Origin of the sequence: Brachybacterium sp. (genome assembly GCF_052095815.1) — a bacterium.
Lineage (GTDB): Bacteria > Actinomycetota > Actinomycetes > Actinomycetales > Dermabacteraceae > Brachybacterium.
In genome coordinates, this window is sequence record NZ_JBQDLF010000030.1 from 1 (window position 1) to 52,607 (window position 52,607).

Here is a 52,607-nt window from a genome sequence, read left to right on the forward strand (position 1 = left end):
CGAGGGTGTTTCATTAGCTGTGTAAGGGTCCGGTCTCGAACCGAGGTGTGACCTGCTGTCCCGCCTCTGAGAAGGACCGATGACATGACCGATACTGCAGATGCCCAGAACCCTCTTGCCGGGGTGCTCAGCGCCGACCAGGTCGATGCCCTCGTCAACGCCGCTGAAGACCTCGGAGAAGGCCGCCACGGGGTCGAGGAGCTCCTCTCGCGGATGACCCAGGCGGTGCTGGAGAGGGCGCTGGAGACCGAGATGAGCGATCACCTGGGCTACGAGGCCGGCGACCCTGCTGGCGCCGGCACGGGCAACTCCCGCAACGGCAAGACCACTAAGTCCGTCCAGACCCTCCAGGGACCGGTCCAGATCACTGTGCCGCGGGACCGCAACGGCTCGTTCGAACCGGTGATCGTGCCCAAGAGGTCCCGCCGGCTCGGGAGGGTCGAGGACATGATCCTGTCGCTGTATGCCCGCGGGATGACCACCCGCGATATCGGCTCCCACCTCGAGGAGATCTACGGCTCCAGGGTCTCCGCCGCCACGATCTCCCGGGTCACCGACGTCGTCGCCGACGAGGTCGCCCAGTGGCAGTCCCGGCCCCTGGAGACGGTCTATCCAATCGTCTATATCGACGCGATCTGGCTGAAGATCCGCGATGGCGGTGTCGTGGCGAACAAGGCCTGCCACGTCGCCGTGGGCGTGGATCTCGAGGGCCGCAAGCAGGTGCTGGGTCTATGGCTGGGCGTCAGCGAGGGCGCGAAGTTCTGGGCGAATGTCCTGACCGAGATCCGTAACCGCGGCACCAAGGACATCTTGATCCTGTGCTGCGACGGGCTGAGTGGGCTGCCGGCCGCTGTGAACAGCATCTACCCCGAGACCGTGGTCCAGACCTGTGTGGTCCACCTGCTGCGCTCGGCGATGAAATACGCCTCCTACACCGACCGCAAGACGATGGCCAAGGACATGCGCCCGATCTACACCGCCGCGACCGTGGAGGCCGCACAGCTGGCGCTGGAGGCCTTCGCCGAGATATGGCAGACCAAGGCGCCGGGAGCCGTGCTGGCCTGGCGGAACGCGTGGGAAGACTTCATCCCATTCCTCGCGTTCACTCCCGAGATCCGCAAGGTCATCTACACCACGAACCAGATCGAATCGATCAACTACCAGCTACGGAAGATCACCAAGACCCGCGGCTCGTTCCCCTCGGACGAGGCAGCGATCAAGCTGGTCTACCTGGGCATCCGGAACATCGAAACCCGCCGCGGCGGAGAGCTCGGCACCGGCACCCAGGGATGGCACCAAGCGCTGAACGCTTTCGCCGTCCAGTTCCCCAACCGACTCCCCCTCTGACCACCCGGCAGAAGGACTGATCGACCGGCCCCTTACACAGAAAACTTGACACCTCCCCACCAACACTGACAGCCGGTTCAGACTCCTCGCTGACCGCCTCTCCAAGGATCACTGGCACTGGACGCCCGACCACCGCGACCGACACGCGGCGGACCGTCACACCCCAATGTCGGAATCAGCTCGCAACCATCGGTCACCACGCCGACCGGGCTGACCTGCAGACCCCACGAAAGATCGAGGCTAAGCTCGATGGGATGGAGCGAATTCAGGTGCTGCTTGTCGACGATGATCCCCTCGTCCGTCACGCCTTGAGGTTCTTCGTCGATGGGGCCGTGGATCTCTGTGTCGTCGGCGAGGCCGGCGACGGGGAGGCGGCGGTGTCGCTGGCGCGGGAGCTGGGGCCGGATGTCATATTGATGGACCTGCATATGCCGAGGATGGGGGGCGTCGAGGCGACTCGACAGGTTGTCGAGCTGTTTCCTGAGATGCATGTTCTTGCGGTGACCACGCTGAGCACCGAGAGGCACGTCGTCCCCGCGCTGCGTGCCGGGGCGTCGGGGTACCTCGTGAAGGACACGGAGCCGGATGAACTCGTAGCCGCCATCCGAGAGGTGCATTCTGGGCGCTCGATGATCTCCCCGGAGATCACGTTCGAACTGATCAGCACGATCCGTGGTGATGCCCTGCGCAATGATGGCCGCAGGATGGCGGAACAACTGACAGCGCGCGAAATCTCTATCGTACGGCTCATCGCGCGCGGGATGTCGAATGCGGAGATATCGGAGACCCTGCATCTGTCGGAGCCGACGATCAAATCGAATCTCACGCGATTGATGAGGAAGTGGCGGGTTCGGGATCGCGTCCAAGTTCTTATTTATGCGATCACGCATGATGTCATCGATGTCGATATGCTCGAGGTCGGAGACGGCGAATAGGTGTCGTGCGGGTGCGAGAGAACGTGGGGAATGGGCTGAAAGCTCTGTCTACTGCCTGTCACCACGGAGCAGCACCGCTCCATGACGCGGGATCACCACGTCGATCGCGCTGGACCCCGGGGCGACGCCGCGCGCCGCGTCGGACTGCACGGAGACCGCACGCACCGGCACGAGCTCCCCGCTCCACAGCTCGGTGACCTCGCCGACGAGCGCAGCGGGCAGGCCCACGTCCTGGCTGTCCAGCGACACCGCGAGCTCCTCCTCACCCACATTGAACGCGCCGACGTACTGCTCGCCCTCCAGCCCGTCGGCCGTCCACAGGATCAGCGCGCCCTCGCGGAACACCTCGCGATTGCCGGTGGAGCCGGCGTGCACGGCGAGCACGTCGGGGTTCTGCAGCAGTGCGATCGTCGCAGGGTCGGAGCTGGGCAGGTCTCCTCCCACCATGAGCGGGGAGCGGGCGATCACCCACAGCGTCATCAGAGTGCGGCGCTCGTCGGGGGTGAGCTGGTCGTCGCGGGGCTCGCCGCGCTCAGCGCGGATCCCGATGCGGCCCAGCGGCAGCATGTCCCCGTCGGCCCAGCCGTCTGGGCCCGAGTGCGGGGCCCAGCGCGCGAAGCGGGCGAAGTTCGCCTCGACGTCCTCCCACCGATCCCACAGGTCATCGCAGATCCGCCACATGGTGGCGTGCTCGCGCAGGTGCGGCAGGCGGGTCAGGGACAGATCCCGGCCAGGGGAGAGGCTCAGCTGCATCGGCCTTCCGCAGCACTCGATCGCACCCGCGAACGCCTCGATCTCCGCCGCCTGGTAGGGCCAGAGCATGTCGTCGACCTTGAGGAAGTCCACGCCCCAGCCCGCGTACAGCGCGAGCACCGAGTCGTAATACGCTCTCGCTCCGGGCACGGAGTGGTCGATGCCCACCATGTGCGGGTTCCACTCGCAGGAATTCGTGGGATCAGCGATGTCCCCTGCGCGCAGCTCGGAGCCGAGCACGGGGCTGTTCGCCGCGACCGCGCGCCGCGGGATCCCCCGCATCACGTGGATCCCGAGCTTCAGCCCGAGGGCGTGGATCTCCTCGGCGAGCGGTCCGAAGCCCGTGTCGCCCGCAGCGCTCGGGAAGCGCACCGGGTCCGGCAGCAGCCGGCCGTGCTCGTCCATCGTGAGCGGTGCGCCCTGGTTGTAGCCGTGGGAGCGGGCCGACGGGTCGGACCAGTCGATGTCGATCACCACGGTGTCCCAGCCCAGCGGAGCCAGATGCTCGGCGAGGAAGCGGGCATTGGCCAGCACTTCTGCTTCGGTGACGGTGGTGCCGTAGCTGTCCCAGGAGTTCCAGCCCATCGGTGGGCGGCTCTGCCGGGGGCCAGGGGCAGTGGCGATGGCAGGGGAGGGGGCGGGGGTCATCTGGTCACTCTCCGAGCAGGCGGTCGACGTAGGCATTGGTGAAGACGCGATCAGGATCCAGGCGCTCGCGCAGGGCGAGGAAGTCCTCCAGCCGCGGGTACTGCGCGCGCACCTGCTCCGGGGCGGTGGTGAAGACCTTCCCCCAGTGAGGGCGCGGCGCGAACGGGGCCAGGCGCTCCTCGATCTCCGGCAGCAGCGACGCGACCTGCTCGGGCAGCTGCTTCCAGGTGAAGTGCACGCAGGCGCTGTCGCGCCGGTACGCGGGGGAGAGCCACAGCTCCTCCGCGGCGACGGTGCGGATCTCGGAGGCGTGCAGCAGCGGCCGGATCCGCTCGCCGAGCTCGCTCACCGCCGCGACCGCTGCGGCCAGGTCCTCGCGGGCCACGAAGTACTCCGACTGGATCTCCTCACCGCTGCTCGGGGTGAACTCGAGCCGGAAATGCGGCAGCCGCTCATGGGAGGGGCCGGGCTCCCCGCTCTGGTCGGTGCAGAAATCAGCGGGCATCCCCGCCAGCGGATGCACCGGCCGACGAGCCCGCCGACCGCCCAGCCACTGCTCCGGCAGCTCCTCGTCCACCCCCACCACCTGCTTCACCCAGGCCTGGTCGATCCGCCGGTCCCAGTGGTGGAAGAGGCTCACGCTGGTCCCGGCCGCGAGCATCGTCAGCAGGTCCTCGCCGGTCACGCGGCCTGCAGGGAAGTCCAGATGGACGGTCTGCCGCATCGAGGCGGCGGGTACCAGGTCCAGGGTCAGGTGGGTGACGATGCCGAGCGCGCCGAGTGCCAGCACCGCCCCGTCGAAGAGCTCGGGATCCTCGGCGCGGGACAGGGCGAGCAGGTCTCCACCGTCCGTGACCAGCTCGATCGCCCGCACCGAGGAGGCCAGCGAACGGCTGGCGTCCCCCGAGCCGTGGGTGCCCGTCGCACTCGCCCCGCCCACCGAGATGTGGGGGAGGGAGCCCATGTTCGCGAGCGCCAGGCCGTGCTCGGCCGCCGCCACGGCCAGCTCCCCGTAGCGCACCCCGGCGGCGACCCGCACGGTGCGCGCTGCGCGGTCGACCTCGAGGTCGGCGGGCAGGTGCGCGAGGGTGACGAGGTCCGCGTCGCTTGCGGCGATCTCGGAGAACGAGTGCCGGGTGCCGAGCGCCCGGATCCGCCGGCTGCGGCCCACCAGGGTGCGCAGCTCCGCGACGGAGGCCGGGGCGTGCAGCGGCCCGGGCCCGTAGTCCACGGTCCCGGACCAGCTGCGACCGGGGCGGGTGTGCGCGGAATCGGGGGCGTGCGCGGAAGGGGTCCCAGCGGGCATCATTGCTCCAGCTCTTCGAGGGTGGTCACGTCATCCTGCCGAAATGTGCCGGCCAGCGGGGCAAAGTAGGGCGATAGATCGCGCTATCGCCCCACTTTGTCCCGCTGGCCGGGCTTCTCCCGCGGGCGGGACGAGGTGGGGCTCAGAAGCCCTGGCCGAGGCGGTAGAACACCTGGTTGGTGCGCAGCTCCTGGGCGAAGGAGCGCACCGTGGTGTTCTCGTCGATGACCGCGAGCTCGAGATCGCCGATGGTCGCGAGGTCCTCCCAGACCTCGAGGCCCACGGCGGTGGTCATCACCGTGTGGTGGGCGGCGCCGGCGGTCAGCCAGCACTCGGCAGACGTCGCGAAGTCGGGGGCGGGCTCCCAGACGGCGCAGGCCACGGGCAGCTTCGGCAGCTCCTGCGCGGGCTCGACCACCTTCACCACGTTGGCGACCAGGCGGAACCGCTCGCGCATGTCGCTCAGCGCCACCACCACGGCGGGGCCGGCGTCGGCCGTGAACTTCAGGCGCACCGGGTCCTCGCGGTTGCCGATGCCCAGCGGGTGGATCTCGAGCGACGGCTTCGCGGTGGTCAGCGAGGGGGAGACCTCGAGCATGTGGGCGCCGAGGATCTGCTCGCGGCCGGGGGTGAGCTCGTAGGTGTAGTCCTCCATCAGGGAAGCGCCGCCGGGCAGGCCGTGGCCCATCACCGCGGCGACCCGCACCAGGATCGCGGTCTTCCAGTCGCCCTCGGCGCCGAAGCCGTAGCCGTCGGCCATCAGGCGCTGCACCGCGAGGCCCGGCAGCTGGCGCAACCCGCCGAGGTCCTCGAAGTTCGTGGTGAAAGCGCCGAAGCCGCCCTCGTCGAGGAAGGTGCGCAGGCCGATCTCCTGGCGGGCGCCGTAGCGCAGCGACTCGTGGCGCTCCCCGCCCTGCTTCAGCTCGGGGACGACCTCGTACAGCTCCTCGTACTCGGCGACCAGGGCGTCGATCGCGCTGTCCTCGACCGCATCGACCACGGCGACCAGGTCGTTCACGCCCCAGGTGTTCACGGAGACGCCGAGCCGCAGCTCGGCCTCGGTCTTGTCGCCCTCGGTGACGGCGACGTTGCGCATGTTGTCGCCGAAGCGGGCGAGCTTCAGCGAATGCATCTCGGCCCAGCCGGTCGCGGCGCGGGCCCAGCGGCCCACCTTCTCCTGCACGCCCTCGTCGCTCGCATGGCCCACGACGGTCTTGCGGTTCACGCCGAGTCGGGTGGCGATGTATCCGAACTCGCGGTCGCCGTGGGCGGCCTGGTTCAGGTTCATGAAGTCCATATCGATGCTCGCCCACGGCAGCTCGACGTTCGCCTGCGTGTGCAGGTGCAGCAGCGGGGTGCGCAGGGCGTCGAGGCCCTGGATCCACATCTTCGCCGGGGAGAAGGTGTGCATCCACGCGATCACGCCCACGCAGGCCGGATCGGCGTTCGCGGCCAGGGCCATCTCGCGGATCGCGTCACGATCGGTGAGCACCGGCTTCCAGACGATCTTCACCGGGATCGAGGAGCCGGCGTCGAGGGTCTCGGCGATCACGCGGGACTGCTCGGCGACCTGGTCGAGGGTCTCGGGGCCGTACAGGCCCTGGCTGCCGGTCAGGAACCAGATCTCGCGGGCTTCAAAGGGGTTCTGCATGGTGGTGTCCTCGTCGTTCAGGGGAATAGGGGGGCGGAGCCGGCGTCAGCGCTGGCCGTAGACGTTCTGGTAGCGGTCGTAGAGCGAGTCGATCAGGCGCGGCTCGATGGGCAGCGGCTCGCCGAGCTGGCGCGAGATGTGCACCGTGCGGGCGACCTCCTCGACCATCACGGCGGCCTTCACCGCGGCGCGGGCGTCCTTGCCGATCGTGAACGGGCCGTGGTTCTGCATCAGCACGGCGGGGCTGCGGTGGCCGGAGAGCGTCTCGACGATGCCGCGGCCGATCGAGTCGTCGCCGATCACGGCGAAGGGGCCGACGGGCACCGGGCCGCCGAACTCGTCGCCCATCATCGTCAGAACGCAGGGGATCTCCTCGCCGCGGGCGGCCCAGGCGGTGGCGTAGGTCGAATGGGTGTGCACCACCCCGCCCACCTCGGGCATATGCGAGTACACGTAGGCGTGGGCGGCGGTGTCCGAGGAAGGGGTCAGCGTGTCCGGTGTGCCGTCGTCGATCTTCACGCCGTCCAGGGTGCACACCACCATCGTCTCCGCGGTGAGCTCGTCATAGGAGACGCCGGAGGGCTTGATGACCATCAGCCCCGGGACCTCGGGCGCGGTGGCGGGGACCCGTTCGGAGACGTTCCCGGCCGTCCACACCACCAGCCCGTTGCGGGGCAGCTCGGCGTGGAGGGCGGCGACCCGCTCGCGGGTGGCGGCCACCGCCTCCTGGGTATCGACGGGGAGGGTGGCGAGGGCGAGAGTCATCAGGGCTCCTGGGAGGTCGTGGGGAAGAGTGAAGAGGCGAGCCCAGCCGGGTCAGCGAGGCCAGCCGGGTCAGCTGGGTCAGCCGGGTCAGCGAGGCCAGCCGGGTCAGCTGGGTCAGCTGGGTCAGCCGGGTCAGCTGAGCAGGTCGCCGGCGAGCCGTTCGACCGGGAGCCCGGTGCGATAGCTGGCCAGCCACTGGGCGTGCCCGGCCATCCCGGCCTCGTCGGGCTCGAGGGTGCTGAGCTGCTGGGAGGCGAAGATCTCGGTGCCCAGGAAGTCGCCGAGGGAGGCCTGCCCCTGCTCCTGCCCCTGGTCGCGGGCGCGAGCGGTGAAGGCGGCGAGCAGGGCCATGCCCCAGGCGCCGCCCTCGGCCGCGGAGTCGCCGACGGCGACCGGGGTGGCGAGCGCGTCGGCCAGCACCTGCTGGGCGACGCCTGCGGTGGCGAAGATGCCACCGTGGGCGTACATCACGTCCAGCTGCACGCCTTCGTCCTTCAGCAGGGCCTCCATGCCCACGGCGAGCGCCCCGAAGGCGCCGTAGAGCTGGGAGCGCATGAAGTTCTCGAGCGTGAAGCGGGCCTCCTGCTCGCGCACCAGCAGGGGACGGCCGGAAGGGACGCCGGTCTGGTGCTCGCCGGAGACGTAGTTGTAGCTCAGCACGCCGCCGGCGTCGGCATCACCGTCGGCGCCCGCGCCGAACAGGGTGCTGTAGAGCTCCTCGGGGCCGACGGGGTGGCCCAGCAGCTCGGCGAAGCGGCCGAACAGTCCCAGCCACGCATCGAGGTCGGTGGTGCAGTTGTTGGTGTGGATCATCGCCACCGGGTCACCGGCCGGCGTGGTGACCATGTCGATCTCCTCGCGCGGGCCGGAGAGCTGCTCCTCGAGGACCACCATCGCGAAGGCGCTGGTGCCGGCGGAGACGTTGCCGGTGCGGGGCGCGATGGCGTGGGTGGCCACCATTCCGGTGCCGGCATCACCCTCCGGCGGGGCGGTCACGGCGCCGGGCTGCAGGGCGCCGCTGGGGTCCAGCAGCGCCGCGCCCTCGGCGGTGAGCGTTCCGGCATCCTGCCCGGCGACCAGCACCTCGGGGAGCACCTCGGGGAGGGCCCAGGGGAGGCCCTTCACGCCGTCGAGGGCGGAGAAGCGTTCGAGCTGCGCGGTGTCGAAGGCGTCCCCGGCCGCGGAGATGGGGAACATGCCGCTGGCGTCCCCGATCCCGAGCACCTTGCGGCCGGTGAGCTGCCAGTGGACGTAGCCGGCCAGGGTGGTGAGGAAGCCAAGGCGCTCCACGTGCTCTTCACCGCCGCGGATCGCATGGAGCAGATGAGCGATGCTCCAGCGCAGCGGGATGTTCAGCCCCAGGGCGTCGCTGAGCTCGCCGGCGGCCTCGGTGGTGAAGGTGTTGCGCCAGGTGCGGAACGGGGCGAGCTGGTTCCCCGCGGCGTCGAAGGGGAGGTAGCCGTGCATCATCGCGGAGATGCCCAGGCTCGCCAGCTGCGTGAGCTCGACGCCGTGGCGCTCGCGCACGTCGCGCACCAGATCGGCGTAGCAGTCCTGGATGCCGGTCCATGCGCTGTCCAGGGAGTAGGTCCAGGTCTCGTCCTCGAGCTGGTTCTCCCAGGCGTGGGAGCCGGTGGCGAGCACCGTGCCGGCGTCGTCGATGAGGGCGGCCTTGATGCGGGTGGATCCGAGCTCGAGGCCCAGGTGGGCGCGGCCAGTGGAGATCAGGGTGGCCGCCTCGGCATGGTCGGCGGTGGTCGCGGCAGCGTGCGTCATGGCCCCACTGAACCACTCGGCCCCCGTGATGTCAACGTTCACATTCTGGGATCTGCGACAGGATGCCATCGGACGGTCCCCGCGACGGGTGGAGCGCACCCGCTGCGGCGATGTCCCTGCTCATCTGCGGCAATGCTCGGTACGTGCGCTCGGGACGGGTGGAGCGCCGCACCACGAGTCGCGGCGCCAGGGCGTCCGGCCGACGTCGAAGGTCGGTCGGCGCTCGACGCGGTACGTGCCGCGGACTCTGCCGCGGCGGAGCACGGCATCCTCGGCACGGGGCGCGACACGGCGAGGGCACGGCTTCCGACGGGCGCGGCGTCGAAGCCGCCCCTCGTGGCCCCGCGTCTCCGCGTCCTGCGGGACACCGAGTAAAGACTCCGTAATGGTGTGACGGAACTCGCTCGTCTGGTGCCTGGGTAAAGCAGAATCGCCACACACAGCATGCGCAACCTGCGTTCGGTGCCTCGACGAGGAGGAACATGACCACTGACGTCCCGTCCACTGCGGCGAGGCCGACTGCGACGACGAGACGCCACCGGCTGGAGACGCTCCGGTATGTCATCAGCCGTGTCCTGCGGGCTCTGTTCACGATATTCGTGGTCGCGACCGGCACCTTTTTCCTGGTCCGACTGTTGCCCAGCAGTCCGGTCGACGTGTACATCAACGAACAGATCAGTGTCTACGGCATGAGCTACGAGCAGGCGGCGGCTCAGGCGGCCACCCTCTTCTCCTTCGATCCCAATGCGTCGCTGATCGAGCAGTACTTCAGCTACATGCTCGGCCTGCTCCAAGGCGACTTCGGCCAGTCGATCACCGCGCCGGGCACCTCGGTGATGACCATGATCGGCCAGTACCTGCCGTGGACGCTGTTCAGCGTCGGCATCGCGCTGATCCTGAGCTTCGCGCTCGGTGTATGCCTCGGAATGATGATGGCCTACCGGCGCGGCTCCTGGGTGGACCATCTGGGCACCGCCTTCGGCTCCGTCACCCAGTCGATTCCGTCCTTCCTCATGGCGATCATGATCATCGTCGTCTTCGGCGTCCGGCTGGGGTGGCTGCCTCTGGCGGCGATGCGCGGTGCCTACACCCCCGGGGTCGAGATCGGATTCAACGTCACCTTCATCGGCGACGCTCTCTTCCACGCCGCGCTCCCGATCATCTGTTACGTGCTCACCTCGCTCGGGGGCTGGATGCTCGTCATGAAGTCCTCGACGGTCCAGGTGCTCGGCGACGACTACGTGCAGGTGGCTCGGGCCCGAGGTCTCAGCGACTCCCGGATCCAGTTCCAGTACGTCGGCCGCAACGCGATGCTCCCGCTGTTCACCGCGTTCATGTTGTCGATCGGCTTCCTGGTGGGCGGATCCATTCTCGTCGAGACGATCACGCGGTACCCGGGCGTCGGCATCCTGCTGTACGACAGCATCTCCTCGCGCGACTACACGACGATCCAGGGCGTGCTGCTGCTGACCACGATCGCTGTGGTGATCGCCAACCTGCTGGCCGACTTCCTGTACTCCACGATCGACCCACGCGTGCGCCTGACCGGGAAGGACAGCTGAGACATGACCGTCGTTCCCCCCAGCGAGACCATCACTCCCGACCCCGACCCCGGCCCCGACCCCGAGGAGGTCGACTCCGGCGCGAGCGAGCAGGACGACGCACGCCCCGATCGCCCGAACGGCTTCGTGGTGTTCTGGCGCGGCATGCGCCGCTCCAAGACCGGTTTCATCGGCTTCCTCGTCTTCATCGCGATCGTGCTCGTCTGCCTGTTCGGGCCGTTCTTCACTCCACCGAACCTGGCCGACGTCCCGAACCGGCTCCAGGGTCCGAGCTCGGCACACCCGCTCGGCACGGACAACATGGGCCGAGACGTGCTGATCGATGTCATCAACGGTGGACGCTCCGTCCTCCTCGTCGGATTCCTGGCCGCGCTCATCTCGACCGGGATCGCCGTGTTCTTCGGTGCGCTGGCAGGGTATGCGGGCGGCAAGGTGGACGCGGTGATCGTGACGGTGACAGACATCGTCCTGACCGTTCCGTCGATCATCCTCCTGGCCGTCATCGCCTCTTTCTACTCGGTGGGTTCGGACTGGGGCCTCGCACTGCTGATCGGCGTGCTGGGCTGGCCCGGTCTGCTCAGAGCCGTCCGCTCCCAGGCGTTCTCGCTCAAGGAGCGCGAGTTCATCGAGGCGGCGAGGCTCCTCGACTTGGGCACGACGCGGGTCGTCATCCGGGAGATCGTTCCGAACATGTCCAGCTACATCCTCATGAACTTCGTGCTCGGAGCCATCAATGCGATCTACGCGCTGGTCGGCCTCTACCTGCTCGGACTCGCCCCGCTGACCGGCAACAACTGGGGCGTGACCTTGCATTGGGCCCAGAAGGCCGGCGCCCAGTTCAGTGCCGACTCCGTGTGGTGGGTGATGGGCCCGGTGCTCGCGATCTCTCTGCTGCAGCTGGCGCTGGTGACCATGTCCCGCTCCTTCGAGGAGATCCTCAACCCGCGCTTGCGGCACAACTGATCGAACGGAGCTGACCGCCTTGGCCGATGAGAAGCGTGCCGACGAACCGCTGCTGAGAGTCCGCGATCTGAGCGTCGAGTACCACGGCGCCGGGGGAGGGGAGGTGACCCGTGCGGTGAAGAGCGTCTCCCTCGATGTCCACCCTGGCGAATCGATCGCCCTGATCGGGGAGAGCGGATGCGGCAAGACCACCCTCGCACTCGCTCTGCTTCGGCTGTTGCCCAAGCTCGGCAGCATCCCGGAAGGCACCGTCGAGTACCGCGCCCGCGACGGCCGGGTGATCGACCTGCTGGACCTGTCGCCCCGAAAGATGCGCCAGTTCCGCTGGTCAGAGGTGGCGATGGTGTTCCAGGGAGCGATGAACTCCTTCAACCCCGTGTTGAAGATCTGGGACCAGTTCGTGGACACCTACCGCGCGCATCGTCCGCGGGCGTCCAAGAAGGAGATCCGTGAACGCGCCGAGTGGGTGCTCTCCGAGGTCGAGCTCGACCCCGCCCGGGTGCTCAAGGCGTATCCCCACGAACTGTCGGGCGGCATGCGTCAGCGCGTGCTGATCGCGATGGCGCTGCTGCTCGAGCCGCAGCTCCTTCTCCTTGACGAGCCGACCACCGCACTCGACATCCTGACGCAGCGGCGGATCATGGATCTCATCCACGACCTGCACAGCCGTCTGGACTTCGCGATGATCTTCGTCTCGCACGACCTGGCCGTCGCCGCCGAGCTCGCCAGCCGCGTCGCGACCATGTACGACGGCGAGATGGTCGAGCTGGGAGATGTCCGGGACATCTTCTACCGCCCCCAGCACCCGTACACCCAGAAGCTGATCGGATCCGTCCCCACGGTCACGGGGTCCCGCGACACTACGCAGGAGGCGAACCACGATGTCTGAAGATTCCACCGAGGCCCGGTCGCACGAGACCGATGACAGCCGGCCGGGTGATTCCGGCAGGCCCCCGCTGCTCGAGTTCCGCGACGTCGACCAGATCTTCCACACCGGCAAGGAGGACGTGCACGCGGTCAAGAGCGCGAGCCTCTCGGTCGGCGCCGGAGAGGTGCTGTGCCTGGTCGGGCAGTCGGGATCCGGCAAGAGCACCCTCGCCAAGATCGGCGCGGGCCTGCGCAGACCCACCTCGGGGGAGGTCCTCTTCGAGGGCAGGGACATCTATGCGCGCGAGAACAGGAAGAACTGGAAGAGCTTCCGACGGGGCGTCCAGTACATCCATCAGGACCCCTACGCCTCGCTCAACCCGATCCAGACCGTCTTCTCGATCCTGTCGGCGCCGTTGCTCAGGCACAGGCTCGTGCGTGGCCGGAACGAGGCCGAGACCAGGATCGCCGAGCTGCTGCGCCAGGTCGGCCTCACCCCGCCCGGGACCTACATGGACAAGTTCCCGCACCAGATGTCCGGCGGTCAGCGACAGCGCGTCGCCGTCGCGCGCGCCCTGACGCTGAACCCGAAGCTGATCCTCGCGGACGAGTCCACGTCGATGCTCGATGTCTCCATCCGGATGGAGCTGCTGAAGATGCTCACGCAGCTGCGCACCGAGCTCGGCGTCGGCTTCCTCTTCATCACGCATGACCTGGCGATGGCCAAGTTCTTCGGAGAGGAGGGCAGGATCGCGGTCATGCGTGAGGGGGAGATCGTCGAGTTCGGTCCCACTCTCGAGGTGATCGCCGACCCGCAGCACGAGTACACACAAGCACTGCTCGAGGCCGTTCCGGAAGCCGATCCGGATTTCGCCCGACGGAAGCGCGCCATCCGGCTCGGGCTCAAGGAGGAGGTCGCTTGACCCCGCTGCTGGAGATGGGCAGAGCAGGATTAAGCCTGCTCACGTTCCTGTTCGTCATGGCGCTGCTGGTGCTGCTGTTCGGCCGTCCGGTCGTCGGCACCGCCCCTTTCGTCATGACTGTCCTGGTGCTCGTGGTGTCCGGCACCATCGGCGCCGTCCTGATGTTGGCGATGCGGCGCGCCGTGCGCTCGCGGAGGATCCCAGTCGACCCGAATGAAGGAGAGCACCATGCATGACGACCACTCGACCGCTGAGAACGACCGCACTCAGGAGACCCGTGCGGCCATCGACAAGAGCTCCCCGCTGAGCAGACGCATGTTCGGGCTCCTCGGGCTGGGGGCCGCCGGCACCACCCTCGTGGCCTGCCAGGCGGACACCGCCGGGGAAGGGACCGGGGAGCCCGGGGTGAACAATTCCGAAGGCAGGTTCCACGTCGCCTATCCGTACCAGGTGCCCCCGACCGGGCACTACAACTTCGCGCCGGGCGTGATCGGCTTCGTGAACCTCGGCGGCGGCGTGTACGAGTACCTCAACCGGGCCCCGGGCGGGCTCTGGGACTGGGCGGCCGAGGAATGGCTCTACCTGCTCGCCGACAGCTTCGAGTTCGACGAGCAGACCTTCGTCTACAACCTCAAGGAGGGACTGACCTGGTCCGACGGCACCAGCATCACCGCCGAGGACGTCGAGATCACGTTCTGGCTGCGCTGGCTCATGAACCAGCAGGAGTGGCCGATGATCTCCGGTCTCAGCACCACCGGTGATCTCCAGGTCACCTTCGAGCTGGAGGACCCGTCGACGGTGTTCGAGTACTACGTCATGAAGGCGATGATCCTGCCCGCCGCCGTCTACGGCGAGTTCGGGCAGCGGGCGAAGGAGATCTACGAGGGCGGCGGTGCGTCCGACGACGACGAGGCGAACGATCTGCGCGACGAGGTGCAGGCGTGGCGTCCCGATGACCTCGAGACCCAGGTCCTGTCGTCCGGCCCGTTCATGTGGGACTTCGACCAGATCTCGGACGCGTCGATCACGCTCGTGAAGAACGAGAACGGGGTCCTCGCCGACCAGGTGGCCTTCGACACCTTCGTCATCTACAACGGCGAGACCGATGACATCACACCGCTCGTGCTCGACGGCACGCTCGACTATGCGACCCATGGGTTCCCTGTCTCCACCCAGAAGGAATGGGAGGCCGCCGGTACGGGCACGAAGGTCTCCGGCGTCTACGCGGGGCTCGCGCTGCTGGTCTCGCAGGGTCGTCACGAGGAGTTCCAGGACCCGCGGTTCCGCCAGGCGCTCGCGTGCATGATCGATTCGAAGTCCGCCGGGACGATCTCGCTGGACGAGTCGGCCGAGGTGCCGGACTACTCAGGGCTGCCCCAGCTGCTCTCCGAGCAGTGGCTCACCGAGGAGACCCGTGCCGAGCTCGATCCCTACGAGTTCGATCTCGAGCGTGCGGCGTCGCTGCTCGAGGAGGCCGGATGGACGAACAACGACGGGACCTGGGTGACCCCCTCGGGCGAGACGGCGCGCTACTCCATCACCTTCCCGTCCGACTATGCGGACTACCCGCCGAGCTGCCAGTTCATCGCAGAGACGATGACCGAGTTCGGCATCCAGGTCGACCTGGACGGCATCGAGAGCCCGAACATCGCCGAGCGGATGAATGCCGGCAACTACGATCTGTTGGCCTACAGCTGGGGCGGCGGCAACCCGCATCCGCACTTCGCGTACTCGTCGGCGTTCATCACCGAGAACTATCCCATCGCCCAGAACCAGGGCGGGCGAGGCATGGACTACGACCTGGTGCGCGATATCGACGGCATGGGCGAGGTGAACATCCAGGAGCTGGTCACTGAGTCCGGCGAGGGCGTGGATGAGGAGCGGCAGCGGGGGCTCATCAACCAGCTGGCGCTCATCTTCAACCAGGAGCTGCCCAAGGTCCTGTGCTGGGAGCGGTTCGGTAACAACCCTGCCCAGGCAGGGCCGCGAGTGCTGGAGTTCCCCGCTGATGACGACCCGATCTGGATGAGCAATTCGTACTCGGACAACCCGGTGGTGATGGCGCTGCTGAGGGGGGACATCGTTCCGTCCTGATTCGTGTCCCGACGTCCCCGGGGAGGCCGCTCTCCGGGGACGCGGAACCGGTCGGCTGCGCCACGGGCTGCTCATGCGAAGAGCGGATGGCCGCTGAGGCGCATTCCGCCCTGCGGTGCATTGGCCTCCTTGGGGTGCTCGGCGGCTGCCACCGGGTCCGTGCTCGACCTGTCGCGGCGAGTGCCGGCGGCAATGCTCAGTGCGTGCGCTCGGGACGGGTGGAACGCCGCACCACGAGTCGCGGGGCCAGGGCGTCCGGCGCGCCCGCCGAGGAGCCGTCCCCGTCGAGCAGGCCCACCAGATGGCCCAGCGCGATCCGGCCCACCTCGGCGAAGGGCTGGGCGACGGTGGTCAGCGAGGGGATCAGGAACTCGGCACCCAGGGTGTTGTCGAAGCCGACCACGGCGACGTCCTCGGGGATCCGCAGACCGTGCTCCTGCAGAGCGTGCAGGACCCCGATCGCGATCATGTCGTTCGCGGCGAAGATCGCCTCCGGCGGCCTCGAGCGGATCAGCGCCTCGGTGAGCTCGTAACCCGCCCGCGGAGTCCAGTCCCCCGGCCCCACGACCTCCCCGTCGAGCCCGAGCTCCTCGAGCGCGGCGGTGAAGCCGTTGCGCCGTGCCCGGGCGTCGAACCAGTCCGTCGGCCCTGCGATGTGGGCGATCGAGCGCACGCCGGTGCGCTGCAGGTGCTCGACCACCTCGTGCGCCCCGCGACCCTGGTCGATGCCGACCACCTGCACCCCGGCCTCGTGCGGCGGCTGGGCGGAGACCGCGACCACAGGGGTGGAGCGCGCCACCGCGGAGACTGCCGGGCTCATCCCCTCATGGGCGGCGATCACCAGGATCCCCTCGACCCCGGAGCCCAGGAGCTCGGCGCCGACCTGGGGGGCGTCGTGCGGATCGTGCGGCAGGGAGGTCAGCACCACCGAGTAGCCGGCCTCGCGGGCAGCGGTCTCGATGGCGGTGGTGGTCTCGGCCGGACCGAACAGCGAGAGGTCGTCGGTGAGCACGCCGATCAGCGAGGAGCGCGCGGTCTTCAGGGCACGCGCCGCCCGGTTCCGGGTGTAGCCGAGCTCGGAGATCGCGGTGAGCACGCGAGCGCGGGTGTCGGGCCGGACGATGTCCGGTTCGTTGAGCACTCGGGACACGGTCTGGTACGAGACGCCTGCACGGGTGGCGACATCACCCATCGAGGGGCGGCGCGAGGTGGAGCTCATGGCTGTCGCCTCCTGTCGAGGTGGAGCGGCGGTCGTGGGGCGGAGTCAGCTCGCTGCCGAGAGACGCAGATCAGGAACGGATTCTCGAAAAGATTCGGGCCCGTTGCTGAGTTGTGACCCGCCCTGTCCCCGCGTCTGTTGACATCTGTGTCGATGTGAACGTTAGCATTCGGGCGGTCCCTGCCGTCACCGGTGGTGCCGCGCCACCGTCGGCGCGCGGGCCGCACGACGGACCCGCCCGGGTCCAACAGTTCCGCCGACGCCCCGTCGGCGCCGTGACCGGCACCGATGCCGGCGGCGTCCCCTGGGGCCCCGGCAGGACTTCACTGCTGCAGGCAGCAGATGGCGATTTCGACGAGGAGAAGCCCCATGCACAACCGCAGAACCTTCATGCTGGGAGCGACGGCCACCGCGGCCGCGCTCGGACTGGCCGCCTGTGGCGGCGAGGGCGCCGGCTCCGGCGGCCCCGACCCCGATGCCGAGCCGAGCGAGCAGACCGTCGGCGTGGCGATGCCGACCCAGACCTACGAGCGCTGGGTCGCGGACGGCAACAACATCAAGGCGGGCCTCGAGGAGAAGGGGTTCACCGTCGACATGCAGTACGCCGACGATGACATCCCCACCCAGCAGCAGCAGATCGATCAGATGGTCAACTCGGGCGTGGACGCCCTGCTGATCGCCTCGATCGACGGCGCCTCCCTCTCGGCGCAGCTCGAAGCCGCCGCCGCGGCAGGGATCCCCGTCATCGCCTACGACCGTCTGCTCACCGACAGCGAGAACGTCGACTTCTACGTCACCTTCGACAACTACAAGGTGGGCGTGAACCAGGCCAACGCGCTGCTGTTCGGCCTGGGCCTGCTGGATGAGAGCTTCGAGCCGGCGGGCGACGCCCCCGAGGGCCCGCTGAACATCGAGCTGTTCGCCGGCTCGCTCGACGACAACAACGCCCACCTCTTCTGGGAGGGCGCGATCGACACCCTGCAGCCCTTCATGGACGACGGCACGCTCGAGGTGCTCTCGGGGCAGGTGGACATCGAGCAGGCCGCCACCCAGCGCTGGGAGCAGGAGACGGCGCAGAAGCGCATGGAGACCCTGCTGACCACGCACTACGGCAGCGGCGAGGAGCTCGCCGGAGTGCTGGCCCCCGCCGATCCGCTGTCCCGCGGCATCATCAACGCGCTGCAGAACTCGGGCCTCGGCCCCACCATCGAGGAGGGCCTGCCGGTGGTCACCGGGCAGGACGCCGAGATCGCCTCGATCAAGCTGATCGCCGACGGCGTGCAGTCCTCGACGATCTTCAAGGACACCCGCGACCTCGCCGATCAGGCGATCGTCGCCGCAGAATCCATTCTGAACGGCGAGGAGCCGGAGGCCAACGACACCGAGACCTACGACAACGGCGTGAAGGTCGTGCCGTCGTACCTGCTCGAGGTGCAGATGGTGCTGGAGAACAACTACGAGGAGATCATGGTCGACTCGGGCTACTACACGCCGGAGCAGGTCGAGTCCGGCCAGCTCTGAGGGCTAGCGCCTCTGCAGAACACCCGGTGGGGTCCCGGCGCGCATCGCCGGGACCCCCTGCCCGAAGGAGGGCTCCTTGACCGAGAACATCCTCGAGATGCGGTCCATCACCAAGAGATACCCCGGTGTCGTCGCCCTCAGGGACGTGTCCCTGACGGTCGGCGCAGGCGAGATCCATGCGATCTGCGGCGAGAACGGGGCTGGCAAGTCCACCCTGATGAAGGTGCTCTCCGGCGTCGAGCCGGCCGGCACCTATGACGGGCAGATCCACTACCGCGGCCGCCCCGTCACGTTCGCCGACGTCAACGACTCCGAGGCCGAGGGCATCGTGATCATCCACCAGGAGCTCGCCCTGGTGCCCCACCTGTCGATCGCCGAGAACATCTTCCTCGGCAACGAGCAGGCCCGGGCCGGGGTGATCAGCTGGCATGAGACCAATGCCCGCGCCGCCGAGCTGCTCGAGCGCGTGGGCCTGCGGGAGAAGCCGGTCACACCCGTCGGCCAGCTGGGTGTGGGCAAGCAGCAGCTGGTCGAGATCGCGAAGGCGCTCACCAAGAACGTGAACCTGCTGATCCTGGACGAGCCCACTGCGGCGCTGAACGACGATGACTCCGAGCATCTGCTCGGCCTCATCCGCGGCCTGCGCGATGAGGGCGTCACCAGCATCATCATCTCCCACAAGCTCGGGGAGATCGCGGCCGTCGCCGACGCCACGACCGTGATCCGCGACGGCTCGACCATCGAGACCATCGATATGCGCGTGCCCGCGGAGCAGAAGCACACCCTCGTCCCCCGCATCATCAAGGGGATGGTGGGGCGGGACATCGAGAACCTCTACCCGGAGCGCCATGCCGAGATCGGCGAGGAGATCTTCCGCGTCGAGGACTGGCACGTCGGCCATCCCACACAGGCGGGGCGCACGGTCGTGGACGGTGCGGCGCTGAACGTCCGCGCCGGCGAGGTGGTCGGGATCGCGGGCCTGATGGGCGCCGGGCGCACCGAGCTCGCGATGAGCCTGTTCGGCCGCTCCTACGGGCGCGACATCTCCGGCACCGCCTTCATGCACGGCCGCCCGGTGCGGCTGCGCACCGTCTCCCAGGCGATCAAGGCGGGCATCGCCTACGTCTCCGAGGATCGCAAGCAGTACGGGCTGAACCTGATCCAGGACATCCGCACCAACGTCACCGCGGCGTCGCTGGAGAAGGTCACCCACGGCGGATGGATCAACGGGAATGAGGAGATCGCGGTGGCGGAGCGCTACCGCTCCTCGCTCAACATCAAGACGCCGACGGTGATGGCGCAGGTCGGGAAGCTCTCCGGCGGCAACCAGCAGAAGGTGGTGCTCAGCAGATGGCTGTACACCGAGCCGGATCTGCTGATCCTGGACGAGCCCACTCGTGGCGTCGACGTCGGCGCGAAGTTCGAGATCTACTCGATCATCAACGAGCTCGCCGAGGCGGGCAAGGCGATCATCGTCATCTCGTCGGAGCTGCCCGAGGTCATGGGCCTGTCCGACCGCATCTACACACTGTCCTCGGGCCGCATCACCGGTGAGGTCGCCGCCCGGGACGCCACGCAGGAGCACCTCATGGAGCTCATGACCATGGAGAGGGAGTGAGCGCGCCTCATGGCGGGAACTTCTGACATCAAGGAGCTGCTGACGCGGAACATGCGTTCCAGCGGCATCTACATCGCGTTCGTGTTCATCATCCTGCTGTTCACGTTCCTCACCGGGGGCCAGCTGCTGAGCCCCGGCAACCTCACCAACCTGGTGCTGCAGTACTCCTACATCCTGATCCTCGCGATCGGCATGGTGCTGATCATCGTGGCCGGGCACATCGACCTCTCGGTGGGCTCGGTGGTCGCGCTCACCGGTGCCGTCGCCGCCGTCGTGATCATCGGCAACGGGATGCCCTGGTGGGTCGGCGTGCTCGCTGCGCTCGGCACCGGTGCGCTGGTGGGGCTGTGGCAGGGCTTCTGGGTCGCCTACGTGGGCATCCCCGCCTTCATCGTCACCCTCGCGGGCATGCTCATCTTCCGCGGCCTGACCATGCAGGTGCTGAACAACGTCTCGCTCTCCCCGTTCCCGGCGGAGTACCAGTACATCTCCGGTGGATTCCTCAACGGCCTCCTCGGGGGCAACGGCTACGACGCCTTCACGCTGTTCCTCGCCGCTGGCCTGGTGGTCGTGTTCGCGATCCAGCAGTACCGCGGGCGACTGGCGAAGCTGAAGTACAAGCAGCAGGTCGAGGCGCAGTTCCTGTTCTGGCTGAAGAACGCCGCCGTGGCCGCGGTCGTAATGGCCTTCGCCTGGCAGCTCGCGCACTCGCGCGGTCTCCCGGTGGTGCTGATCCTGCTGGCCGCCCTGGTGATGATCTACGGCTTCATCAGCCAGCGCACCATCTTCGGCCGGCACATCTACGCGATGGGCGGCAACCTCCAGGCCGCGCAGCTCTCCGGCGTGAAGACCCGGCGCGTCAACATGCTCCTGTTCGTGAACATGGGCCTGCTCTCCGCAGTCGCCGGCATCGTCTACTCGGCGCGCTCCAACAGCGCCCAGCCGGGTGCCGGCAACATGTTCGAGCTCGACGCGATCGCCGCCGCCTTCATCGGCGGTGCGGCGGTGACCGGCGGCGTGGGCAAGGTCCACGGCGCGATCATCGGCGGCCTGATCATGGCCGTGATGTCCAACGGCATGTCGATCATGGGCATCGACCAGTCCACCCAGTCCGTGGTCCGCGGCGTGGTGCTGCTGATCGCCGTGGCCTTCGACGTCTGGAACAAGAAGCGGTCCCAGAGCGGAGCCTGAGCCCCGCCCTGCCGCACGGCGTCCCGGACCCTCCAGCGCGGGCCCGGGGCGCCGTCGTGCGTTGCGCCGGCTGCGAAAGAAGCTGGGCTGACCTTCGGTGATGCTGACTCAGGCGATTGATCGAGGGATCTGCATGAAACTTCAGCAGGGTGTTGACGCTCACATTGCAACGATGTAAATTCACCTCAGGCATTCCCGGACCGCCGGGCTCGGCGCCATGGGAGGTGCCGACTGCGGTGATCGAGCCCTACCACGAAGAGGTGGACTGAATGATGCATGGTTCTTCGCGCGCCGTGAGCCGACGCTCCCTCATGCAGGGCGCCGGAGCGCTCGGAGCAATGGGTGCGGCCGGCGCACTCTCCGGATGCGCAGGCGCCTCCGGCCGAGCGCCCGACGACATCGCCTTCTGGCACCTCCTGTCCGGGCCCGACGGCGTGACCATGGGCGAGATGCTCGACAGCTATATGGCCACCGAGGGCGCGGCCGACGTGACGCAGACAGTGCTGGCCTGGGGCGCGCCCTACTACACCAAGCTCGCTATGGCCTCGGCCGGGGGCCGTGCGCCGGACCTCGCCGTGATGCACGCGGCCCGAGTCCCCGGCTACGCGCCCGGCGGCCTGCTCGACGAGTGGGACCTGGACCTACTCGGGGAGTTCGGGGTGCGCAAGGAGGACTTCCCGGAGCTGATCTGGGACAAGATGGTCGTGGACGGGAAGCTCACCGCGATCGCCCTGGATTCCCACCCGTTCGTCATGTACTACAACACCGAGATCGCCGAGGCGGCCGGGGTGCTGGGCGACGACGGGCTGATCCTGCCCACCGACAACCCCGAGGACTTCCGGGCACTGCTGCTCGAGCTCGGCGGCAAGGCCCCCAGCGGCCACGGGCTCTCCTTCGGCTACCTGGGAGACGGCTCGAACCAGTGGCGCATGTTCTCCACCTACTACACGCAGCTCGGCGGCACGATCGAGCTGCCCGTCGGCGGGAAGATGGTGTATCAGGAGGAGCTCGTCATCGAGGCGGCCGAATGGATCCTCTCCCTCATCGACGGGGAGGTCGGCCACACTGGACACGACGGCGGCACTGCCATCTCCGAGTTCGCCACCGGCGGCTCGGGCGCCTTCTACGGCGGCGTGTGGGAGTCAGGCAGCTACAAGAACGAGGGCGTCCCCTTCGATATGACGATGATCCCGGGCGTCTTCGGGGAGCCAGCGGCCTACGCCGATTCGCACTCCTTCGTGCTGCCCCACCAGATGAGCCCGGACCCGGAGCGGCGTCGCAACGTCCACGCCGTCGTCGCAAACATCCTGAAGAACTCGATCGACTGGGCCGCGGCCGGGCACATCCCTGCCTACTCGCCGGTGATCGAGGGCCCGGCCTACGACGATCTGATCCCGCAGTCCCATTACGCCGATGCGGTCGACCACCTCGTCTACGACCCGCCCGCCTGGTTCAGCGGCTCCGGCTCCGACTTCCACACCTACTTCGGCAACGACATGCAGAACGTGTGGGCCCGGCGCGTCGAGCCCCTCCAGGGATGGAACGACTTCGTGGCCCGCATCGACGCGCTGCTGCTCAAGCCCACCCCGATGTGAGCGCGATGCGACCCGCCGATCCCGCCCCCGCAGCCCCCGTGACGCCCCGTCCGCCCGTCGAAGGAGACGTTCGATGACCACCGCCGACGGCCTCACCGCCCCTCCCCGAGGCGCGGCTGCGGCCACCTCCCTCTCCGCCGGACGAGCCCGCCGGCGACGCTCCGACAACCTCCGCGGCTGGCTCTACTGCGCACCCTTCCTCCTCGCCTTCGGGCTGTTCCTCATCTGGCCCACTTTCTATGGGCTGTGGATGAGCTTCACCGGCACCAGCCTCGCGGGGACCAACACCCAGTTCGTGGGCTTGGACAACTGGGTCGAGGCCCTCGGCGATCCGCAGGTATGGACGTCGCTGGTCAACACCGCCTGGTTCACCGTTCTCTCGACGATCCCGCTGGTCCTGGTCGCGATGCTGCTGGCGGTGCTGGTGAACATCGGCCTGCCGGGCCAGTGGTTCTGGCGCCTGTCGTTCTTCATGCCGTTCCTGCTGGCCTCGACCGTGGTCTCCCAGTTCTGGAACTGGATGTACAACCCGCAGCTGGGGCTGATCAACACCTTCCTGGGCTGGTTCAGCATCAGCGGACCGGCATGGCTGCAGGACCCGAACACCGCCATGTTCGCTGTGGTCATCACTACCGTGTGGTGGACCATCGGCTTCAACTTCCTGCTCTACCTCGCCGCCCTGCAGAACATCCCCGATCAGCTCTACGAGGCCGCGTCGCTCGACGGGGCCGGTGGCTGGAGGAAGTTCCTCTCGATCACGCTCCCGCAGCTGGCGCCCACCACCGTGCTGGTGCTCGTGCTGCAGATGCTCGCCTCGCTCAAGGTCTTCGATCAGATCTACCAGATGACCGGCGGCGGTCCCGGCGGGACCACCCGCCCGGTGCTGCTGTACATCTACGAGGTCGGGTTCACCGGATACCGCCTGGGCTACGCCTCGGCGATCTCCTACATCTTCTTCTTCATGATCATCATCGTGTCGATCTCCTACATGGTGATCGGGTCCCGACGGAGTGTGAAGGCATGAGCGCCGCGAACCCCACCACCGCGACCCTGGACCCGGTTGTCCCGCGAGCGGCAGCCCCAGCCCGTACCGACTCGACGAAACGCCGGCGTGGGCCCACGCCCGCTCGCATCGCAGCCTTCGTGATCCTCGCGGTGCTGGCGCTCGCCTGGCTGGTGCCGGTGCTGTGGGCGGTGCTCACCTCTTTCAAGACCGAGGCCGAGGCCGCTGCGATGCCGGTGACGATCGTTCCCGAGGGCGGGTTCACGCTGGCCGCGTACATGAACGTGCTCTCCGAGGGCCTGGTCCCACGATGGGCCTGGAACAGCCTGATCACCTCGGCGGCGGTCACCGTGATCACCGTGGCGATCTCAGCGTTGGCCGGCTACGCGCTTTCGCGGCTGCGGTTCGCAGGTCGAACGATGCTGATCACCCTCATCGTCGCCTCGATCATGATCCCTGGGCAGATCCTCATCGTCCCGCTGTTCCATCTGATGCTCTCGCTGAACCTGGTGGACACGTACTGGGGCATCATCCTGCCGCAGGTGGTCGCCGCACCGATGGTGTTCATCCTCAAGAAGTTCTTCGACCAGATCCCCTTCGAGCTCGAGGAGGCCGCGCTGATGGACGGCGCGAGCCGATTCCGGATCCTTCGGTCCATCGTGCTGCCGCTGTCCAAGCCGATCCTCGGCGCGGTCGCGATCTTCGTGTTCATCGGTGCGTGGAACAACTTCCTGTGGCCCTTCATCGTGGTCAACGATTCGAACCTGATGACGCTTCCCACCGGTCTGCAGACCGTGATCAGCGCCTATGGCATCCAGTACGCGCAGAACATGGCTCAGGCCGTGCTTGCGGCACTGCCTCTGATCGTGGTGTTCATGTTCTTCCAGCGCCAGATCATCAAGGGCATCGCCACCACCGGCATCGCCGGCACCTGACCCCCAGGGGGCGCGGAGCGCCCGTCGGCCCCGCAGCGCTCAGTGCCGCCGGGCCGACGGGCGCTCCGTGCTGGGGCTGGTGATCCTGCCGTTGCGGTGCAGGTGGCCGCGCGCGGTTCCGGTCACACGAGCATTGCATCCGGCCCAGGCCTGGCGTGGGATGGAGGATCGACACCCTGCCGGGATGCATCGGCAGCACGCAGGAAGGCGGGCAATGGCACTGGACCACGCGATCATCATGGGCGGAGGGATCGCCGGTCTGCTCTCCGCGGCCGGCCTCGCCGAGCACGTCGAGCGAGTCACGATCATCGACCGCGACGAGCTGTGCACTGACGGTCCCGAGGCGCTCGCCCCGCGCCGCGGCGTGCCCCAGGGAGGAGTGGTCCACCGCCTGCTCGCCCTCGGCGAGACCACGATGGAGGAGCTGCTGCCCGGCCTGCGCCAGGAGCTGCTCGCCGCAGGCTGCCAGGAGTGGATCCGGGACTCGCAGGAGCACCTGCAGGAACCCGGCACCCTCGCCCTGACCCGGCCGGTGCTCGAGGGCGTGCTCCGCCGCCGCGTGCTCGCCCTGCCGACGGTGACCGTGCGCCAGGGCGCCGTGGCCGGGCTGCTCACCGAGAACGAGGGCCGTCGGGTCACCGGTGTCACCGTGCGCGGTGGGGATGCGGGCGAGCTGCACGGCGACCTCGTGGTCGATGCGGCGGGCCGCAGCAGCCGGGCCGCCGGCTGGGTCGAGGGCCTCGGTGCCGGGCGGCCCCGGGCCCTGTCCACCCGGGTACATGTGGCCTACACCTGCCTGCGCCTGCGCCTGCGCGAGGGTGCCCTGCCCGAGGGGGTCCAGGACCTCGTGGTGCCCGCGAGCGCGGAGCTCCCCCTCACGGTCGAGCTCGAGCCGTGCGGGAACGGCGAGCACATCCTCTCCGTCTTCGGCACCTCCCGGAACCTGCCCCCGACGGACCTGGCGGGTCTGCGCGAGCTGGTCCCCCAGCTGCACGACCAGCGCATCGCCGCGGCGCTCGAGGGTGCGGAGGCCGTGGGTGAGCCCGCCGCCGCGAAGGCCGCGGGCAGCCACCGGCTGCGCTGGGAGGAGGCCCTGGAGGCTCCCGAGGGCCTCGTCCACGTGGGCGATGCGGCGGCGGCCTTCACCCCGCTGTACGCGCAGGGCATGACGATGGCCGCAGTCGGCGCGGCGACCCTCCGGGACGCGGTGCGGGCCGGCGAGCTCGCACCCGGGTTCGCGGCGGAGTACCACCGCGCTCTCGCCTCCCGGCTCGATCCAGCCTGGGACAGTGCGGTGGCCCGGGACGCGGCGATCCCCGGTGCCGAGCTCGACCTCGACACCCCCGTCCCGACGGCGTAGCGGTCGCCGCTCAGCGCTGGTAGCGGAGGATCCGGTAGCGGATCCCACCGGTGGACTCGTGCCAGCCGGTCTCCGGCTCGACGGCATCGAGGGAGAAGCCCGACGGGATCCCCGGCGCGGTCGTATCGCCCTCGACCGCGAGGTCGATCTCGGTGACCACCAGCAGGTCCGCCTCCGGGATCGCCTCGCGGTAGACCGCTCCGCCCCCGATCACCCAGAGCATCGGGCGGGCGCCGGCGGGAGATTCGCTCTCCTCGAGCGCCGCGCGGGCGAGCTGCAGGGCGCCGGGCAGGTCGCGCGCCCGCACCGCGCCCTCCTCGGCGAAGGCATCATCGCGGGTGATGACGATGTTCGTGCGCCCGGGCAGCGGCCGGTACTTCGGAGGGAAGGATCCCCAGGTGCGCCGGCCCATCACCACCGGCGAGCCCTTGGTGGTGCGGGAGAAGTGCTTCAGATCCTCCGGCAGGTGCCAGGGCATCGCGCCGCCGGCACCGATCACGCCGCCCTGGGCCTGCGCCCAGATCAGGCCGATCTGCGGTGCCCCGGCGAGGGGCGTCGCCGTGTCGTCGGCCGCCGTGCTCACACCGCCACCGGTGCCTTGATGCCCTTGTGATGCTGGTAGTCCACCAGCTCGAAGTCCTCGAACTCGTAGTCGAAGATCGACTCGGGGCGGCGGCGGATCCGCAGGGTAGGGGACGGGAACGGCTCACGGGCCAGCTGCCGGGTGACCTGCTCGTGGTGGTTGTCGTAGATGTGGCAGTCGCCGCCGGTCCAGATGAAGTCGCCCACCTCGAGATCCGTCTGCTGGGCGATCATGTGCGTCAGCAGCGCATAGCTGGCGATGTTGAACGGCACCCCGAGGAACATGTCGGCGCTGCGCTGGTACAGCTGGCAGGACAGCTTCCCGTCATGGACCTCGAACTGGAACAGGGCGTGGCATGGCGCGAGCGCCATCTTCGGGATGTCGGCTGGGTTCCAGGCGGAGACGATCAGGCGGCGTGAATCGGGGTTGCTGCGGATCTGCTCGATGACGTCGCTGATCTGGTCGATCACGCCGCCGTCGGGCGTGGGCCAGGAGCGCCACTGCGCGCCGTAGACGGGGCCGAGGTCGCCGTTCTGATCGGCCCATTCGTCCCAGATGCTCACGTCGTGCTCGTGCAGGTACCCCACGTTGGTGTCGCCGCGCAGGAACCACAGCAGCTCGACCACCAGCGAGCGGATGTGCACCCGCTTGGTGGTGATCAGCGGGAAGCCCTGCGAGAGATCGAAGCGGATCTGCTTGCCGAACAGGCTGCGGGTGCCGGTGCCGGTGCGGTCGCTCTTGGCGTTGCCGGTCTCCATGACCTCGCGCAGCAGGTCCTCATAAGGGGTCGGGATGGTCACCGGGAATGCTCCTTCTCGGGGGCGGGGGCGGAAGATGCAGGCTGTGCGGCCGTGGATTCACGCACGACCAGCGAGTACGGGGAGTCCACGATCCGGGGCGAACCGTCGTGCCCCTGGATCCGCTCGATGAGCAGGTCCAGGGCGGTGGTGGCGAGTGCGTGCTTGTCCGGGGAGATCGAGGACAGCGAGGGGTTCGCGAAGGGCGCGTCGGGGGTGTCGTCGTAGCCGATCACGGCGACATCCTCCGGCACTCGCAGGCCCAGGTGCCGAAGCTTCGCGATCGCGCCGATGGCGAGCTCGTCGTTGGCGCAGACGAGGCCGTCGATCTCCGGGTGGCGCTTCAGCAGCTCCTCGGCGCCCTCGAACCCGTCGGGGCGGTGCCAGGCGTCGACGGCCTGCAGCGAGCCCGAGTCGTCGGGCATGCCGTGGGCCGCGAGGGCGGCGAAGAAGCCGTCACGGCGCAGGGAGCCCGAGCTGTGCGGCTGCAGGCCCTGATCGGTGTCGATCACGCCGATGAATCCGAGCCGGCGCCGCCCGGTGTCCAGGAGGTGGGTGGTCGCGGCGCGGGAAGCGCCAACGTTGTCGATCCGCACGTAGTCGCTGCCCTGCGGGATCTGCTCGGGGAGGTGCTCGCCGATGAAGACGGTGGGCTGGCTGGTGCGCTCCATCCGCGCGAACTGCTCCTCCCCGAGCATCAGCGGATTGAAGATCACGCCGTCACCGAGCACGCGGTTGAATCCCTCGAGCACGGTGCGTTCAGCCTCGCGACCGCCGGAGGTGGAGTGCAGCACGACGGTCTGGCCGCGCCGCTGGGCCTCGTCGATGAACACCTGGGCGAGGTTCGAGAAATACGAGAAGTTCAGCGAGGGCACCGCGAGGGTGATCATCTTCGAGGCCCCGGTGCGCAGCTGCTGCGCGGCGACCTGGGGGCGGTAGCCGACCTGCAGGATCGCCTCGCGCACTTTCTCCCGGGTCGAGTCGCGCACGTGCGGGTAGTCATTGACCACGTTGGAGACGGTTTTGATGCTCACGCCCGCGAGCTCGGCGACATCACGCAGCGCCGGTGGGCGCCGACGGCCGGAGAGCGAGGGGGAGGGCATGGGTCGATTCTCGCACCGTCACCGGTCCGATGGTTCCCGCTGCGAGGGAGCGCACGCCCGTCAAGCGCCCGACCCGCAGGGGAGAGTGCGTCGAGAACACCGATCCCTGCCAGATCTGGAAGCGTTCGGTGTTCTCGACGGGCGAGCCGCGGGTCGGGCCTAACGGGGACGGACGTGGCTGGCCGGTAACGAGCGTGGCTGGCCGGGAACGAGCGTGGCTGGCCCGGATTCGAGTGGGGGCGGCCGGGAACGAGCGTGGCGGGTCCGGAATCGGGCGTGGTCGGGCGTTGACGGCGTGACGCCGCTGTGAAAGGCTTATTGCAACGTTGTAGAACTGGGTTGCCGCACAGTCGCGCCGGGCCCGTTCCCCCTCTCCACGAAGGACGCCGACACCGATGTCATCGCACGTCACCCTCACCCTCGACCCTGCCTTCCGCGTCGCCCCGGTGCGCCGCCGCACCTTCGGCGCCTTCGTCGAGCACCTCGGCCGGTGCGTCTACACCGGCATCTACGAGCCCGAGCACCCCGAGGCGGACGAGGATGGCTTCCGCAAGGACGTCCTTGAGCTCACCCGCGAGCTCGGCGTCAGCTCCGTGCGCTACCCGGGCGGCAACTTCGTCTCCGGCTACCGCTGGGAGGACGGGGTGGGCCCCGTCGAGGAGCGCCCCGTGCGCCACGACCTGGCCTGGCACTCCTCGGACCCGAACACGGTGGGCCTGGATGAGTTCATGGCCTGGGTGAAGAAGGCCGGCGTCGAGCCGATGTACGCGGTGAACCTCGGCACCCGCGGGGTGCAGGAGGCGCTCGACGTGCTCGAGTACGCCAACGCCCCGGTCGGCACCCATCTCTCCGATCAGCGCGCCGCCAACACCGGCTCCGCCGAGAAGCACGACATCCGCATGTGGTGCCTGGGCAACGAGATGGACGGCCCCTGGCAGATCGGCCACAAGAACGCCGAGGAGTACGCACGCGTCGCGACCGAGACCGCCCGCGCGATGCGCATGGAGGACCCGGACCTCGAGCTGATCGCCTGCGGCTCCTCGAACTCGCAGATGCCCACCTTCGGCGCCTGGGAGAACACCGTGCTCACCGAGGCGTATGACGTCGTGGACATGATCTCCGCCCACGTCTACTACTCGGAGAAGGACGGCGACCAGGCCTCCTTCCTCGCCTCGGCGGACGACATGGACCACTTCATCGACTCCGTCGTGGCCACCGCCGATCACGTGCGCGCCAAGCTCAAGCGCGACAAGCGCATCATGGTCAGCTTCGATGAGTGGAACGTCTGGTACCAGCACCGCGCCGAGTCCCGCCCGCCGAGCGGCGATGACTGGCCCGTCGCGCCGGTGCTGCTCGAGGATATCTACTCGGCGATGGACGCCGTGGTGTTCGGCAACCTGCTGATCTCGCTGCTGCGCCACAGCGACCGCGTCGCCTCCGCCTCGCTCGCCCAGCTGGTCAACGTGATCGCCCCGATCATGACCGAGCCCGGTGGCCGTGCCTGGCGCCAGACCACCTTCCATCCCTTCGCCCTCACCTCCCGCCACGCGAAGGGCGAGGTGCTGCAGGTGAATATCGAGGCTCCGAGCTTCGAGAACCAGCGCTTCGGCACCAGCACCTCGGCCGACGCCGTCGCCACCTGGGACGACGATTCCGGCGATCTCACCGTGTTCGTGGTGAACCGCGATGCTTCCGGCGCCCTCGATCTCGGCGTGGACCTCGCCTCGTTCGGGGACCTCGAGCTGGTCGAGGCAGTGACCCTGCATCACGAGGACCCGTACGCGGCGAACTCCGCCGACGCCCCGGACACCGTGGTCCCGCAGTCGAACTCCTCGGTCGCGTTCGAGGGCGGGAAGCTCTCCGGTGCGCTGCCGGCGATCTCCTGGACCATGGTCCGCCTCTCCCGCACCGCCGCCTGAGCCGGCCCCGCCCGGCCCCACCCGGCCACGACCCGCACTGGCCCCACCCCACCCAGCCACGACCTGCCCCGCCACGATCACGAGGACCCCATGACGCTCCCTGACCACACCCTCACCTCCGACCTGGTCTCCGCCCTGAGCCCGTCGGCCACCGGCTCCCGTCCCGCGGGCGCCGGCCCGTCGGCCGGTCGCACCGACGGGCCCGCCCGCGTGGTGGTGAACCTCGACCTGCCCGGCGCGACCATCAACCGCCACCTCTACGGCCACTTCGCCGAGCACCTCGGGCGCTGCATCTACGAGGGCTTCTACGTGGGTGAGGACTCCGAGATCCCGAACACCCGCGGCATCCGCGACGATGTGGTCGCCGCGCTCCGCGCCCTGCAGATCCCGAACCTGCGCTGGCCCGGGGGCTGCTTCGCCGACGACTACCACTGGCGCGACGGCATCGGCCCGCGCGAGGAGCGCCCCCGCATGGTGAACTCCCACTGGGGCGACATCGTCGAGGACAACTCCTTCGGCACCCACGAGTTCATGGACCTCGTCGAGATGCTCGGCACCGAGGCGTACGTCAACGGCAACGTCGGCTCCGGCACTGTCGCGGAGATGAGCGACTGGATCGAGTACCTCACCCGCGCCGATGACTCCCCGATGGCCTCCCTGCGCCGCGAGAACGGGCGGGACGAGCCGTGGAAGGTGCCCTTCTTCGGCATCGGCAACGAGGCCTGGGGTTGCGGCGGCAACATGCGCGCCGAGGACTATGCGGCGCTGGCCCGCCAGTACTCCACCTATGTGCGCGACCACGGCGGCAACGAGGTCACTCGGATCGCCGCGGGCGCGAGCGACAGCGACTACTCCTGGACCGAGGCGCTGATGCGCGCGGCGACCAACCTCGACTCCAAGGACGGCAAGGCCGGTCCGTATCAGGCGATCTCGCTGCACTACTACACGATGTCCGGGCCCTGGTCGGACAAGGGATCCGCCACGGAGTTCACCGAGGAGGAGTGGTACCGCACGCTCTCCCGCGCGACCTTCGCCGAGGAGCTCGTGGCCCGTCACTCCACCGTCATGGACCAGTACGACCCGCATAAGAAGGTGGGCCTGGTGTTCGACGAGTGGGGCACCTGGTGGAACGTGGAGCCCGGCACCAACCCCGGGTTCCTGTACCAGCAGAACACCGTGCGCGACGCACTGGTGGCCTCGCTCCACTTCGACGGCTTCCACCGCCACGCGGACCGCCTGCTCATGGCGAACATCGCCCAGACGGTGAACGTGCTGCAGGCGATGATCCTCACCGATCCGGATTCCGGCGCTCTTGTGCTCACCCCGACGTACCACGTGTTCGCGATGAACTCGGGGCACCAGGACGCCGCTTCGCTCGACGCCCGCGTGCTGCTGCCCGAGGAGCCCGCCGAGGTCGATGGCCGCGCGCTGCCGTTGCTCTCCGCCTCCGCGTCCACCACCGGGCAGACCGCGCTGGTCTCCCTGTCGAACCTGGATCACGCCCAGGAGCGCACCCTCGTGCTGGACCTGCGGGGACGAGCCGTCACCGGGCACACCGCCACGGTGCTCACCGGCGCGAGCTCCGCCGCGCACAACACGCCCGAGCAGCCGGACGAGGTCGCGCCCCGCGCTCTCGAGTCGGTGCGCGAGCACGAGCGCGGCCTCGAGATCACCCTGCCACCGCACTCCTTCGCGACCGTGGAGCTGCAGCTGGGAGAGTGACTCGCTGAGGGTGGAGCTGACCCACTGGATCGACTGACACCGCCGGGCCGTCGAGACGCGGATGTCCCGGCGGATCAGCCGCCGTTGGTCGAGCGAATCCCCTCGCCGAGGGCCTCGAAGCGGTAGAGGAATCCGCCGGCCGGCCCACTGGCCGTCACGTACGCGGTGGTGGTGCCGGGCGCGATCGCGAGGTTCGTGGACGAGTCGAGCCCCTCGTCCTCCGCGGGAAGGCTCACCCGTGCACGCAGCGCGCCGTCCGGACCGAACACGAGGATCTGCGCGATGCCGTGCATGCCCTGGTAGAGGTTCCCCGCGCCGTCCAGCGCATTCGAGTCGGTCTGGCTGGGTCCCCCGTCGACGTGGATCGCGGTGTGCCCGGTGGTGACGCGCCGGCCCTCCTCGTCCAGCAGCAGCCGGTCCACCCGGTTCGCATCCAGCAGGCTCACCCACAGCGAGGGGGCCTGCGGGTCGTAGGAGATTCCGTTGGGGTTCGCCAGGCCGTCGGCCAGCACGGTCGCCTCACCGGTCGCGGCGTCGAGCCGCACCACCCGGCCGGTGTGCTCGCCGCCGGGATATACGGCCTGCGCGGAATCGGAGATGAAGCAGTTGCCTGCCTCGTCGAAGGCGAGATCGTCGGGTTGCATGGCGCGGCCCTCGACCTCGCCCTCGAACTCTGTCCGGGGCTCCGTCCCCTCGGCGGTGACGGAGAGGATTCGCCCGCCCGCATAATCGGTCAGGTGCAGGCGCTCGTCGAGAGGGCTCCACTGGGCGGAGGTGAAGGCCGCATTCCCCGAGGTGACCAGAGGAGTGATCTCCTCCGTGTCGAGGTCGATCCGCATCACCTTGGCCGCGCCGTCGGGGGCGGTGACGTCCACCAGGTGCAGGCGTCCCTCCGCATCGAACGTCGGCCCCTCGAGCAGGGTCATCCCGGTGGCCTCGTGGGGCGAGGTGACCTGCAGGACCCGCTCCGCGATGATCTGTCGGGCCCCCTCGGGCGCCGGAGCGCTCGCCGTGGGACCCGCAGGTTCGCCCGTCTCCGAGCAGCCGGACAGCGGAACGGCCATGCCGAGGCCGGCCAGTGCGAGCAGGGAACGTCGGGGCGTGGTGCGACGGAGCGCCGGTCGCTGAGCGAGCGTGCGCATCAGGCGGCGCCCTGACCGGTGGCAGCGAGCTGCGAGCCCGCGCGATCGGTCGGCTCCTCACCGGGTGCCCGCACCAGGACGTCCTCCATGCTGTCTGCGCGCCAGGTGGCCAGCAGCTGGTGGAATGCGACGGGCCCGGGGGTGTACGAGGTGGCGGCGGCCTTTCGGGTCCCCTCCCCGTTGTAATAGCCCGGGGTGCACTCGGCGAGGAAAGCCGAGTTGTCCACGGCGACCTCCTGGATCGTGTCGCACCAGGCCTGCTCCGCCTCGAGGCTCGGCTCCACGTAGAGCGCACCGGTCTCCCGCGCCGCACCGATCATCGCCGCGATGTGCTCTGCCTGCTCGAGCAGGATGTGCACGAAGTTCACCGAGTTCGCGTTCTGCATCGCGCCCAGGTGGAACAGGTTCGGGAAGCCGTGGGTGGTGAAGCCGTGCAGGGTCCGCGGGCCGCGGGACCAGGCCTCCAGCAGCTGCATCCCGTCCCGACCGTGCACCGGCAGCGTGCCGGAGATGACCCCGGAGACCCCGGTCTCGAAGCCGGTGGCGAAGATGACGCAGTCCACCTCGTACTCGTCCTCGCCGACGACCACCGAGTTCTCCGTCATCCGGGTGATCCCCCCGTGATCCGCAGTATCCACGAGGGAGACGTTCTTGCGGTTGAATGCCTGGAGGTAGAGGTCGCTGAAGCCGGGGCGCTTGCACATGTAGCGGTACCAGGGCTTCAGTGCTGCAGCCGCTGCCGGATCCTCGACCACCTGGTCGACTCGGTCGCGGAGCCGGTTCATGGTGACGAGATCGGCGATCTCCTCGCGCCGCTCCCGCTCGGCCGGGTCCAGCGAGTCGTCGGTCCTGCCGGTGATCATGGCTCGCTGCAGCGCCGGGGTGGCGGTCCACCCATCGCCCACCAGATCCTCCTCGACCTCTTCGCCGGCCAGGGTCGCCAGGAAGTTCTCCATCCGCTCGCGCTGCCAGCCCGGCTGCAGGGACGCGGCCCACTCCGGGTCGGTGGGGCGGTTGTCGCGCACGTCCACGGTGGAGGGGGTGCGCTGGAAGACGAAGAGGTGCTGGGCATCCTGGGCGACGGTCGGGACGGCCTGCAGACCCGTCGCACCGGTGCCGACGACGGCCACCCGCTTGTCGGCCAGGCCCACCATGCCTCCGGTGGCGTCCCCGCCGGTGTAGCCGTAGTCCCAGCGGCTGGTGTGGAAGGTGTGGCCGCGGAAGTCCTCGATCCCGGGGATGCCCGGGAGCTTGGACTGGGAGAGGGTGCCGGAGGAGACGATGACGTGGCGGGCCCGCATCGCGTCCCCGCGGTCGGTGCGCACCAGCCAGTGCCCCTCGGCCTCGTCCCAGTGCAGCTCGGTGGCGCGGGTGTGGAAGGCGGTGTCACGGTAGAGCTCGTAGTGCTCGGCGATCCGGACCGCGTGGCGACGGATCTCCTCGCCCGGCGCGTACCGCCACTGCGGCATGTATCCGGTCTCTTCGAGCAGCGGCATGTAGAGGTAGGACTCGATGTCGCAGTGGATACCGGGGTAGCGGTTCCAGTACCAGGTGCCGCCCACATCCCCGGCCTCGTCCATCAGCCGCACCGACTCCACGCCCGCCTCGCGCAGCTTCGCCGCTGTCAGCAGGCCGCCGAAGCCCGCGCCGATCACGAGCGCCTCGACGGTATCCGTCAGCGCAGCGCGTTCGGAGCGAGGCGTATAGGGGTCTTTCGCGTAGTACCCGAACTCACCGGCGGTGCGCCGGTACTGCGCGGTGCCGTCGGGGCGGAGGCGTCGGTCGCGCTCCTGTCGGTACTTCTCGCGCAGTGCGTCGAGGTCGAAGGTGCGGGGGTCGGTCATGTCCGTCATGCAGCGCCTTTCAGGAATACGGGACCAAAACGTACATCAAGGTACGTTTTCGCGGCAAGGCGGGTGTGACCTCTGCTGATGGGTAGGATCTGGGCATGGCTGAGGCACCTGTGCGGCGCGATGCAGCTCGCAACCGCGAGCGCCTGCTCGCCGCCGCCCGTGCCGTGGTGGCCGAACAGGGCGCCGAGGCGCCGTTGGACGAGATCGCCCGGGCCGCCGGGGTCAGCCGCACCACCCTTCACCGCCACTTCGCGGATCGCGCGGCGCTCGCCGCTGCCGTCCTGCAGGAGAGCGTCGAGGAGATCGAGGCCCGGGCGCTGGAGCTCGCCGTCCTGGACGACGGCGCCCTCCGCCTGTTCGACCTCGTGCTGGACATCCAGCTGCACACGCCCTGGCTGGCGCGGATGGCGATGCGTGAGCAGGGGCATGAGCTCGGCACCCTCTCCGACCGCACCCGTGCGGCTTTCGCCCCGCTGATGGCCCGGGCGCAGGAGGCGGGCCTCGCCCACCCCGGCACGACCGCCGCCGATGTCCTGCTCGCCCTGCCGATGATGACCGCGGCCATCGCCGTGCAGGGGCACTCCGGCGGGGCAGATGAGCTCCGACGCGCACGGCAGCTCCTGCATCGCGGCCTGTTCACGGTCTCGGCCCCGGGCGATGCCCCAGGCCCTAGGACCCGCTGACCTCGGCCACGGCGCCGTGCGAAGGCTCCAGCTCCTCCAGGAGCGGCGCGAGCAGCTCGGCCACGATCTCGGCCACGGCGATCGCCCCCTCGATCGAGAAGTGCGTGTTGTCCTCGACCCCCTCGGGGTAGAGCGGGCTCTGCCCCGCCGGCAGCTGTGTGAACAGTCCTCGGGAGAGATCCTCCCCGAGCGACCCGATGAGCTCACGGGTACGGGCCTGCAGATCCAGCAGCGGGACATCGAACGTCTCGGCGAGGCCGAGGACCGCGGTGGGGTGCTCCCCGTGGGTGCGCAGCAGCTTCCCGTCGGCGAAATGCCGCCGCGCAACCGGCGTGCACAGCACCGGATGCGCCCCGCGACCGCGCACCTCGGTGATCATGCGGGTGAGGTTCTCGGCGTAGCCGGCCCAGGCGGCGAGGTGCTCGTGCTTCTGGTCGTTGTGCCCGAACTGGAGCAGCACCAGATCGGCCGGCGCAGCGGCGTCGAGCACGGCGGACCACAGCCCGTCGGCGCGATGGGATTCGGTGGTGGCGCCGTTCTTGGCCAGGTCGACGACGTGGACCGGGGCTCTGTGGCCCCCATCGTCTGCGGCGCCACGGGCTGTCAGTGCGGCGCCCAGGTGGGCGCCCCAGCCGGACATCGGGTAGGCGGTGGCCGGATACGGCGCGACCGTGGAGTCCCCGGCGAGCACCACCCGGCGGCGGCGGACGGGGAGAGCGGCCCGGCGGTCCCGCAGCGCCGTGCTCATCGGGAGACGCGCAGTGCGGAGAGGTTCATGAGCCGCTCGCGGTAGCGGATGCTGTCGTCGAAGGACATGGGGCCTCTCGGGAGGTACGTGGGGGATGGCATGTCGGAGCGGTCCGATACCTGCTCAGGCGGCTGTGGGGGTGGCATCGAGGAGCCGCAGCAGCTGCGGGACCTCCTCGACGTCCACCGCGCGGTCGAGGAACAGCAGCGTCAGCGCGATCTCGAGGGTCTCGCTGAGCGGTACGTCCCGCGGCTCCTGCCAGGCGAGGCTCGCGCCGACACCGACGTAGTCCGAGGAGCGCACGAACCAGGGGTCGATGCGGCCCTGTACCTCGCGGTCCTGGACCAGCACCAGGCTCGACCAGGACTGACCGTGGCGGCGCTGGACCACCAGCACCTCGCCGGTGGAGCCGTGGGCCCGTGCCTCGCCCGGGCCGTCGGCGGTGAGGATCCTCGTCTCGTCTGCGCCGGGCAGGCGCCAGAACAAGCCGCCGTAGCCGGCGCCGACACGCCCTCGGGTGGCGGGGCTGTGGAGCTGCAGCGGTTCGGCGTCGGCCGTGAGGCTGCTGCGCCAGCGCAGCCCCCAGCCTGGGCCCGACGGCAGCAGCGATGCGGCGAGCGTGCGCTGTTCGGTCAGCAGTGCACGGCCGTCGTGGGCCAGCCAGTCCACCTGTGCTCGCAGGGTGCGGCCGTCGGCGGAGGGCTCGGCCTCGTGGAGCCGCTGGGTGCCGTGGTTGGCCAGCAGGGTCGAGCCACGGCCCTCGACGAAGGTGCGGCCGCCCCAGTAGGTGGTCCCGTTGACGTCGGGCAGGGCGAGGGAGGCGCCGTAATGGTGGCGATGATCGATGGGTGTCACCACGGTCATCGAACGGCCGCCCAGGGTGCGCACGGGATGCAGGTGGGGCCGCGGGCTGTGCACGGGGACCATGGTCTCCCCGCCGTCGGCGGTGACCAGCAGTGACTCCCCGTGCCGCAGCGACCACTCGGCCTCGCCCTGCTCCCAGCGCAGCGGGCCGTTGAAGGGCTCGTGCACGGAGTCATCGCCGGCGGACTGCGCGTCGTGCACCGACGGCATGCGCGAGTGCGGCACCCGCCCGGTGCTGTCGCCGAGCAGGAGGCGGGGGGAGAGCAGGGCGTTCTCGGTGGGCTCCGGGGCGCTGCTGGGATCCAGCTGTCGATGCAGCAGGGACCAGGCGACCGCGCCGGTGTCGAGCTCCTCCTGGTCGACGGTCGTCAGCGAGGGGACTGCGAAGCGTGCCAGATCGATGCCGTCGAAGCCGGTCACCGAGAGGTCGCCGGGAACGTCGACGCCGAACTGGTTCAGGCGCGCCAGCAGCCCGAAGGCGACCAGGTCGTTGAAGGCCAGCACGGCGGTCGCCCCGGTCTCGAGGACGTGCTCGGCCACGCGGTGGCCGTCGGCCATGCTGGCGCCGCCGAGGATGGTGCGGAAGCTGAGAGAGGGGCTGGTGTCCGCGAGGGCGTTCAACGCGGCCAGCCGCTCGTGGTGGGCGGCGCTGCGGGGAGGGCCCGAGACGTACAGCAGATCCCGGTGTCCCAGGGATTCGAGATGCCGCACCAGCTGGGACATGCCGCTCGCGTAGTCGATCCCGACGCTCGCGATCCGCGGATCGTCCAGGCTGCGGTTCAGCACCACCACCGGGGAGATCTGCGGGACCAGGGCCTCGAGCTCGAGCTCGTTCATCCGCGGCGCCACGAGCACGACCGCATCGCATTGGCGCCGGGCGTCCCGGGCGATGCCGGCCTCCCGTTCGGGAGTCGAGGCTTCGGCGACCAGCACCCCGTACCCGTCGGCCTCCGCCGCCCGGGTGAGGCTGCGCAGAATGCTCTGGAACATCGGGTTGCCGAGGTCGGGGATCACCAGCGACACGGTCATGGTGCGGCCGGTGGAGAGGTAGCGGGCGGTGAGGTTGGGGCGGTACTGCAGGCGGTCGGCCGCCTCGCGGACTCGGGCTCCGATCCCGGGATCGACGGTGGTGCGGCCGTTGAGCACCCGGGAGACGGTGGCGCGGGAGACTCCGGCGGCCTCGGCGACCTGGGTGATGGTCGGCCCTCCACTGCTGCGTGCCATCAGATCGCCGTCCCTTCCCTGTCCACGGTGAGCGCGCCGAAGCTCGCCCTGCGCTCCGTGAGGCCATGGTGCACCATGCTGTCCACCGCGGCGAACAGCCCCACCTCGGCGCCCACCCAGTGGCCCTTGGTGGCCTGCCAGTCCTCGAGCAGCACCAGCGGCTCCGCGGAGAGACCCTCGGCGGTCAGTCGCACCCGACCCGCCCCGTCGGCGTCCATCCGCAGTCGCACCGACACCTCGGCCGAGGGATCCTCGGCGACGAGGCGGTGGACCTCCACCACTTCGTCGGCCTCGTCGGCCGCCATGGTCCCGTGCACCAGCTCGACGCGTCCGCCCTCGCGGCGCAGGCCCGCCCAGGCGTAGCTCAGGCCGAGCACCACCAGCCCTGCTCGTTCGGTGCCGACGGGGGCGTCGGCCGCGACGGGTGGCAGGTGCAGCGTGACCGTCCAGGTCGAGGGCTTGCCCGGCAGCTGCTGAGCGAGGACGGCGCCGAGATCGCGCAGGTCACCGCGGGCGCTCGGGGCGAAGGAGAGATCCAGGCGGCCCTCGCCGCAGCGCGACCATCCCGGCTGCGGATTCGCCTGCCAGTGCCAGCGGGGGTGGAGCTCGGCAGTGGTGAAGGGGTCGGAGCGGAGGGGCTCGCGGTACGGCCGGGTCTCGGCCGAGTCCGTCGGCACCACCGCGACCGGGCGGCCGCGGACCTCATCGATGCTCTCGCCGATGTGCGGCCAGCCGTCCTCGTCGAAGCGGACCGGCTGGACGTGGGTGACCCGGCCGAAGACGCCGCGGTCCTGGAAGTGCACGAACCACCAGCGGCCGTGCAGATCGTCGACCAGCGCGCCCTGGTGCGGGCCGTTGACCTCGGTGGAGTCCTGCTCGAGCACGATCCGGTGCTCGTAGGGCCCCTCGAGCGAGCGAGAGCGGAAGACCACCTGGTAGCCGTCGGCGACGCCTCCCGCCGGTGCGAAGATCCAGTACCAGCCGTCCTTCCGGTACGCCTTGGGCCCCTCGAGGGTGAGCATGCCGGGCAGGTCCGCGCCGTCGATCAGGGTGCGCGAGGGGGACAGCGCCTCGCGGAGATCGGGCGTGACCTCGAGCAGGGAGAGGCGGTTCTTCACGCCGGCGCGAGAGCGGGCCCAGCCGTGGACCAGGTAGGCGCGGCCGTCCTCGTCCCACAGCGGGCAGGGGTCGATCAGGCCGCGTCCCGCCAGCAGCAGGCGCGGGGCGCTCCACGGGCCCGCGGGATGGGGGGCGTCGAGCACGAAGATCCCGTGATCCGGATCGGGGTAGACGATGTGGAACGTGCCCTCGTGCTCCCGGAGGCTGGGCGCCCAGACTCCGCTGCCCCGACGGGGGAGGGAGTAGTGGTCGGTGGGGACCAGTGCGGGCAGCGCATTGGTGACGTGCTCCCAGTCGACCAGGTTCCGCGAGCGCAGCACGGGCAGTCCCGGGGCGCGGTGGAAGCTGGAGGCGATCATCCAGTAGTCCTCGCCGGCGCGGATGACGTCCGGATCCGGCCAGTCGGCATCGAGGACGGGGTTCGAGCGGTGCTCCAAGTTCTCTCCTCCAGAGGGGGCGGGGTCGACATCGACTCACCGTGAGACCGCTTCTCGGGTGATGGGAGAAACGTGCGGGGAACCGATTACCGGAGCCCGTGGTCGCACACAGTACCAGCACTTCAAGCCTTGGCGGAATGGGCTTTCCAGCAAGGTGCGAGCGGAGAGGGGATGCAGGAATGGCTCCATTACTGCGCTCTGAACTGCGCAGATGCACGAACCTCACGGCGCTCGGCGCGGCGCTGCGCGAAAAGCGGCCATTCTGCGTGTTGACAGCCCCGAGAACTCACTCCACACTTGAGCCTCACGGGATACCGGTTTCCAATGGAGCGGTTTCCCGCCCGCCCTCGACGAAGAGCAAGGATGGCCAATGGTGGCTGACTCCGTGATCGATCCTCGGGCGAGCTCGTCCGTGCTCGACGCCCCGGATGCTGACTCCCCGCACCGCACCGGCCCGCCGATGCGGCGACGGTCCCTGGCATCGAGGATGTGGCGGCACCGTGCGCTCTACCTGATGGCGCTGCCCGGCATCGTGTACTTCCTGGTGTTCAAGTACCTGCCGATGGGCGGGCTGATCATCTCGTTCCAGGACTACAAGCCGTTCCTCGGCATCATGGGCAGCCCCTGGGTGGGGTTCGAGCACTTCGTGCGCCTGTTCACGCAGGACACCTTCTTCATGCTGCTGCGCAACACCCTGGTGCTGTCGCTGCTGCTGATGCTGATCTCGTTCCCGATTCCGATCGTGCTCGCGCTGCTGCTGAACGAGCTGCGCGGCAGGTTCTTCAAGCGCAGCGTCCAGACCATCATCTACATCCCCCACTTCATGTCGTGGGTGATCGTGGTGTCGCTGTTCTACGTGATGCTCACGACCGACGGCGGGGCGATCAACAACCTCATCGTCTCCCTCGGCGGGGAACCGATCGGCTTCCTCACCGACCCGGACTGGCTGCGCCCGATGTACGTGTTCCAGCATGTGTGGCGCACCGCCGGCTGGGGGACCATCGTCTACCTCGCGGCGCTGACCGCCGTGGACATGGCGCTGTACGAAGCGTCCGACATCGACGGTGCGAACCGCTGGCAGCAGACCTGGCACATCACCCTGCCGGCGATCCGCCCCACCATCATCGTGCTGTTCATCCTCTCGATCGGTGACTTCCTCGAGCTCGGCTTCGAGCACATGTTCCTGCTGCTGAACTCCATGAACCGCGAGGTCGGAGAAATCTTCGACACCTTCGTGTACACCGCCGGCATCCAGAACGGCCAGCTGAGCTTCGCCACGGCCGTGGGCCTGTTCAAGGGCCTGGTGGGCCTGGTCCTGGTGATCGGCGCGAACTCGCTGGCCAAGAAGTTCGGCGAAGAGGGCGTCTACTGATGTTCGGCTTCGAGCAGTTCCTGGCGATCAACCGGAAGCTGACCGGCTTCTGGCGCCTGGCCTGGCTGAACCTGCTGTGGGTCGCGGTCACGGTGCTGGGCCTGGGCGTGCTCGGGGTGGGGCCTGCCAGCTACGCGATGGCGAAGTACCTCCACCGCTGGTTCCGCCACGGGGAGACCCCTCCCTCGACACGGGCCTTCTTCCGCTACGCCCTCGAGCTGCGCTGGCGACCGGTGCTGGTGGGCGCGGTGCTGATGGGCGCCGGCGGGATCATCGCCGTGAACCTGATGAGCCTCACGGACTGGTACCTGCGGGCCGCGAACCTGCTGGCCCTGGGCGTGCTGTGGATCATCGCCGCCTACGTCTTCACCGTGCTGGCGGCGCTCGACGTCAAGGGCCTGCGGGCCCAGCTGACCAGCGCCCTGCTGCTCGGGCTCGGCTCTCTGCACTGGACGATCATCGGCACCACCGTGGTGGTCATCGGTCACGCGCTGATGCTCCGCTTCGCCGTGCCCCTGCTGGCGCTGTTCGCGGTGGCTCTGCCCGCCGCGGTCTTCGCCGCCATCAGCGTGCGGATCCTCCGCGACCTCGAGCCCGCCGCGGCCGAGGACCCCGACTCCACCCTGCGCATCGATGCGCATCCCGTGAAGCGCACCGACGCGCTCACGAACCCCCTCAGAAAAGGAACCCCGGCATGATCTCTCGCAGGAACCTCTTTCAGGCCGCACCCGTCGCAGCAGCCGGCGCACTCGCCCTCTCCGCCTGCGGCGGCAGCTCCAGCGGAGGCGGCGGTGAGGGCGGCAGCGGTGACGGTGGCGCCTTCACCTGGATGGCGCTGCTGCACACCCCGTCCACCCCCGAGGCGAGCGGCCCGGTGCAGTCGGGCCTGACCGAGGCGATCGGCCAGGAGTTCGAGATCCAGTGGGTGCCGGACGCCTCCAAGGAGGAGAAGATGAACGCGGCCCTCGCCTCGGGCTCCGTCGCCGACATCACCTCCATCACCAACCTCACCAACTCCAGCATCCGCAGCGGCGTGACCTCTGGACTGTTCTGGGACGTCGAGCCGTTCCTCGGCGAGTTCGAGAACCTGAAGTCCATCGACCCGAAGGTGATCGAAGCCGCCCGCCTCGACGGTGTGCTGTACGGGGTGCCCTTCCAGAAGCCCCTCGCCCGGTACGGCGTGCTGGTGCGTCAGGACTGGCTGGATGCGCTCGGTCTCGAGGTCCCCCACACCATCGAGGAGCTCGGCGAGGTCGCCAAGGCCTTCGCCGCAGGCGACCCGACGGGCACCGGCGCCTCCGTCACCGGCTTCATCGACCGCGAGGAGAGCTTCAAGGTGGGCTTCCGCGCGCTGGCCGGCTACTTCGGGGCCGGCGAGACCTTCCAGCTGGACGAGGCCTCGGGCACGATCATCCCCGCCTGCACCTCCGATGCCTGGAAGGAAGCGATGGAGTGGTACCAGGGCGTGTACGCCGCGGGCGGCGTGAACCAGGAGTTCATCACCACCCAGAAGCAGAACCAGCAGCAGGCGATCGCCCAGGACAAGGGCGGCATCGTGGTCACCGGACTGTTCGAGGCCAAGAACTACGTGGCGCTCGCCAACAGCATCAACCCTGATTCCGGCGTCGAGTGGACCCTGATCAACGACATCACCTATGCGGACGTCCCGCGGCGCATCGTCTCCGACACCGGCGGCGGCATGGGCGGACTGTTCTCGATCTCCACCCAGTCGGTGCAGTCCGAGGACGATGTGCGCCGGGTGCTGGCCTTCGCCGACGGGCTGATGAACCAGGACGCCCACAACCTCATGACCAACGGGATCGAGGGCACCCACTACGAGATCGACGGCGACGGCGCCGTGAACATCACCGACCAGGCGCTGTGGGAGCAGGAGGTCCAGCCGTACTCGAGCTCCCGCCTGGCAGAGAACGCCTTCATCTACCAGTCCTCGGACCCGTACGTGAACCTCGCCAACGAGATGATGGATGAGAACGCGGAGTACGCGATCACCAATCCGGTGCAGTCGCTGAACTCGGAGACGTTCAACACCCAGTGGGCCACGATCGAGCAGGGCCTGATCGACGCCTACAACAAGTTCATGATGGGCCAGGCCTCGATGGGCGACTACGAGGCCGCGATCGAGTCCGCCCGCGGCCAGGGCCTGGACGACATCATCAGCGAGTACACCGAGGCGTACGAGCAGTTCAACGCCTGATCCGCGGCGGGATCGGGCCCTTCTCGGCCCGGTCCCGCCACCCTTGCCTCGCGTCCCCGAGAAAGGCCCCCGCCGTGACCCTCACGTCGCCCCCGCAGGACACCACCGACACCGCGCTCGCGACCACCCGGCTGCAGCGCGCCATCGACGACGCCGCGGCCGTCGGCGGCGGCCAGGTGCGGATCCCCGCGGGCGTGCACCGCACCGGGGCGCTGCGCCTGCGCAGCGGCATCGACCTGCATCTCGAGGCGGGCGCCGTCCTGCAGTTCGTGGCGGACCCCGCGCTGTACCCCGCGGTCGATGCCCGCTGGGAGGGGGCTGTCGGCACGGTGCACTCGCCGTGCCTCTTCGCCCACGGCGAGAAGGACGTCGCGATCACGGGCCTCGGCACGATCGACGGCGCGGGCGAGACCTGGTGGGACCTTGCGCGGCACCGCCCCGAGGAGCTCGCACATCCTCGACCCACCCTGATCGGGCTGCACGAGTGCGAGCGGGTCACGATCCGGGACGTCTCCCTGCGCAGCTCCCCGGCCTGGACGGTGCACCCCGCGCTGTGCGAGGACGTCACCGTCGCCGGGGTCAGCATCCGCAACCCCGCGGACTCCCCGAACACCGATGGCATCAATCCCGAGTCCTGCCGCAACGTGCGCATCAGCGACTGCCACATCGATGTGGGCGATGACTGCATCGCGATCAAGGCCGGCACCGAGCGCACCCCGGACAGGGTCGCCACCGAGAACGTCACCATCACCGGTTGCACCATGGTGCGTGGCCACGGCGGGGTGGTGATCGGCAGCGAGATGAGCGGCGGCGTGCGCAACGTCGTGATCAGCAACTGCATCTTCCAGGGCACCGACCGCGGCATCCGCCTCAAGACCCGCCGCGATCGCGGCGGAATGGTCGAGAACCTGCGGGTGACGGGCGTGGTGATGGACGACGTGCTGTGCCCGCTGACCGTCAACCCCTTCTACTTCTGCGGGCCCGAGGGCAAGGAGCCGCACATCGGCGACCGCGAGGCGCGCCCGGTCGACGCCGGCACCCCGCAGCTGCGCTCCCTGCACCTGGCGCACATCACGGCGACCAACGTGCACGCCTCCGCCGGGCACGTCTTCGGACTGCCGGAGGCGCCGCTGCAGGATCTCAGCCTGCACGACGTGAGCATCAGCTTCGCCGAGCAGCCGCGGCCCGCCGCCCCGGAGATGGCGCTGGATGTCCCCGAGCGGGTCCGCTCCGGGATCGAGCTCGGCTTCGTCGCCGGCGGCGATCTCAGCCGGGTGCGGGTGCGCGGCATGGTGGGCGAGCCCGTCCTCACCACCTCGTGCACCGACCTCGAACTCGATGTCAGGGGGAGCGATGTCCACCATGGCTGAACCGCGCCGAGCAGCGCGTCCCGGGCGCGAGCAGGCCGCTCCGCGGGTCTCCCGCACCGCCGAGCTGTGGCTGGTGGGGATCGGGATGGCCCTGTCCTTCATCTTCCTGGGCGGCTTCGCCCTGGTGATGAACCGGATCGACTTGCCCACCTTCGAGCAGGTCGTGATGCCGGCGCTGGTCGGCACCGATCCCGGCCTCGGAGTCGCGGAGGCCCATGCGCTGGCCCGCACCCTCGCCGCCTGGTTCTCCGTCACCCTGATCGCCGTGCTGCTGGCGTCGGCGATCGGCTGGTTCCTCGCCCGTCGGCGCCCCTGGCGGCGCACCGCGGGGTGTTGGATCCTCGCCGCCGGTCTCGCCTGCCTGCTGGGAAGCCAGCTGATCCTGTTCCCCGTCGCCTTCGTCTTCTTCGTCGCCGCCGGCTTCTTCGCCCTTCGCCCGGTCACGGATGGGAGCCCCTCATGACCACCTCGCAGTCCGCACCCCTCACCGACACCCCCGTCCAGGCCGTCCTGGCGACCGCTCCGCCGCCACCGCGCCGGCGCCGGCGTGACGGGGCCCCGGCAGGGCGCCGGCTGACCCGGGGGGAGCAGGTCTTCCGGGTGGTCAACGTGATCATCCTGAGCGGGTTCGCGCTGATCTGCGCGATCCCCTTCGTGCACGTGATCGGCAGCTCCTTCGCCACTCCCGGCGAGCTCGCCACCCGCAACTTCCTGCTGATCCCACGCGAGGTCACCCTCGACGCCTACCGCTACATCCTCTCCACCCCGACGATCTTCCGGGCGATCGGGGTCTCGACGATCGTGACCGTTGGCGGCACCTTCCTGAGCCTGCTGATGACCGCACTGATGGCCTACGCGCTCGCCAAGCCCTATCTGCTGGGGCGGCGCGCGGTGAACTTCATGGTCGTGTTCACGATGCTGTTCAGCGGCGGAATGATCCCCACCTTCATCGTGGTCACCAAGCTGGGACTGCTGGATTCGCTGTGGTCGCTGGTGCTGCCGGTGCTGATCAACGCCTTCAACTTCGTGATCATGCGGAACTTCTTCTCCGGCATCCCGGAGAGCCTTGAGGAGTCCGCCCGCATCGACGGCTGCTCCGAGCTGGGGGTGTTCCTGCGGATCGTGCTGCCGCTGTCGGTCGCCTCGATCGCGACCATCGGCCTGTTCTACGGCGTGACCTACTGGAACACGTACATGCACGCCGTGCTCTACATCAACGACTCCTCGAAGTGGCCGATCCAGGTGCTGCTGCGCCAGATCGTCATCGTCTCCAGCGGCGTGAACGCGGATTCCACGGCGGTCGACGTGGTGCCGCCGGCCCAGTCGGTGAAGATGGCCGTCATCGCCGTGGCGACTCTGCCGATGCTCCTGGTCTACCCCTTCATCCAGCGCTTCTTCGTCAAGGGCGCCCTGATCGGTTCGGTCAAGGGCTGAGCGCGGTGGGGAGAGCCGGAGTAAGCGGAGCCGAGGCGATGGCTGCTGAGCAACAGCGGGAGCACCTGCGCACGCTGCTCGGCCTGCCTGGATTGCCTGGCCTGCCTGGATCGTCCCGACTGCAGAGCCCCGACCCCGAGGCCGGCGAGACAGCGCGCCTCGATTCCCTCCCGTCGACCCCGTCGACCGGAGCCCCCGAAGAGGTGCACGTGCGCACCGCCGAGGGTGTCTCGATCCCGGCCTTCCTCCTGCGCCCCGCCCCGGAGCTCGCCAACGGTGCCGGGGTGGTGCTGATCGCGGGGCACGCCCGCGGCATCGATGACCTGGTGCGCACCGACCCGACCGACGAGTACCACGAGGGCCTCGCGCACAAGCTGGTGCGGGCCGGGCTCACGGTGCTGTGCCCGGAGATGATCAGCTTCGGCCGTCGACGCTTCCCCCGTGCGGAGGGCGCCGAGCCCTACGAGCTGGCCGAGAACTCCTGCGGCATCGATGCCGCTCGCCTGCTTCTGCACGGCCGTCCGGTGATGGGCCAGCGGGTGGCCGACGCGCTCGCCGCCGTGCAGGCTCTGCGGCAGCTGCCCGGGGTGGATCCCGGACGGGTGGGCATCGCCGGCGGATCCGGGGGCGGGGCGGTCTCGCTCCTGCTCGCCGCCGCGGACCCGTCGATTGCTGGAGCCCTGGTCGCGACGTATTTCTGCAGCTTCGAGGCGAGCCTCTGCTCGATCCGGCACTGCCCCTGCAACATCATCCCGGGCCTCCTGCCCGAGCTCGAGATGGCGGACATCGCCGCCCTCGTCGCCCCGCGTCCGCTGATCCTGGAGGCGGGGGAGCGGGACCACATCTTCCCGATCGCGGCGACGAGGGAGTCTTTCGCGCTTCTCGCCCCGGCATGGGAGGCGCACGGCGCTGTCCCTCCCGAGCTCGTGGTCACCGACGGCGGTCACGCCTTCCGTGCGGAGCGCTCCCTCGACGCACTGGTGCAGGCGCTCACGGTCTGAACCCCGCACCGTCTGAACCCCGCACCGTCTGAACCCCGCACACAGGGCGCGGCGCCAGCGCGGCGTCGGCGCGCCATCCCACGACATGTCGCAAGCATCCCCTCTGAGGTGTCGCGTCGCGAAGGCTGCAGCGACACCTCTGAGGGGATACCGACGGGTAACCCGTGCGGATTCGAGATTCTGAACGTGGTCAATCCGGCATGGATGCGGAAATGAGGCGTTCCTGACGTACGTTTAAGGGGTGGACGTTGCTGCGACCTCTGTGACGCGCGCGCCATCAATGACTTGAGACCCTGACCCTTCGACGATGGAGACACCTCCCCATGCCCACCCCCCGCCGTAAGCTCACTGCTCCCCCGCGCCTGCCCCGGAACGGGCTGCGCATCACCGCGCTCGGCGGCCTCGGCGAGGTCGGCCGCAACATGACGGTGTTCGAGTACGCCGGCAAGCTCCTGATCGTCGACTGCGGCGTACTCTTCCCCGAGGAGCACCAGCCCGGCATCGACGTGATCCTGCCGGACTTCACCTCGATCCGCGACCGGCTCGACGACATCGAGGCCATCGTCCTGACCCACGGTCACGAGGACCACATCGGCGGCGTGCCGTACCTGCTCAAGGAGCGGGGCGACATCCCCCTGATCGGCTCCGAGCTGACCCTGGCGTTCATCACCGCGAAGCTCAAGGAGCATCGCATCACCCCCAAGACCATCCAGGTCGAGGCGGGGGAGCACCGGAAGGCTGGCTCGTTCGACCTCGAGTTCGTCGCGGTCAACCACTCGATCCCGGATGCGCTGGCCGTCATGATCCGCACCAAGGCGGGCAGCGTGCTGCACACCGGTGACTTCAAGATGGACCAGTTCCCGCTGGACAACCGCATCACCGACCTGCGTGCCTTCGCGCGTCTGGGCGAGGAGGGTGTGGATCTCTTCCTCACCGACTCCACCAACGCCGAGGTCCCCGGCTTCACGATGTCCGAGCGGGATCTCAACCCGGCCATCGACCAGGTGTTCACCACCTCGCCGCGGCGGATCATCGTCTCGAGCTTCGCCAGCCACGTGCACCGCATCCAGCAGGTGCTCAACGCCGCCCACGCGAATGGCCGCAAGGTCGCCTTCGTCGGCCGCTCCATGGTGCGCAACATGGGGATCGCCCGCGATCTCGGCTACCTCACCATCCCCAAGGGACTGGTCGTCGACTTCCGCAAGATCCAGTCGATGCCCGATCACAAGGTCACGCTGATCTGCACCGGTTCGCAGGGCGAGCCGATGGCGGCGCTGGCCCGCATGGCCAACGGCGACCACCAGATCCAGGTCGGCGAGGGCGACACCGTGCTGATGGCGAGCTCGCTGATCCCGGGCAACGAGAACGCGATCTACGGGATCATCAACAAGCTCACCGATCTCGGCGCGAACATCGTCCACAAGGGCAACGCGAAGGTCCACGTCTCCGGCCACGCGAGCGCGGGCGAGCTCGTGTACTGCTACAACATCGTGCGTCCGAAGAACGTGATGCCGGTGCATGGCGAGTCCAAGCACCTGCACGCCAACGCCGAGCTGGCCCGTCGCACCGGCGTGCCGGAGGACCACATCGTCATCGCGCAGGACGGCTACACCGTCGACCTGATCGACGGCCACGCGAAGATCTCCGGCAAGGTCGAGGCCGGCCTGGTCTACGTCGACGGGCAGACCATCGGCGCCGCCACCGAGGACACCCTCGCCGAGCGTCGCCTGCTCAGCGGCGGCGGCGTCGTGACCGTGGTGGCCCTGATCGATCCCGACACGTACCAGCCGGTCGAGCCGGTCGAGTTCATGACCAAGGGCTTCGTGCATGACAAGCGCACCTTCGACGGTGCGTCGACCCAGGTCAACAAGGCGCTGGCCCGCGCCAAGCAGGACAAGATCGAGGACATCGGCGCGATCGAGAACATCATCGTCGACACCGTCAGCGGCTACCTGCGCCGCACCTACCGCCGCGAGCCCGCCGTCATGGCCGTGGTGGTCGACGCCTGAGCGACGCCTGGTCGTCAGACTTCTTCCCAAGGCCCCTCCGGCCCGCCTCGCGGCGGCAGTCGGAGGGGCCTTCGGCGATACTGGGCGGATGACGGATCCAGCACTGCAGCTCCTGGTCGGCGGCCTCTCCCGTGAGGAGCTGCGGGGGCGGCTGGAGGCGTCGGCGGTCCAGCTCAATGCGCATGCTGAGGCCCTGCTCGTACACCCCTGCTTCGATGAGCGTGCACCGGAGAGCGTGACGGTCATCCAGCGCCGCGTGGCGGATCTCGGCCTCCCGGAGGGTGGCACTCTGCCAGCGGTCATCGCTGCGGCGCTGCGGCACGACCTCCGGCTCTGCCCGCCCGAGACGGGCCCGTATCTGCGGCTCGCGATGACCTCGCAATCCCAGGCGCCGGATTCCGTGCTCTCCGCGGGGCGCATCCCGACCGGAGCGCTGCATGTGGTCTCTGCTCCGCTGAGCGAGGACGTGGAGTTCCCGAAGGGCTTCTATCTGCGGGTGGTCGACGGAGTGGCGTGGCTGCGCGGTTTCCGCTGCGACGACGACTACGTCTGGCCGCCGGAGAGCGTGATCGCGCTCCGTGCGGCCGAAGAGCGCTGAGCGGCGCGTGACACGAGGGGCGCACGCTCCGGCCCGTGCTCAGCCGCGCCGGTGCGTCCGGTGGGCCGACGGGCTCATGCCGTGCTGGGCCCGGAACCGGCGCGAGAAGTACAGCGCGTCGCGGAACCCGACCCGGCGGGCCACGGTGGTGACGGGATCATCGGTCAGCTCCAGCAGGCGGGCGGCCAGCTCCATCCGCTGCGCCTCGACATAGCGGGTGAGGGGCGTGCCCACCTGCGCGGAGAACAAGTGCGCCAGACGTGACGGGGAGAGGTGGGCGACGTCCGCGAGCCGCGCCACGTCGAGCTGCTCAGCGAGATGGGCGTCGATGTGTTCGAGGACCCGCAGCACGCGCTCGTCGAGCTGGCGCCGGCGAGGGTTCTGGGTGTCATACCAGAGCAACGCCGCTTCGATCCCGTTCAGCGCGAACAGCTCCGGGCGGCCGACGGCGAGGCGCGCAGCGCGTGCCGCCCCGCGCAGCTGCTCGCGCACGCGATGGTCCACCTCCGTGCCCAGCCGGATGCAGCCAATCCCCGGAGCGGCGTCGGGCCAGTCCAGCAGCGCCAGCCAGGTCGCCGGCGGGTGCACATGGCAGAACAGCATGTCCCAGTGGCCGGCGACCAGATCGGTCCCGTAGTCGTGGACGGTGCCTGGGCGCAGCAGCACCCCGTCGCCGGGCGAGGTCGCGACCCGGGTGCCGTCGGCCGCGAGCACCAGACCGCCGCCACCCACGGTGTGCAGCAGCAGCCAGTCCTCGGTCCCCCGGGAGCGCCGCACGTGATAGCCGGTGTCCTGGGTGAGCTCCCCGGCCAGCACGCGTCCGAACTGGGGCGGCGGCAGCTCGAGGGCAGGCCCGCGCGGAGCCGATGCCCGAGATGGCGCAGCAGGATCGTCCATGTCTTCTCCCTTCGATCACCTGGTCCGCAGCAGTGCGTGGACTCAGACTGGCATCATGACGACCACTTCGGAAGCCCCCATCGGCCGCTCGACCCCTGCAGAGCCCACCGGACTCCAGGTCCTCGATGCAGAGGGCCTGGATCCGCGCCGGCTGGCTGATGCCTACGACCGCAACGGCGCGGTGCACCTGCGCGGCGTGCTCACTGCGGAGGAGATCGGCGAGCTGCGCGACAGCTTCACCACCCACATCGAGACCGATGGCAGCGGCGGGTCCTTCGGAGAGATCCCCGAGGGGGACCCGCTGCGTGCCTATCCGCGGATGATCCAGCCGCATCGGGCTGATCATCACCCGGGGCAGCTCGCCCGGCGCTGGCTGCTCGAGAAGCGGGTGATGGGGCGGGTGATCGAGGCAGTGGGCCCGGTATGGGCGGCGCAGTCGATGTTCTACTTCAAGCCGGCCGGTGCTCGCGGTCAGGCCATGCATCAGGACAACTACTTCCTACAGTCCCACCCGGAGACCTGCATCGCGGCCTGGATCGCGGTCGATGACTGCGATGCCGAGAACGGGGCGCTCGGCGTGGTGCCCGGAACCCACCGCTACGAGATCGAATGTCCTGAGGAAGCCGACGCCTCAGAATCGTTCACCACCATCACGGTGAGCATCCCCGCGCACCTTCGGGTCGAGCAGACGGAGATGAAGGCCGGCGACATGCTCATCTTCCACGGCAGCCTGGTGCACGGATCGAAGCCCAACACGAGCACCGACCGTTTCCGTCGTTCGCTGATCTTCCACTACATCCCCGAGGGCAGTCGGGAGGTGGCCGCCGCCTACCAGCCGCTGCTCGACGCTGCGGGTGATGAGGTGCGGATCGACGCCTCCGAGTACGGCGGGGAGTGCGGCGAGGGTTGGGTGGCGCGCAACCACTGAGCGCGGGTGGGCACGGGCACAGGCACGGGCGCAGGCACAGGCGCGGGCGGAGCCGAAGTTCCGGTCAGAAGGGTGGTTCGGGCTCGGGCTCGGGCTCGGGCTCGGGCTCGGGTTCGGTGTCCGGAGGCGTGCCGGGCAGCGGTGCCGGGTCGGTGTCCTGGAGGAGCCCGAGGCCGCGCGCTGCCTCCCAGGCGAGCATCTCCTCGTAGACATTCCAGGAGTGCTGGAGGGCTTTGGCGAGTACCGGCGTGAGCAGGTCGTAGTTCTGTCTCGCTCGGATGCGGGCCTGCCCGGCGATGACCCAGGTAGTGCTCCCATCCGGTTCTCGCACCGGATCGATGAGGCCGCGAGTCTTCATCTCATGGTGCTTCCAGCACAATCGATGAAGATTGTCGATCTCCGTCTGGCCGCCATTCTCGGGATTCTCGTGATCGTACTCTTCGATATGATCCGCTTCTCCCACGGTGCAGACATTTCTGGTGCATCCGGGGACGGCGCATACGGGCTCTTCGCGGTTGGTGGTGAAGGAGAGCGTCGCGTCGCTGGCGTAGAACGGC

44 protein-coding genes are annotated in these 52,607 nt (G+C 69.1%); 28 read left to right on the plus strand and 16 right to left on the minus strand.

Going from position 1 to position 52,607, the window contains the following annotated elements:
* The first annotated feature begins 84 nt into the window (after positions 1-84).
* Positions 85-1,347: an IS256 family transposase gene (locus tag ACTH43_RS12160; protein WP_343926305.1), complete on the plus strand. Its 1,263-nt coding sequence runs from the start codon at positions 85-87 to the stop codon at positions 1,345-1,347.
* A gap of 254 nt (positions 1,348-1,601) precedes the next feature.
* The gene (locus ACTH43_RS12165) at positions 1,602-2,282 is read left to right on the plus strand and encodes a response regulator (RefSeq protein WP_441445163.1); all 681 of its coding nucleotides are present in this window, start codon (positions 1,602-1,604) and stop codon (positions 2,280-2,282) included.
* Between the two features lie 48 nt (positions 2,283-2,330).
* Here the strand turns inward: ACTH43_RS12165 and ACTH43_RS12170 are convergent, their stop codons facing one another.
* From ACTH43_RS12170 to ACTH43_RS12190, 5 genes are all read right to left on the minus strand, one after another.
* Complete coding sequence (locus ACTH43_RS12170; RefSeq protein WP_441445164.1) at positions 2,331-3,683, minus strand: glycoside hydrolase family 27 protein; 1,353 nt, start codon at positions 3,681-3,683, stop codon at positions 2,331-2,333.
* A gap of 4 nt (positions 3,684-3,687) precedes the next feature.
* Positions 3,688-4,992, minus strand: a complete 1,305-nt coding sequence (locus tag ACTH43_RS12175; protein ID WP_441445165.1) for a D-arabinono-1,4-lactone oxidase — start codon at positions 4,990-4,992, stop codon at positions 3,688-3,690.
* A gap of 139 nt (positions 4,993-5,131) precedes the next feature.
* The gene (gene araA, locus ACTH43_RS12180) at positions 5,132-6,640 is read right to left on the minus strand and encodes an L-arabinose isomerase (RefSeq protein ID WP_441445166.1); all 1,509 of its coding nucleotides are present in this window, start codon (positions 6,638-6,640) and stop codon (positions 5,132-5,134) included.
* 45 nt (positions 6,641-6,685) lie between these two features.
* Positions 6,686-7,405 (minus strand): L-ribulose-5-phosphate 4-epimerase, encoded by a 720-nt coding sequence (locus ACTH43_RS12185; protein WP_441445167.1) that lies wholly within the window; start codon positions 7,403-7,405, stop codon positions 6,686-6,688.
* A gap of 132 nt (positions 7,406-7,537) precedes the next feature.
* A complete protein-coding gene (locus ACTH43_RS12190; protein ID WP_441445168.1) occupies positions 7,538-9,181 on the minus strand; it encodes a xylulokinase in 1,644 nt (547 codons plus the stop codon).
* Positions 9,182-9,663: 482 nt separating this feature from the next.
* Between ACTH43_RS12190 and ACTH43_RS12195 the strand changes: the two genes are divergently transcribed.
* Genes ACTH43_RS12195 through ACTH43_RS12220 form a run of 6 tightly spaced genes read left to right on the plus strand, consistent with a single transcriptional unit; the run spans position 9,664 to position 15,590 of the window.
* Positions 9,664-10,743 (plus strand): ABC transporter permease, encoded by a 1,080-nt coding sequence (locus ACTH43_RS12195; RefSeq protein ID WP_441445169.1) that lies wholly within the window; start codon positions 9,664-9,666, stop codon positions 10,741-10,743.
* Positions 10,744-10,746: 3 nt separating this feature from the next.
* On the plus strand, positions 10,747-11,706 hold the full coding sequence (locus tag ACTH43_RS12200; RefSeq protein ID WP_441445170.1) for an ABC transporter permease: 960 nt from the start codon (positions 10,747-10,749) through the stop codon (positions 11,704-11,706).
* A gap of 19 nt (positions 11,707-11,725) precedes the next feature.
* Entirely contained in the window at positions 11,726-12,595 is an 870-nt protein-coding gene (locus tag ACTH43_RS12205; RefSeq protein WP_441445171.1) for an ABC transporter ATP-binding protein, read from the plus strand.
* Positions 12,588-13,496: an ABC transporter ATP-binding protein gene (locus ACTH43_RS12210; RefSeq protein WP_441445172.1), complete on the plus strand. Its 909-nt coding sequence runs from the start codon at positions 12,588-12,590 to the stop codon at positions 13,494-13,496. Before ACTH43_RS12205 ends, ACTH43_RS12210 begins: the two co-directional genes overlap by 8 nt.
* A complete protein-coding gene (locus ACTH43_RS12215) occupies positions 13,493-13,732 on the plus strand; it encodes a hypothetical protein (protein WP_441445173.1) in 240 nt (79 codons plus the stop codon). Before ACTH43_RS12210 ends, ACTH43_RS12215 begins: the two co-directional genes overlap by 4 nt.
* Positions 13,725-15,590 carry an ABC transporter substrate-binding protein gene (locus ACTH43_RS12220; protein WP_441445174.1) on the plus strand — a complete coding sequence of 622 codons (1,866 nt, stop codon included), beginning with the start codon at positions 13,725-13,727 and terminating at the stop codon, positions 15,588-15,590. Before ACTH43_RS12215 ends, ACTH43_RS12220 begins: the two co-directional genes overlap by 8 nt.
* 196 nt (positions 15,591-15,786) lie before the next feature.
* On the opposite strand, the gene ACTH43_RS12225 is transcribed toward ACTH43_RS12220, so the two are convergent.
* Positions 15,787-16,809 (minus strand): LacI family DNA-binding transcriptional regulator, encoded by a 1,023-nt coding sequence (locus tag ACTH43_RS12225; protein ID WP_441445175.1) that lies wholly within the window; start codon positions 16,807-16,809, stop codon positions 15,787-15,789.
* A 369-nt stretch (positions 16,810-17,178) separates the two neighbouring features.
* Here ACTH43_RS12225 and chvE point away from each other — a divergent pair, with 369 nt between their 5' ends.
* From chvE to ACTH43_RS12260, 7 genes are all read left to right on the plus strand, one after another.
* Positions 17,179-18,330: a multiple monosaccharide ABC transporter substrate-binding protein gene (chvE, locus tag ACTH43_RS12230; protein WP_441445176.1), complete on the plus strand. Its 1,152-nt coding sequence runs from the start codon at positions 17,179-17,181 to the stop codon at positions 18,328-18,330.
* A gap of 76 nt (positions 18,331-18,406) precedes the next feature.
* Positions 18,407-19,948 carry a multiple monosaccharide ABC transporter ATP-binding protein gene (gene mmsA, locus ACTH43_RS12235; RefSeq protein ID WP_441445177.1) on the plus strand — a complete coding sequence of 514 codons (1,542 nt, stop codon included), beginning with the start codon at positions 18,407-18,409 and terminating at the stop codon, positions 19,946-19,948.
* 9 nt (positions 19,949-19,957) lie between these two features.
* On the plus strand, positions 19,958-21,139 hold the full coding sequence (gene mmsB / locus ACTH43_RS12240) for a multiple monosaccharide ABC transporter permease (protein WP_441445178.1): 1,182 nt from the start codon (positions 19,958-19,960) through the stop codon (positions 21,137-21,139).
* Between the two features lie 311 nt (positions 21,140-21,450).
* Positions 21,451-22,734 (plus strand): extracellular solute-binding protein, encoded by a 1,284-nt coding sequence (locus ACTH43_RS12245; protein ID WP_441445204.1) that lies wholly within the window; start codon positions 21,451-21,453, stop codon positions 22,732-22,734.
* 73 nt (positions 22,735-22,807) lie between these two features.
* Positions 22,808-23,758, plus strand: a complete 951-nt coding sequence (locus ACTH43_RS12250) for a carbohydrate ABC transporter permease (RefSeq protein ID WP_441445179.1) — start codon at positions 22,808-22,810, stop codon at positions 23,756-23,758.
* Positions 23,755-24,672 (plus strand): carbohydrate ABC transporter permease, encoded by a 918-nt coding sequence (locus ACTH43_RS12255; protein WP_441445180.1) that lies wholly within the window; start codon positions 23,755-23,757, stop codon positions 24,670-24,672. The genes ACTH43_RS12250 and ACTH43_RS12255 overlap by 4 nt, the downstream gene beginning before the upstream one ends.
* A gap of 214 nt (positions 24,673-24,886) precedes the next feature.
* Positions 24,887-26,032 (plus strand): NAD(P)/FAD-dependent oxidoreductase, encoded by a 1,146-nt coding sequence (locus ACTH43_RS12260; RefSeq protein WP_441445181.1) that lies wholly within the window; start codon positions 24,887-24,889, stop codon positions 26,030-26,032.
* Between the two features lie 10 nt (positions 26,033-26,042).
* On the opposite strand, the gene ACTH43_RS12265 is transcribed toward ACTH43_RS12260, so the two are convergent.
* The 3 genes from ACTH43_RS12265 to ACTH43_RS12275 are packed head-to-tail and all read right to left on the minus strand — an operon-like array spanning position 26,043 to position 28,515.
* Positions 26,043-26,615, minus strand: coding sequence for a dihydrofolate reductase (locus ACTH43_RS12265; protein WP_441445182.1), 573 nt, complete (start codon positions 26,613-26,615; stop codon positions 26,043-26,045).
* A complete protein-coding gene (locus ACTH43_RS12270) occupies positions 26,612-27,373 on the minus strand; it encodes a thymidylate synthase (RefSeq protein ID WP_441445205.1) in 762 nt (253 codons plus the stop codon). The genes ACTH43_RS12265 and ACTH43_RS12270 overlap by 4 nt, the downstream gene beginning before the upstream one ends.
* Positions 27,374-27,411: 38 nt before the next feature.
* Positions 27,412-28,515: a LacI family DNA-binding transcriptional regulator gene (locus ACTH43_RS12275; RefSeq protein ID WP_441445183.1), complete on the minus strand. Its 1,104-nt coding sequence runs from the start codon at positions 28,513-28,515 to the stop codon at positions 27,412-27,414.
* A 395-nt stretch (positions 28,516-28,910) separates the two neighbouring features.
* Here ACTH43_RS12275 and arfA point away from each other — a divergent pair, with 395 nt between their 5' ends.
* Together arfA and ACTH43_RS12285 are read left to right on the plus strand one after the other, a co-directional pair.
* Entirely contained in the window at positions 28,911-30,434 is a 1,524-nt protein-coding gene (gene arfA / locus ACTH43_RS12280; protein WP_441445184.1) for an arabinosylfuranosidase ArfA, read from the plus strand.
* Positions 30,435-30,524: 90 nt separating this feature from the next.
* A complete protein-coding gene (locus tag ACTH43_RS12285) occupies positions 30,525-32,156 on the plus strand; it encodes an alpha-N-arabinofuranosidase (protein ID WP_441445185.1) in 1,632 nt (543 codons plus the stop codon).
* Between the two features lie 74 nt (positions 32,157-32,230).
* Here the strand turns inward: ACTH43_RS12285 and ACTH43_RS12290 are convergent, their stop codons facing one another.
* Together ACTH43_RS12290 and ACTH43_RS12295 are read right to left on the minus strand one after the other, a co-directional pair.
* Positions 32,231-33,298: an SMP-30/gluconolactonase/LRE family protein gene (locus ACTH43_RS12290; RefSeq protein ID WP_441445186.1), complete on the minus strand. Its 1,068-nt coding sequence runs from the start codon at positions 33,296-33,298 to the stop codon at positions 32,231-32,233.
* The gene (locus ACTH43_RS12295) at positions 33,298-35,151 is read right to left on the minus strand and encodes a flavin-containing monooxygenase (RefSeq protein ID WP_441445187.1); all 1,854 of its coding nucleotides are present in this window, start codon (positions 35,149-35,151) and stop codon (positions 33,298-33,300) included. The genes ACTH43_RS12290 and ACTH43_RS12295 overlap by 1 nt, the downstream gene beginning before the upstream one ends.
* Before the next feature lie 95 nt (positions 35,152-35,246).
* On the opposite strand from ACTH43_RS12295, the gene ACTH43_RS12300 reads away from it, so the two are divergent.
* Positions 35,247-35,834 carry a TetR/AcrR family transcriptional regulator gene (locus tag ACTH43_RS12300; protein WP_441445188.1) on the plus strand — a complete coding sequence of 196 codons (588 nt, stop codon included), beginning with the start codon at positions 35,247-35,249 and terminating at the stop codon, positions 35,832-35,834.
* Here the strand turns inward: ACTH43_RS12300 and ACTH43_RS12305 are convergent.
* The 3 genes from ACTH43_RS12305 to ACTH43_RS12315 all read right to left on the minus strand — a co-directional run bounded on the left by ACTH43_RS12305 (position 35,821) and on the right by ACTH43_RS12315 (position 40,226).
* A complete protein-coding gene (locus tag ACTH43_RS12305; protein WP_441445189.1) occupies positions 35,821-36,582 on the minus strand; it encodes a rhamnogalacturonan acetylesterase in 762 nt (253 codons plus the stop codon). The genes ACTH43_RS12300 and ACTH43_RS12305 overlap by 14 nt on opposite strands.
* A 123-nt stretch (positions 36,583-36,705) precedes the next feature.
* Entirely contained in the window at positions 36,706-38,670 is a 1,965-nt protein-coding gene (locus ACTH43_RS12310; RefSeq protein ID WP_441445190.1) for a DUF6807 family protein, read from the minus strand.
* Complete coding sequence (locus ACTH43_RS12315; RefSeq protein ID WP_441445191.1) at positions 38,670-40,226, minus strand: family 43 glycosylhydrolase; 1,557 nt, start codon at positions 40,224-40,226, stop codon at positions 38,670-38,672. Before ACTH43_RS12315 ends, ACTH43_RS12310 begins: the two co-directional genes overlap by 1 nt.
* Positions 40,227-40,596: 370 nt before the next feature.
* Here ACTH43_RS12315 and ACTH43_RS12320 point away from each other — a divergent pair, with 370 nt between their 5' ends.
* The 9 genes from ACTH43_RS12320 (at position 40,597) to ACTH43_RS12360 (ending at position 50,225) form a co-directional block, all read left to right on the plus strand.
* Positions 40,597-41,598, plus strand: coding sequence for an ABC transporter permease (locus tag ACTH43_RS12320; RefSeq protein WP_441445192.1), 1,002 nt, complete (start codon positions 40,597-40,599; stop codon positions 41,596-41,598).
* Complete coding sequence (locus ACTH43_RS12325) at positions 41,598-42,296, plus strand: DUF624 domain-containing protein (protein ID WP_441445193.1); 699 nt, start codon at positions 41,598-41,600, stop codon at positions 42,294-42,296. Before ACTH43_RS12320 ends, ACTH43_RS12325 begins: the two co-directional genes overlap by 1 nt.
* Entirely contained in the window at positions 42,293-43,813 is a 1,521-nt protein-coding gene (locus tag ACTH43_RS12330; RefSeq protein ID WP_441445194.1) for an extracellular solute-binding protein, read from the plus strand. Before ACTH43_RS12325 ends, ACTH43_RS12330 begins: the two co-directional genes overlap by 4 nt.
* Positions 43,814-43,887: 74 nt before the next feature.
* Positions 43,888-45,183 (plus strand): glycoside hydrolase family 28 protein, encoded by a 1,296-nt coding sequence (locus ACTH43_RS12335; RefSeq protein ID WP_441445195.1) that lies wholly within the window; start codon positions 43,888-43,890, stop codon positions 45,181-45,183.
* Entirely contained in the window at positions 45,167-45,646 is a 480-nt protein-coding gene (locus tag ACTH43_RS12340; RefSeq protein WP_441445196.1) for a hypothetical protein, read from the plus strand. The genes ACTH43_RS12335 and ACTH43_RS12340 overlap by 17 nt, the downstream gene beginning before the upstream one ends.
* Complete coding sequence (locus ACTH43_RS12345; protein ID WP_441445197.1) at positions 45,643-46,617, plus strand: carbohydrate ABC transporter permease; 975 nt, start codon at positions 45,643-45,645, stop codon at positions 46,615-46,617. Before ACTH43_RS12340 ends, ACTH43_RS12345 begins: the two co-directional genes overlap by 4 nt.
* A gap of 38 nt (positions 46,618-46,655) precedes the next feature.
* On the plus strand, positions 46,656-47,618 hold the full coding sequence (locus ACTH43_RS12350; RefSeq protein ID WP_441445198.1) for a dienelactone hydrolase family protein: 963 nt from the start codon (positions 46,656-46,658) through the stop codon (positions 47,616-47,618).
* Positions 47,619-47,941: 323 nt separating this feature from the next.
* A complete protein-coding gene (locus tag ACTH43_RS12355) occupies positions 47,942-49,627 on the plus strand; it encodes a ribonuclease J (protein WP_441445199.1) in 1,686 nt (561 codons plus the stop codon).
* An 88-nt stretch (positions 49,628-49,715) separates the two neighbouring features.
* Positions 49,716-50,225, plus strand: coding sequence for a hypothetical protein (locus tag ACTH43_RS12360; RefSeq protein WP_441445200.1), 510 nt, complete (start codon positions 49,716-49,718; stop codon positions 50,223-50,225).
* 39 nt (positions 50,226-50,264) lie between these two features.
* On the opposite strand, the gene ACTH43_RS12365 is transcribed toward ACTH43_RS12360, so the two are convergent.
* Positions 50,265-51,122, minus strand: a complete 858-nt coding sequence (locus ACTH43_RS12365; protein WP_441445201.1) for a helix-turn-helix domain-containing protein — start codon at positions 51,120-51,122, stop codon at positions 50,265-50,267.
* A gap of 55 nt (positions 51,123-51,177) precedes the next feature.
* On the opposite strand from ACTH43_RS12365, the gene ACTH43_RS12370 reads away from it, so the two are divergent.
* Positions 51,178-52,050, plus strand: coding sequence for a phytanoyl-CoA dioxygenase family protein (locus tag ACTH43_RS12370; protein ID WP_441445202.1), 873 nt, complete (start codon positions 51,178-51,180; stop codon positions 52,048-52,050).
* A gap of 64 nt (positions 52,051-52,114) precedes the next feature.
* Here ACTH43_RS12370 and ACTH43_RS12375 read toward each other — a convergent pair whose 3' ends face one another.
* Positions 52,115-52,408, minus strand: a complete 294-nt coding sequence (locus ACTH43_RS12375; RefSeq protein ID WP_441445203.1) for a hypothetical protein — start codon at positions 52,406-52,408, stop codon at positions 52,115-52,117.
* Positions 52,409-52,607 lie beyond the last annotated feature (199 nt).

Coding starts and splice junctions, on each gene's coding strand:
- ACTH43_RS12160 (WP_343926305.1), top strand. CDS start 85: ATGACCGATACTGCAGATGCCCAGAACCCTCTTGCCGGGGTGCTCAGC.
- ACTH43_RS12165 (WP_441445163.1), top strand. CDS start 1,602: ATGGAGCGAATTCAGGTGCTGCTTGTCGACGATGATCCCCTCGTCCGT.
- ACTH43_RS12170 (WP_441445164.1), bottom strand. CDS start 3,683: ATGACCCCCGCCCCCTCCCCTGCCATCGCCACTGCCCCTGGCCCCCGG.
- ACTH43_RS12175 (WP_441445165.1), bottom strand. CDS start 4,992: ATGATGCCCGCTGGGACCCCTTCCGCGCACGCCCCCGATTCCGCGCAC.
- araA (WP_441445166.1), bottom strand. CDS start 6,640: ATGCAGAACCCCTTTGAAGCCCGCGAGATCTGGTTCCTGACCGGCAGC.
- ACTH43_RS12185 (WP_441445167.1), bottom strand. CDS start 7,405: ATGACTCTCGCCCTCGCCACCCTCCCCGTCGATACCCAGGAGGCGGTG.
- ACTH43_RS12190 (WP_441445168.1), bottom strand. CDS start 9,181: ATGACGCACGCTGCCGCGACCACCGCCGACCATGCCGAGGCGGCCACC.
- ACTH43_RS12195 (WP_441445169.1), top strand. CDS start 9,664: ATGACCACTGACGTCCCGTCCACTGCGGCGAGGCCGACTGCGACGACG.
- ACTH43_RS12200 (WP_441445170.1), top strand. CDS start 10,747: ATGACCGTCGTTCCCCCCAGCGAGACCATCACTCCCGACCCCGACCCC.
- ACTH43_RS12210 (WP_441445172.1), top strand. CDS start 12,588: ATGTCTGAAGATTCCACCGAGGCCCGGTCGCACGAGACCGATGACAGC.
- ACTH43_RS12220 (WP_441445174.1), top strand. CDS start 13,725: ATGCATGACGACCACTCGACCGCTGAGAACGACCGCACTCAGGAGACC.
- ACTH43_RS12225 (WP_441445175.1), bottom strand. CDS start 16,809: ATGAGCTCCACCTCGCGCCGCCCCTCGATGGGTGATGTCGCCACCCGT.
- chvE (WP_441445176.1), top strand. CDS start 17,179: ATGCACAACCGCAGAACCTTCATGCTGGGAGCGACGGCCACCGCGGCC.
- mmsB (WP_441445178.1), top strand. CDS start 19,958: ATGGCGGGAACTTCTGACATCAAGGAGCTGCTGACGCGGAACATGCGT.
- ACTH43_RS12245 (WP_441445204.1), top strand. CDS start 21,451: ATGCAGGGCGCCGGAGCGCTCGGAGCAATGGGTGCGGCCGGCGCACTC.
- ACTH43_RS12250 (WP_441445179.1), top strand. CDS start 22,808: ATGACCACCGCCGACGGCCTCACCGCCCCTCCCCGAGGCGCGGCTGCG.
- ACTH43_RS12255 (WP_441445180.1), top strand. CDS start 23,755: ATGAGCGCCGCGAACCCCACCACCGCGACCCTGGACCCGGTTGTCCCG.
- ACTH43_RS12260 (WP_441445181.1), top strand. CDS start 24,887: ATGGCACTGGACCACGCGATCATCATGGGCGGAGGGATCGCCGGTCTG.
- ACTH43_RS12270 (WP_441445205.1), bottom strand. CDS start 27,373: ATGGAGACCGGCAACGCCAAGAGCGACCGCACCGGCACCGGCACCCGC.
- ACTH43_RS12275 (WP_441445183.1), bottom strand. CDS start 28,515: ATGCCCTCCCCCTCGCTCTCCGGCCGTCGGCGCCCACCGGCGCTGCGT.
- arfA (WP_441445184.1), top strand. CDS start 28,911: ATGTCATCGCACGTCACCCTCACCCTCGACCCTGCCTTCCGCGTCGCC.
- ACTH43_RS12285 (WP_441445185.1), top strand. CDS start 30,525: ATGACGCTCCCTGACCACACCCTCACCTCCGACCTGGTCTCCGCCCTG.
- ACTH43_RS12290 (WP_441445186.1), bottom strand. CDS start 33,298: ATGCGCACGCTCGCTCAGCGACCGGCGCTCCGTCGCACCACGCCCCGA.
- ACTH43_RS12295 (WP_441445187.1), bottom strand. CDS start 35,151: ATGACGGACATGACCGACCCCCGCACCTTCGACCTCGACGCACTGCGC.
- ACTH43_RS12300 (WP_441445188.1), top strand. CDS start 35,247: ATGGCTGAGGCACCTGTGCGGCGCGATGCAGCTCGCAACCGCGAGCGC.
- ACTH43_RS12305 (WP_441445189.1), bottom strand. CDS start 36,582: ATGAGCACGGCGCTGCGGGACCGCCGGGCCGCTCTCCCCGTCCGCCGC.
- ACTH43_RS12310 (WP_441445190.1), bottom strand. CDS start 38,670: ATGGCACGCAGCAGTGGAGGGCCGACCATCACCCAGGTCGCCGAGGCC.
- ACTH43_RS12320 (WP_441445192.1), top strand. CDS start 40,597: ATGGTGGCTGACTCCGTGATCGATCCTCGGGCGAGCTCGTCCGTGCTC.
- ACTH43_RS12325 (WP_441445193.1), top strand. CDS start 41,598: ATGTTCGGCTTCGAGCAGTTCCTGGCGATCAACCGGAAGCTGACCGGC.
- ACTH43_RS12330 (WP_441445194.1), top strand. CDS start 42,293: ATGATCTCTCGCAGGAACCTCTTTCAGGCCGCACCCGTCGCAGCAGCC.
- ACTH43_RS12340 (WP_441445196.1), top strand. CDS start 45,167: ATGTCCACCATGGCTGAACCGCGCCGAGCAGCGCGTCCCGGGCGCGAG.
- ACTH43_RS12345 (WP_441445197.1), top strand. CDS start 45,643: ATGACCACCTCGCAGTCCGCACCCCTCACCGACACCCCCGTCCAGGCC.
- ACTH43_RS12350 (WP_441445198.1), top strand. CDS start 46,656: ATGGCTGCTGAGCAACAGCGGGAGCACCTGCGCACGCTGCTCGGCCTG.
- ACTH43_RS12355 (WP_441445199.1), top strand. CDS start 47,942: ATGCCCACCCCCCGCCGTAAGCTCACTGCTCCCCCGCGCCTGCCCCGG.
- ACTH43_RS12360 (WP_441445200.1), top strand. CDS start 49,716: ATGACGGATCCAGCACTGCAGCTCCTGGTCGGCGGCCTCTCCCGTGAG.
- ACTH43_RS12365 (WP_441445201.1), bottom strand. CDS start 51,122: ATGGACGATCCTGCTGCGCCATCTCGGGCATCGGCTCCGCGCGGGCCT.
- ACTH43_RS12370 (WP_441445202.1), top strand. CDS start 51,178: ATGACGACCACTTCGGAAGCCCCCATCGGCCGCTCGACCCCTGCAGAG.
- ACTH43_RS12375 (WP_441445203.1), bottom strand. CDS start 52,408: ATGAAGACTCGCGGCCTCATCGATCCGGTGCGAGAACCGGATGGGAGC.